Raw genomic sequence first — 57,671 nt, forward strand, 5'->3', positions numbered from 1 at the left:
TGCCACACTCTCCATGAGCGCCGGTTCTGCCGCTCAGGTCCTGCTGGCCTGGGAAGAGCCCGACCGTCTCCACCGCGGCCTGTACGGAGCGTCCTTCAACGCTACGATGCTCTCCGAGGTGCGCCGCCGCGGCTGGGCGCAGTCCGTGGGCGAACGCGAACCCGGTGTCGCCTCCGTCTCCGCACCCGTGCGAGGCCCTTCCGGACGCGTCCTCGCGGCCCTGTCGATCTCCGGCCCCATCGAGCGCATGGGTCGCCAGCCCGGACGCCAGCACGGCCCCTCCGTGATGGCGGCCGCCAACAGGCTCACCGAATTCCTTTCCACCGTCGAAGACGCCGCGGACTTGTAAGCCGCGACCACTGACGATAAACAAACGGGTGGGCCGGGACGATTCGATCGTCCCGGCCCACCCGCTGTTTCAGGGCTCCCCGCTACGCGACCCAGCGACCAGAACGGTCGAAGGTGTAGGCCGTGCCATCGATGACGACGCGCCCGGTCGCCATGGCGCCCGACGCCTGGCAGAAGTACCAGCTATCGCCATCCTTCACCCATCCGATCGCCATCTGGCCGGACTCGGTCAGGTAGTACCAGTGACCGCCCACGGCAGCCCAACCGGTGGCCATCGTGCCGTTACCGTTCAGGTAGTACCAGGCGCCGCCCAGGTTCACCCAGCCGGTGGCCATCGAGCCGCTTCCGTTCAGGTAGTACCAGATGTTGCCGTCCTTGAGCCAGCCGGTGGCCATGGCCCCGGTATCGGGATCCAGGTAGTACCAGGAGCCGCCCACGGCAGCCCAGCCGGTCGCCATCGCGCCGGACGGGGCGTAGTAGCGCCATGCGCCATCCTCGACCTGCCAGCCGGTCTTCATCCAGCCGCTGGCATCGAAGGAGTAGGTCACGCCACCGCGCACAACTCGCTCACCCGCGGGGTAGGTTCCGTCCGCATAGCGCAGCCACCAGCGGCCGTCCCCCGAGGCGACCCACTGGGCAGTCTCCGGGTCCGGCGTCGGGTTAGCGTTGGGGTCAACGCGGTCACCCGTCGCCTGCGTGAAGACGGCAACCGTGCGAGCCGGGACCGTCACAGAACCCGTCTTCGCGTCGAAGGACGAGTCCTTGACGACCGCGTCAGAGCCATTCGCCTGAGCGTCATGCAGCTTGAAGACGCGCCCGGCCAGGCCATCAACAGCCGTCGTCATGGTCTTATCCGTCGCGTTGAACACGACGAGCGCACCGTCGAGCGCCGCGTCAACGTCGCTGCCCGCCCCGGCCTCGTCGTTGATGAGCATGACGATCGTGCCGTCCACGGCCCCCTCACCCGAGTTCGGGAAGGACACCTTGGAACGAATCAGATCGGCGCTGCCCAGCGTAAACAGGCGCGAGGACGAGCGCACGCGCAGGAAGTCCATCGCGATCTCCGAGGAGGTGTCGATCTGCTCGGGGCTCGGCTTCAGATCGGGGTTCTCCAGCAGCGGACGCATGTGATCCCAGGCCGCGCCGTTCTTTGACTTCACGGGCAGGCCGTGGCCAAAACCGTTGTCGTGCATGGTCCAGTCGATCGCGTTGTAGTAATCACCGGAGTTGAAGGAGTCGCGGTCCAGGGACTTCGAGCGCAGCATCTCCGTGCCCGACGCCCAGAAGGAGGGCGACTGCGACAGGGCCACGGAGGCCTGGCTGATCAGCGACATGCGCACGCGGTTCTCCATGGGAGCATCCGCCGGCATCTTGTAGGTGACCAGGTCGAAGAGCGTCTCGTTGTCGTGAGCATCCACATAGTTGACGTTTTCGGCAGGCTGGGAGGCAAACCCTGCTCCCTGGCCGTTGTAGTCCAGCTGGGCACCCGAGACCGTCTTTCCGTCGTAGGTGGTCAGCGTGTAGTCCTTGAGATTGCCCGCAAGTCCGAGCTTCACGAGATCCACGCGGTGCAGGTAGTCGGCGCGACGCTCCGCCTCCGAGCGGGTATCGAGGCCGTTGAAGTCCGAGAACGCGCCCGAACCAAAGCCCTGGAAGACGCGGTGATCCTCATCGAAGGGACCGCCGCCATGCACGGCGTCACGCAGACGGTCGTTGAACGCGCCGATGCCCGTGCCGTCCAGCTGGCCCTGCGTGGCCTGGGTGAACAGCGCGTTATTCGCGACCTCACCGAAGTTCCAGCCCTCGCCGTAGATGTACAGGCGCGAACCATCCACGCCGTCCTTCTCGAGCGTCAGGGACTTCAGGGCTTCCTTCGCGCGCTTCATCTCGGCCGCCGGGTGGTGACCCATCAGGTCAAAGCGGAAGCCATCGACGTGGTAGTACTTCGCCCAGTGGATCATCGAGTCGATCATGAGGTGCTCGCTCATCGCGTTTTCGGTCGCGACGTTCGAGCAGCAGGTCGAGGTCTCCACACCGCCGGAGGCGTTGAGGCGCTGGTAGTAGCCGGGCACTACTCGGTCGAGGATGGAGCTGGCCGACTGACCCGCCGCAGGCGTGTGGTTGTAGACCTGGTCGAGGACCACCTGCATGCCGATCGAGTGCAGCCCGCCCACCATGGAGCGGAACTCGCGCACGCGCGCGCCACCGTTTTGATGCGAGGACGTCGCGTAGGAGCCCTCGGGAGCCATCCAGTGCAGCGGGTCGTAACCCCAGTTGTAGGCATCCTGGTCCGCCACTGCACTCACGGCTGCCTGCTGTTCCTCGGAGGCCGGGCCGGCATCCTCGGGGATTGCAGGCGTCTTCTGGTCGGCGCGCTTCTCGGGGATCGTCGCGATGTCGAAGGTGGGCAGCAGGTGCACCGTGTTCATGCCGGCGCGGGCCAGCTCGTCCAGGTGACGCATACCGTTGGACTCGAACTGAGTGAACGCCATGTAGGTGCCGCGCATGTACTCGGGCACCGAGGTGTCGGCAGCGGAGAAGTCGCGCACGTGCAGCTCGTAGATCGAGCGCTGCGCATCGTCCGCAATGACGGGTGCCTTCGAGTTTTTCCACACGGCGGGTGCGATCGAGGGGTTGTTCATGTTGACCGCGACCGAGCGGGTCGAGTCGACGGTCAGGCTCACCGAGTAGGGGTCGGTGACGAGGTTCTTCTCCACCTTGCCTGTTTCGGGCACGTAGACGGTGACCTCCCACAGGTACTGGGCGCCCTCGTGGATCTCGCCCGCAGCGTTGTCCACGCTCCAACGCCCATCGTCGCCACGCACCGCTTCGGTGCGCAGGCCATCGCCTGGGATATCAGCGTCGGATCCGCTCGGCGTCGAGGTGTTCCACGACACCAGCGCGACGCTCTTCGCCGTAGGAGCCCACAGGGCGAACGTCGGGTTGCCCGCCTCGTTCCAATTCACGCCGTACGAGGCCTGGGTGGCCGCCTCCGCGTACAGGGAGTCGAGCACGGGAGCGATCTGCACGCCAGTGAAGGCGTTGATACTCTCCCCCGACTTCTGGGCGACCGCGATCTGACCGGTGAGGGCCTCGCGTGCCATGGCCTCGTCGATGGGGGCCTTCAGCGCGATGTAGCCGTTGAGATTGGGATGCGCCGTCGTCACCTCAGCGGGCAGATCGCCAGCCACACTCAGGGCGGTCGTCGTGGCCCCAGTGACCGCGCCGTCCGACAGACCTGCGCCGCCCTCGGGGGCGGTCACCAGCTCGTAGGACAGAGCCGCGGAGCCGTCCAGCACCTGCGCGCGCGTGACGCCCTCGGGGAGCAGGGAGGTCGGCCACGCGAGGGTATTCGCGCTCACCCAGTACGCACGCTGCTCGCCGTTGCCTGCGACCGGGGCGTCAGCGCTGGCGATAGCAACCTTGTGCGTCGAGGAATCGTAGGTGAAGGTCACGAGCTTGTTCGCTTTCGTTGCAAACTGATAGTTGGCGCCGCCGACGGCGCCGTCCTGCCCGTAATTCTCGTTGTCGGATCCGCCGATGGCAACCTTGAACTCGTAGTCACCCTCAGGCAACGCGGTGGTGGAATACGTGTACGTGCCATCGCCTACCGGCTCCAACAGAGGCGCCAAGCACTGAGCCTGCCAGTTTTCCGAACAGCCGAGCGACTTCTGGAAGGTACCGGGCAGCGTCACCGTCTGATCGGTCGCCGTGTTCCACACGCGGTGCGTCGCCCGGTCGTAATAGAAGGTCACAGACGTCGTTTCATTGAGCGTGTAGGAGATGTTCGCTCCCCCCGCAGCTCCGCCGGCTCCGAAGGCTGTATCCCAGGAGCCGCCCTCAGCGACCTTGTACTGGTAGTCTCCGGCCGGCAGCGTGAACGTCGCGCTATAGACGCCGGTCGCGTCACGCGTGAGCGCCGCCTTGGCACAGTCTGGCGCCCAATCGGCGTCGCATCCCATCGCCTTGTTATGGCTGCCGGGGATTGTCACCAGCACATCCGCGCTCGCTTGCGCACCTCCCGCATCGGCGGTAGATGCCACACTGCCCTGGTTTGACGTATCCGTGTCAGGGGCAGCCCACGTGGCTGGCACAACACCCCCCATCACAGCGATTGCAGCGCCAACGCCCAGCGTTCGGCGCAGCGTCGTCCTGTTGAGTCGGTATGTCACGACAGACTCCCTCGTCTAAAAGCGGTCCCCTCCCATGGGGGCTGCTTCTAGGTTAGACACACTGCAACGGCTCCGAAACTTTTCTGCAAAGGACAAGGTAAAACGCGGACCGTGTGGTTAACAAAAAACCTCGCCACCGTGATAGTGACGAGGTTGTTGGTACCCCCAGCCGGATTTGAACCGGCGTTAACGCCGTGAGAGGGCGTCGTCCTAGGCCGCTAGACGATGGGGGCTTTGATTCACTGATGAACCGTACCCCCAGCCGGATTTGAACCGGCGTTAACGCCGTGAGAGGGCGTCGTCCTAGGCCGCTAGACGATGGGGGCCTTCACTGAAACTTTCGCTTCAGATCGCTGGGGTACCAGGACTCGAACCTAGAATGGCTGAACCAGAATCAGCTGTGTTGCCAATTACACCATACCCCATTGGGTATCACCCGCTTCGTTTTCACGTCGCTGGCGACAGGAGATAACTGTAGCGGACCGAGGCCCTCATGCCAAATCGAAGGCCAGTGGTCCCGATCACCCATGTATCACTCCCCCTCGGCCGAGCCTCCTCCGCGCGCGACGAAGCCCCGGCCTCGTCCCAGAAAAAGGGAACGAGGCCGGGGCCGAGCGCAGCGATCAGGCCAGAGAAGCGCGCAGGGAGCGCAGGCGAGCCAGCGAGGACTCGCGGCCCAGGATCTCCATGGACTCGAACAGCGGCGGGGAGACCTGGCGGCCGGTCACAGCGACGCGCAGAGGCCCAAACGCCAGGCGGGGCTTCACGCCCATCTCGTCGACGATGCGGGCGCGCAGCGCCTCCTCCAGGGAGGTGGTCGTGAACTCGCCGAGGCCCTCGACGGTCTCGATGGCGGCGTCCAGGACGTCCACGGCGTTGTCCTTCAGCTTGGAAACGGCCTTCTCGTCCATCTCCAGCGCATCGTCGGCGACGAAGAGGAAGCCGAGCATGCCCGAGGCCTCACCCAGGACCTGGATGCGCGTCTGGATCAGCGGGGCGGCCTCAGTGAGGATCTCCCGCTCACGATCGTTCAGCGCCTCGAAGGAGTCAGCCGACACCAGCTCGTCGCGATGCAGGAAGGGCACCAGGCGACCGCGGAAGTCCTCGCGATCCAGCAGACGAATATGCTCGGCGTTAATGGCGATGGCCTTCTTCTGATCGAAGCGCGCCGGGTTCGGGTTCACGTCCGAGATGTCAAAGGCCTGGGCCATCTCCTCCATGGAGAAAATGTCGCGGTCCGGAGCAATCGACCAGCCCAGGAGGGCCAGGTAGTTGTTGAACCCCTCGGGGATCATGCCGGCAGCCTTGTGCAGCAGCAGGTTCGACTCGGGGTCGCGCTTGGAGAGCTTCTTGTTCCCCTCACCCATAACGTAGGGCAGGTGACCGAAGCGCGGCATGAACTTCGCAACGCCGATCGCCTCGAGCGCGCGGTACAGGACGATCTGGCGGGGCGTCGAGGAGAGCAGGTCCTCACCGCGCAGCACGTGGGTGATCTCCATGAGCGCGTCATCGATGGGATTGACCAGCGTGTAGAGCGGGTGACCGTTGGCGCGCACGATGACGTAGTCCGGCACGGAACCGGCCTTGAAGGTGATCTCGCCGCGGATCAGGTCCGTGAACGTGATGTCCTCGTCGGGCATGCGCAGGCGCAGGACGGGCTGGCGGCCCTCGGCGCGGTAGGCGGCGATCTGCTCCTCCGTCAGATTGCGGTCGAAGCCGTCGTAGCCGAGCTTCGGGTCCTCACCCTTGGCGCGGTGGCGCTCCTCGATCTCCTCGGGGGTCGAGTACGACTCGTAGGCGTAACCGGCCTCGAGCAGGCGGGCGGCCACGTCACGGTAGATATCCATGCGCTCGCTCTGGCGGTAGGGGCCGTGCGGGCCGCCCTTACCGATACCCTCATCCCAGTCGAGCCCCAGCCACTGCAGGGACTCGATGATCTGGTCGAAGGACTCCTGGGAGTCGCGGGCGGCATCCGTGTCTTCGATGCGGAAGACGAAGGTTCCTCCCGTGTGGCGGGCGTAGGCCCAGTTGAACAGGCACGTACGGACCATGCCGACGTGAGGGGTTCCAGTGGGCGAGGGGCAAAAGCGGACGCGAACGTCGGCGCCGGTGGCAGTTGTTTCACTCATGATTCCTCCATCCTACTCCAGCGGTGGCTGTTGCATTTGCTTGATGGGTGGGCGCGCTGCGACGCGTGGTGGGACCGCGGATACCCTGGTTGCATCACCGGGATAGGCGCGCGCCGCATCCACCGACTCTTTCAGGAGGACACCGTGTCCGTTCGACTCTTTTCCGACTCCCACCTCTACCGCACCGGTTCCCTGAAATGGACCGGCATCACGACCGCGAGCGGGGAACCGACGATCGGCGCGTGGGTGGCGGAAATGGACTTCGGGACGGCACCGGAGGTCGCCGATGCAATGAAGGGCGCGATTGACGACGGTCTGCTCGGGTACCAGCCGACCTGGCTGGAGCCGCGCCTGGCTGGGGCGACCGCCGAGTTCCAGAAGCGTCGCTTCGGCTGGGAGGTGGACGCCTCGCACGTGCGTCTCACGGCCTCGGTCCTGCCCGCGCTCGAGGCGACGATCGATCACCTGGTGCGCCCGGGCGCCCCGATCATCGTGCCAACGCCCGCCTACATGCCGTTCCTGACGATTCCGGGCAAGTTCGACCGCCCCGTCATCGAGGTTCCCTCGCTGCGCGGCACGCGCGCCGGGGGCCACGGGTGGGCGCTCGACCTGGAGGGGATCCGCGCCGGGCTCGAGGCCGGGGCCGGCCTGGTCATCCTGTGCAACCCGTGGAACCCGGTTGGCCGCGTCCTGCGCGAGGACGAGCTGCGCGCCCTGCACGACGTGGTTGCCGACTACGACGCCCTCGTGTTCTCCGACGAGATCCACTCTTCCCTGGTGTTGGATGAGTCGATTCCCTTCGTGTCCTACGCTTCTCTCGGCGCCTCGTTTGCCTCCCACACGGTGACCGCGACCGCCGCGTCGAAGGGCTGGAACATCGCGGGCCTGCCTTCCGCGCAGGTCATCCTGCCCGACGAGGCGCTGCGGCAGCGCTGGGACGTGTTCGCCGCCGACGTGCGCCACGACGCCAACGTTATCGGCACGCTCGGAGCGATCGCCGCCTACGAGCACGGCGACGCCTGGCAGCGCGAGGTCAAGGACCTGATCCGCTCGAACGTGGACCTGGTCGAGCGCGCCCTGGCCGACACCCCGATCGACTTCGTGCGCCCCGAGGGCACGTACCTGACCTGGTGGGGCTTCGAAGGCGTCGACCTGGGACCCCTCTCCCCCGCCGCGACGCTGCGCGAGCGCGCCCGCATCGCCGCCAACGAGGGGCGCACCCTGGGCACCGACTACGCCTCGTGGGCGCGCATCAACCTGGCGTGCGCCCCCGACGTGGCCTCGCGGATCGTGGAGCGTGTCCTCGGCCTGCTCTGATCGGTTGTCACGGGCATTTGCCCCCACCGTCGGCCAACATTCCCAAGTCCTCGGCCCGTTCTCTACCGTTGTTAGAGGCATGAGATACGCAGCATTCCTGGGTTTGTTCCCGAGCGTTATCCTGATCATGGCCGACTGGTAGTTCTGCGGGTGTGAGGCTTGGTGTTCATTGCTGTCGTGCGGGGCTTATCGGTGTTGGACTTCCTCACGACCGAAGGATTCAACCCGATCGGGAGGATTCAACCCGATCTGGAGGATTCAACCCGATCTGGAGGATTCAACCCGATCAGAAGGGGTTGAATCTTACCGATCGGGTGTAACACCTCATCGGCAACAAGTGGCATTTCGGATGTCAGGTACGCGCTTCTTCGTGCCGTGCGTGTCATTCCGTCCATCGCCTGCAGAAGTGCACTCAGTGCGGAGGCGTCACGCCGCCCATTCGGGCCACGCGCAGGTTATCGGGCCCACGTGCGTAAGAGAGAGAACACACACCCGCCGGCGGAGCGCGATGGAAACCTTTGAGCACAACAACTTCGCATGCAATTCGATCGCGCAGCCGTTCAACAGCCTCTACAAACGTTGCAATTCCAAGGTTGCTATCTGGTCATGCGACAGCACCCCGGGGGAATTGCATGCGAAATTGAGGCCGCCCCGGCTAGCTTCCACAGCTCTGTTGGAGACTTGGCCTTGTGCGCGCCGCCGACGACGATCCCACCAGCAACGACAATCACCGGACCTTCACAAGCGTTCGCTCATCCCTCTTCCTACATCAACGAGGCCGTGGCCGGGAACGGTGGACACCCACCTCCCGGCCACGGCCTCGTCTGTGCCGGCACGTTCAGGCGCTCAGGGCCGCCTCGATGCCTGCGAGGACGGTCTGGCGAGCGGCGGAGGCCGCCTCGACGACGGCGGTCGGATCCGTGGGGGCGTCGGCGAACGACAGGTCGGAGACGACCGACATTCCGGCGACGCGCACGCCCAGGGCATGCAGCGTGATGGCCTCCATGACGGTTGACATGCCCACGCAATCCACGCCGAGGCCGGCGAGAATGCGGCTCTCTGCCATGGTCTGATACTCGGGGCCTCGCAGGATCGCGTACGTTCCCTCGCGTTGGCACACCCCGCGCAGCGCATCCGTCATCTGCGCATCCCACACGGCCGACACGTCCAAGAACAGCGGCCCGTCGAAGGGCGAGGCACCGCTGACGTTCACATGGTCGGTGATCGCCATGACGTCACCGAGATCCCAGTCTTTCAGGCACCCGTTCGCGTTCGTGAGAACCGCGCGGCTAATACCGGCGGCCACAGCTGCACGGGCCAGGGCAGTGACGGGACGAGGCCCCAGCCCCTCGTAGAGGTGCGTGCGGCCCGTGGCCACGAGGACCACTCCCCCGCGCGTCTCGTAGGCGCGAAGCTCGCCGCCGTGACCGTCCGCGACCGGCGCGACGACGCCGGGGATGTCACCCAGGGCAACGGTGGCGACGGGCGCGCCCCAGGCCTCGTCGAGGGCCTCGGCCAGGCCCGAACCAAGCACGACGAGCGCATCCGGGCGTCCCGCAAGGGAGGTGAGGACGCGACCGCCGACCACAGCCTCGTCGTCCAAGAGAGCCTGAGTGAAGCGCGGGTCGACGCTCACTGCTCGCCCTCGTCCGCGCCCTCGGCGTAGGTGCGCGAGGGCAGCTTCTCCTGCGCGCGCACGCGGCCCGCGCTGGTCGCCCAGTAGCCGACGAAGCCGACGACCATCGCCAGGAGGATACCGATGTTGGCGCCCGCCCAGTCACCCTCGCGGCCACCCAGGGGGCCGAGGAGGTAGCCCTGCCAGGACAGCCAGGAAGCGCTCGCGTTGACGACGAGGCCCCATCCCACGAGCGAGCCGACGATCAGAGAGGCGACGGCACCCCAGTTCACCGAGCCGTAGCGACCCGAGGGAGTGAAGAGCGAGGGCTCGTCGTAGTCCTTGCGACGCAGCGCGATATCCGCCAGCATGACGCCGCCCCACGCGGCGATGACGACGCCCAGGGTCGTGAGGAACGCCGTGAAGGGCGTGAGGAAAGAGTCCGCAAAGAACACGACGACAATCGTTCCGACCGTCATGATCGTGCCATCGATAGCCGTGGCAACGGGGCGCGAGACGGGCACGCCCGTGGCCAGCAGCGACAGGCCCGAGGAATAGATGTCCATGACGATGCCGCCAATCAGGCCCAGGATCGCAACCAGAGCAAAGGGCACGAGGAACCAGGTGGGCAACAGCGTCGTGAGCGCGCCAATCGGATCATTACCGATCGCCTCAGAGAGGGACTCATCGGCCGAGCCAACCAGGAGGATGCCGAAGAAGACGAGGACGACCGTGGGAAGCGCCGCGCCCAGCGTCGTCCAGCCGACCACGCCCCGCGTCGAGGCAGCGCGCGGCAGGTAGCGCGAGTAATCCGCAGCCGCATTGATCCAGCCGAAGCCGAAGCCCACGAGGAGCATGCAGCCCGCGCCGAGCACCGCGGTCAGGGGGGCCGACGGACGCGAGGAGAGGACCGCGAAGTCAATCGTGGGAGCGACCAAAACCAGGTAAATGATCGTCAGGGCTGCGGTGGCCCAGGTGATCCACGTCTGAACCTTCATGATCGCCTCGAAGCCGAGGATGCCCGAGCCGGCCGCCAGGACGACGACGAGGATCAGCGCGATGATCTGGGCGACGACGTGATTCTTGAAGCCGAGCGCTCCCATGACCGTGGCCGTGGCCTGGACGGCCATGATCGCCAGGAAGGTCTCCCAGCCCACCGTCAGGATCCACGAGATCGCCGCGGAAATCCGGTTGCCGTTGAAGCCGAAGGCCGCGCGCGACAGGACCAGCGTCGGGGCAGAGCCGCGCTTGCCGGCGATGGCGATAAGGCCACACACGACGAACGAGAGCGCGACGCCCACGACGGACACGACGATCGCCTGGGCGAGGGAGAGTCCGAAGCCGAGGACCCATGAGCCCCACGAGATGCCCAGGACCGAGATATTCGCCGCGAACCACGGCATGAACAGGTCAGAGGGTTTTCCCTTGCGTTCGGATTCGGGGATGACGTCCAGGCCGGCCATTTCGACGGCCAGAGCGCCCGATGACTGGGGTTCGCTCACGGTGTGCTCCTATGCGACGGAGATATTGTCAGAACGACGTAATCCTATCACACAGGTCACACGATTAGGCTCGGACGACAGGATTCGTCAGGCGCCCGATCCCCTCGATCTCAATCTCCACGCGGTCGCCAGCCTGAACGAGGCCTGCACCCGCAGGCGCGCCAGTGGCGATCACGTCGCCGGGTAGCAGCGTCATCTGGTGGGACACGTAGGAGACCAGCTCGAAGGGGTTCCAGATCATGTGCGCCGTCGTGCTGTCCTGAGCGATCTCGCCGTTCAGGTAGGAGCGGATCGACAGATTGGTAACATCCAGGGCGGGGTCGACCGTGATCCACGGGCCCAGCGGGCACGCCGAGTCGAAGGACTTACCGCGAGACCAGGGGCCGCCCGTCATCGCATCGCGGGCGGTCGCATCGTTGGCGATCGTGTAACCGAGAATCACCTGCGGCGCGTCCGAGGCGCTCACGTCCTTAGCCAGAGACTTGATGACAATCGCGAGCTCACCCTCGAAGGCGACCTTGTTCGACCAGGCGGGGATCGCGATCGGATCATCAGGGCCCACGACCGAGGTGTTGGCCTTCAGGAAGATCGGCGGCTCGGGGCGTTCATCGGCCGGAATCGGGGTGTCCGAGTAGTTATCGCCGATACCGACGACCTTCGAGCGCGGGATCACCGGGGAGAGCAGGCGGACCTCGTCCAGCTCGTAGATCTGGCCGGAGGGTTCCACGGGCGAGAACAGCGGGTCGCCCTTGAGCCCCACGATCCTCGTCGAGCCCTCCTCGAGGGCACCGTAGACCGGGTTCGTACCATCGGAAAAACGTGCGATTCTCATGCCGGTAGCCTAACGCAGCCGCGCGAGCGTTGCGCCGAGCAGCGCCGACATACACGACGCCGGGTGCGCGAGGCACGACATGTGCCCGGCGCACCCGGCGAGGTGGTCGGCAGCTATTACTTCTTCTTGTGCTTGGGACGCTTCCAGACGCTGCCGGGAACGTCGCCGGGCAGCAGCGGGTTCTTCTCGCCCACGAAGACGGGTTCCTCGATGCCGCCTCGACGCTGCGTCTCGTAGTCGCGCAGCGCGCCGAGCACCCAGCGGGCCAGGAAGACCAGGGCGACCAGGTTCGTGATCGTCATGACCGCCATCGCGATGTCGACGGCGTTCCACACGACGTCCAGGGTCAGCAGCGCGCCGATCGTCGCAGAGAGCACGCACACGACGCGCACGGTCCAGCTCGCCCAGCGGGCATCCCCGAAGACGAAGGACATGTTCGTGTCGGAGTAGACGTAGGCCGCGATGATTGAGGAGTAGGCCAGGACGAAGATGAGGATCGCCATGGGGACGATCGTCCACGCGCCCAGCTCGTGGGCGACGGCCAGGGTCGTCAGGTTCGAGGGGTTCACGTCCGCGCTGCCCCACACCTTGTCGCCTGCGATGAGGATGACGAAGGCGGTCGCGGTGCACACGACGATGGTGTCGATGAAGACGCCCAGGGACTGGATGAGGCCCTGGCGCACCGGGTGGGACACGGTCGCGGTCGCGGCGGCGTTGGGAGCGGTACCCTGGCCGGCCTCGTTGGAGAAGAGGCCGCGCTTGGTGCCGTTGACCATCGCGGCGATGATGCCGCCGCCCAGGCCGCCGACGGTGGCGTCCACGGAGAAGGCCGAGGTGAAGATCTGGCCCAGCACGGTGCCGAACTGCGTGATGTTCATGAGGCAGACGATGGCGACCATAATGACGTAGACGGTCGCCATGATGGGGGCCATCCACTCGGTGACGCGGGCGACGGTGCGGATGCCGCCGAAGATGACCATCGCGGAGAAGACGAAGATGAGGCCGGCGACCGTGAGCTGGGCGGCGGAGAAGCCGCCCGCGCCGGGCAGGGGCTGCTTGGCGGCCTCCCCGAAGGCGCTCGTGAGCGTGCCCGCGATCGCGTTGGACTGCACGGACGTGATGACGACGCCGCAGGTCACGACGGTAATGACGGCGAAGATGTTGGCCAGGACGCGGTTCTTCATGCCGCGCTTGATGTAGTAGGCCGGGCCGCCGCGGAAGGAACCATCGGAGTGCTTCACCTTGAAGATCTGGGCCAGCGTCGCCTCGAAGAACGCGGTCGCCATGCCGACCAGGGCCACGACCCACATCCAGAAGATCGCGCCTGGACCGCCGAACATGAGCGCCGCGGCCACGCCGAAGACGTTGCCGATACCCACGCGCGCGGCCAGCGAGATCGCGAAGGCCTGGAACGAGGAGATGCCGCCGTCGGCTCCCTTGCGCGATCCGAGAACCGTGCGCACCATCTCCGGGAAGAGACGCAGCTGCACGGCGCGGGAGACGACCGTCAGGACGAGGCCCACGCCGATCAGGATAAAGATCGTCAAGTGCATCGTGATCCAGTCAGCGATGTGCTGCTCGATCTGGGCAATGTGTTCCACAGGAGCCTCCCGGGGTGTCTATCGACGAGGCCATGGTTGCGTCGCGGGGCCTCGCGCGCTTCGCGGGACGCACCCGCGCGTTGTAATGGGACCCGTTCATCTTGCCACAGGGCTTCGTACCCGGCAGGCGACGTCTCGCCACGTGCACGGCCACGCGTCTCCGCCTGACTGGCCCAGGCCTCGTCGATGAGCTGCGGGAAGGGCCCGGCGGTGCGGGGACGCAGACGTGGGCGCACTCTGGGACAATGGGAGTATGAGCGCGACTTTGAACGAGATCCTGGACGACCTGGAGGACGAGGGCCGCCTGGGCGACGACGATGCCCTGTACGAGGCCTTCGTGTCGTGGGCGCAGGGAACCGGGCGTCCGCTCTACCCCCACCAGGAGGAGGCCCTGGTCGAAATCCTGGCGGGTAACCACGTGATTGCGGCGACCCCCACGGGGTCGGGTAAGTCGATGATTGCGCTGGCCGCGCACTTCACGTCGATGGCGCACGGGGGCCGCTCGTATTACACGGCGCCGCTCAAGGCCCTGGTGTCGGAGAAGTTTTTTGACCTCGTGTCCCTGTTTGGCGCAGATAACGTCGGCATGGTGACCGGCGACGTATCCCTCAACGCCGACGCGCCCATCATCTGTTGTACGGCCGAGATTCTGGCGAATCAGTCGCTGCGCGAGGGTCCCACGCTGGACGCGGACATGATCGTCATGGACGAGTTCCACTTCTATGGGGATCGTCAGCGCGGGTGGGCGTGGCAGGTGCCGCTCCTGGAGCTGAGGGCCCCGCAGGTGGTGGCGATGAGCGCGACACTGGGCGACACGACGCGTTTCGAGCGCGCATGGAAGGAACGCACCGGGCGCGACGTGTCCCTTATCGACGACGCGGAGCGTCCCGTGCCCCTCGAGTTCGAGTACGTCGTGGACCGCCTGCCCGACACGGTCGAGCGGCTGCTGGGCGAGGGCCGTTGGCCCGTCTACATCGTGCACTTCTCCCAGCGCGACGCCGTGGCGACCGCGCAGTCGTTTGATCGTTCCTCGCTGATTTCTCCCGAGCAGAAGAAGGCGATCGCCGCGCAGCTGGCGGGCGTGTCGTTTACGAAGGGCTTCGGGCAGACCCTCAAATCGCTGCTCGCGCAGGGCATCGGCGTGCACCACGCGGGCATGCTGCCACGCTACCGTCGCCTCGTCGAGCGTCTCACCCAGGCGGGCCTGCTGCCGATCGTGTGCGGCACGGACACCTTGGGCGTGGGCATCAACGTGCCGATCCGCACGGTGCTGATGACGTCGCTCGTGAAGTACGACGGTCGTCGCATGCGCCACGTGAGCGCGCGCGAGTTCCACCAGATCGCGGGCCGCGCGGGCCGCGCCGGCTTCGACACGGTCGGTTTCGTGCGCGTCCTGGCCCCCGAGCACGAGGTCGACGGCGCCCGCGAGCGCGCACGCCTGAGCGCCGCACAGGAGGCCGCACGCGACGCCCGCGAGGCCAAGCGCGCCGCCAAGAAGTCCGCGAAGAAACGCAAGGGCCCCGGCGAGGGCGAGATCTCGTGGACGCGCTCGACGTTCGAGCGCCTGGTGGACGCGGCCCCCGAGCAGCTCACCAGCCGTTTCGAGATGACGCACGCGATGGTCCTCAACGTACTGGCCGGTGCGCCTACGGCCGGGCGTGACCCGGGCGAGCACCTCGTGTGGCTGGCGCGCAACAACGACGATCCGCCCACGGATCGCAACCCGCACCTGCGCCGCCTAGGTGAGATCTACACGTCGATGAAGCAGGCGGGCGTCGTCGAACACGTGTCTTCAGCCGAGGCCTCGGCGTCGGGTGAGCCTCGCCTGCGCGCGGCCACCGACCTGCCGGATGACTTCGCGCTCAACCAGCCGCTCTCCCCCTTCGCGCTGGCGGCTCTCGAACTGTTGGATCCGCAGTCCCCGACCTTCGCCCTGGACGTCGTGTCGGTCATCGAGTCGGTCCTGGAGGATCCGCGCCCGCTCCTGTTCGCGCAGGAGAAGGCGGCACGGGCCGAGGCCGTGGCCGCGATGAAGGCGCAGGGCATGGAGTACGACGAGCGCATGGCCGCGCTGGAAGAGGTGACGTGGCCGCGCCCGCTGGCCGATCTGCTGGGCGACGCGTTCGCGGTGTACCTGCACGCGAACCCGTGGATTGAGGATCAGGAGATTTCCCCGAAGTCGGTGGTGCGCGAGATGATCGAGAACGCGCTGACGTTCACGGGGATCGTGGGCCGATACGACGTGGGTCGCTCCGAGGGCATCGTGCTGCGCTACCTGACGGACGCATACCGTGCGCTGCGCCAGATCGTGCCGGACGAGCTGATGACGGACGAGCTGCGTTCGATCATTGCGTGGCTGTCGGCGCTGATCCGCGCGGTCGACTCCTCGCTGCTGGACGAGTGGGAGGCCATGTCCACGGGTCAGGCCCTCCCCGCGTCCGAGGGCGACGGCACGGAGGGCGCGGAGCTGGCGTTTGGCGCGCGGGAGGACGGGACCGTTCCCTTCAGCGCGAACCGTCACGCGTTCCGCACGGCGATCCGCGGTGCCCTGTTCGAGCGCGTGGAGGCGATGAGCCGCGACAACGTCGAGGCCTTGGCGCGTCTGGACGAGGCCTCGCGCACCCCGGTGGTCGCCCCGTGGGGCGAGGACGAGTGGGACGCGGTGCTCGAGCGCTACTGGGCGGAGCACGAGTGGATCGGCATCGACCAGCGTGCGCGCGCCCTGTCACTGTGTTCCCTGAACGAGGCCCCGACCCGCGAGGACGTGCTGGAGCTGGCCCCCGCTGTGGTTTCCTCTGATTTCGAGCACGCCCAGGCCGTGCGCATCGAGGCGATCGCGGACGCAGTCGATCAGGCTGCGGCCGGCACGTTCTGGCTGGCTACGCAGACCCTGTTCGACTCGGAGGAGGACATGGACTGGCGTATCGTCGCCCTCGTGGACGTGCCCGCCTCGGACGAGGCTGGCAGGGTTGCCCTGGCGACGATCACCGTCGGGGCGCGGTAAAGTTTCTCTCCCTTAGAGGGGCACCGCCGGGACGTCAGGGGCCGCGACGGCCTCGTTGATGTGACAATTCGGATGAGTCGGGTGGGAGCGACACCGAAAGTCGTGGTCCCCGCCGCCCGAGTTATCCTCGCAGAGCGGGCCTCTCGCCGATTTCCTGCTGGAGCCGCACAAGGTATCCGTCGGGATCCTGGATAAGGAACTGCCGAACGCCGATCTCTACATCGCCCGCCCGGTACCACTTCTCTTCGGGTTCGACGAAGATCGGCCATCCTGCCTCTGTGATGCGCTGCAACGTGCCGTCCAGATTGTCGACCTGAACCTCAAAGTTGATACCCCGACCAAGGGGGAACTCAAGGGGACCTGTCGCCCAGGTCCTACCCTGGTCGATCTGGTCGAGCATCAGGTGCGCGTTACCCAGGACGAGGTAGCCGAATCCTTCCTCAGGCCGCTCGTAGCGGAGGGAAAAACCGACGAGATCGCACCAAAAACGGCGTGATTCCTGATAATCGGTGACGGTAAGTTCAGGGACAAGCCCGGGCTCGTTGCTCATGGCCTCACTCTAGCGGCCTCGGACGAGACCGTGTCCGGGAGATGCACACACCGTTAGCGCCGGGAGGCTTTGCGGATCAGCCAATCCGCGCCCGCGAAGAGCGCCATGAAAAGCAGGGCGCCGATCAGGATCGCCACGATGTTGATCGCAACCTGCGTATAGCCGATGCGCCACACGTTGACGAAGCCGTAGGGGTACTGGTGCGTGAAGGAGCCTCGCACGAGCGTGTACGCCACCCACGCGACCGGGATCAGCAGGGCGCGCCCCAGCGTCGCCCACGTGATACCGCCGCGCGGCCCCACGAGCGCGGCCGTACCCACGAAGGCGGCCGGGACGACGATATGCTGCAGCGGGTTAGTGACGAGCGCGAAGCCGGAGAGGACCTCGTAGGGGCCAATCAGCGTCGCGTAGACGATCGCGGTCACCGTGATCATCATGAGCGCGCACAGGTGAGTGGCCCTCCCCCACGCCCCGACGCGGCCTCTGCGCGCGAGGAGGGTCGAGATGATCGCAACCATAATGTTGGACAGCTCGGTGAAGTAGGACAGGCAATTGATGAGGCGCTCGGGCGCGCCCGCCCAGCCGTGGGCGGCGCCCGCGAAGAGGCCCTCCTCGACGTAGGTCGGCGCAGCGTAGCCATCAAAGGCCGTAATGATGAGGGTGGCGGCAACGCCCGCCCAGGCGAGGGCGGCGACCACCCAGTAGGCGGCGCGCCCGCGGCGGCTTAGTTCAGTCATAGTCATCGTCTTCGATGATGGCACAGCGGAAAAACGCAGTCACGGTAAGGGCGCAAGTATCCCACGACCCGGTCATGCGGCCCCAACGGTCCTCTTCGCATTCCTCCCCCACCCGGTGGGCCTGCACACACTCCCCCTCATTCCCGCATGCAATTCATTATTCGGATCAGCCTTGAGAGCTCAGAAACCGCATGATTTCAACACCTCTCCTTCAAACACTGAAGGACCGGCAGGGGAATTGCATGCGAAATTTGGGGGGCGCGGGAGTATCGGTGGCTGGGATGAAGACGGAAACAGGACGAGGCCGGGTCAGACCTGGGCGAGGTCCGTGACCTCCGCGTTCGTCAGTTCGACGAGGTCGAGGGGGCTCAGTTCGACGCTGAGGCCTCGGCGCCCGCCCGAGACGATCATGGTCTCGTGGTCCAGGCACGCCGAGTCGATGAACAGCCGGTGCGAGGTCGTCTGTCCGAGCGGGCTGATGCCGCCCACGACGTAGCCGGTGCGGCGCTGGGCGACGGAAGGGTCGGCCATTGCGGCGCTCTTGGCGCCGGCGGCCTTTGCAATCAGCTTCATGGACAGGTGAGCCAGCGCGGGCACGCAGCCGACGACGAACTCGCCGGTGGGCTCCAGGCGCACCATGAGCGTTTTGAAAGCCTGGGTGGGGTCAATGCCCAGTTTTTCAACGGTTTCTTCGCCGAACGCCCGGGCGGCCGGGTCGTGCTCGTACTCATGAACGGTAAAAGCAACGCCGGCCGCCGTGAGCGCCTCGATGGCGCGGGTGGGGCCACCGCCGTGGTCTTTGCTGTGTTTACGAGCCATGACCCCAGTGTAGGACGCGTCAGAGGATGGATGCGGTCGGGTCGTCGATGACGGCCTTGCCGAAGGGGAAGCAGGTGATCGGGATCATCTTGAGATTGGCGATGGCCAGCGGGATACCGACGATCGTAATGGCCTGCGCGGCGGCGGTGGTGACGTGGCCGATGGCGAGCCACAGGCCCGCGACGAGGAACCACACGATGTTCATGAGAGCCGAGCCCGTGCCCGCGCCCGGCTGGTCGACGACGCGCTTACCGAATGGCCACAGCACGTATCCGGCGATGCGGAAACAGGCCACGCCCGCGGGGATCGTGACGACGAAGATGCAGGCGACGACACCCGCGAGGAGGTATCCCAGGAAGAGCGGAAGTCCTCCGAAGAAGAACCAGATGATGTTGAGCAGGGTACGCATGGCGTGTCCTTTCGTTGATCTGTGAACATACTAGTCTGACACGCCGCGCCGCTCAGATGTCCCTGAGTCACCCCTGATTAGCCCCTGATAGCGCCTGCCCGTCTACCATGAGGGTATGAGCATTCCCGAGGCCATTGCCGCTGCCCGCGACCGCATCGACCGCGCGACGTCCGCATGCGGGCGCACCGATTCGGTGCACCTGGAGCTGGCGGTCAAGACGCGCACGCCCGAGGAATGCCGGGCTGCCGCCGCTGCCTTGCGCGACGCGGGCCTGCCCATCCTGCTCGGCCATAACCGCGTGCAGGAGGCGCGCGCGACGGTGGACGCGATTCGCGAGGTGCCCGGCGCGCGCATCCACCTGATCGGGCCCCTGCAGTCCAACAAGATCAACCACGCGCTGGCCTGCGTGGACGCGATTGAGTCCCTGGACTCCCCCGCCCTGGCCTCGAAGATCGACGCGCGGGCGACCGGCACGCTCCCGGTGTTCGTTGAGGTGAACGTCTCGGGCGAGACCACGAAGCACGGCTGCGCTCCCACCGACGTCTCCGAGCTGATCGACGCGGTCGAGGCCTCGGCCCACCTGCAGCTCACTGGCTTCATGACGGTGGGCCTGAACTCCCCCATCGAGGCCGACGTGCGCGCCGCGTACGCGCAGCTGCGCGACATCAGGGACGAGGCCGCCGCGCGCCTGGGCGTCGAAGAGTCGGACCTGGCGCTCTCGATGGGCATGAGCCGCGACCTGGAGTGGGCCATCGCCGAGGGGGCGACGATCGTGCGCCTGGGCACGGCCATCTTCGGGGAACGCCGCGCCTGAGCGGACCGCTCGTTCGCGCAAGCACAGCACCGACTAGGATTATCTCCATGATGACTGTTCTCGCTGGAATGTCCGCCGCGATCCTGGCGCTCGCCCCGATCACCAACCCGATCGGTGGCCTCGCAGCATTCGCGGGACTCACCGCCGGTGATTCTCCGGCCGCTGTGCGCTCGCAGGCGTGGAAGACAGGCATCTACGTGTTCGCCATCCTGACGGTGTTCGCGGTCAGTGGCTCGCTCATCATGCGTTTCTTCGGCTTTGACCTGCCCGCCCTGCAGATCGCGGGCGGCCTGGTCGTCGCACACTCGGGTTTCTCGATGCTGGAAAACAAGAAGCGCTCCACCCAGGAGGAGGCCCAGCACGCGACGACCAAGACGGACGTGTCCTTCTCCCCCATGGCCTTGCCACTCATCGCGGGGCCCGGCTCGATCGGCGTGGTCATCGCGCTGGCCGCCCGTAACACGGCCATCGGTTTTCACGTCGGCATCGTTCTGGGAATCGCGGTGACAGCCGCCGTCATCGCGCTGCTCCTGCGTTACGGCACGCCCTGGATCGACAAGCTGGGTGCCACCGGCGTCGGCGCGATCGTGCGCATCATGGGCTTCCTGATCCTCGTCATCGGCGTCGAGCTCATCATCCACGGGGTGCGCGCACTCCAGCTCTTCTAAGCGGAAGCCCGCCCCGGCCTCGTCGATGAGACGAAACTGAAGCGGGCAGCCACGAATACGGGGCGCTCAGGGGATGCGGTGCACCCACTCCTCGCGCGCGAACTTCGTCTCGCAGCGCTCGCGCGCAACTGCAAGGTCCTCGTCGGTGATGGTGCCGACCGTGGCGTTGTACTTCTCCTTGAAGTGGTCGAAGAACGCCTGGAGGATCTCCTCGCGGGGAAGGCCGGTCTGAGAGCGCATGGGGTCCACGCGCTTGACGGCGCTGCGGGTGCCCTTGTCACGGATCTTCTCCATGCCGATGCGCAGGACCTCGTTCATCTTGATGGCGTCGATGTCGTAGGCCATGGTCACGTGGTGGACCATGTAGCCGTTGGCCCAACGCTTCTGCGCGGCGCCGCCGATCTTGCCGAACTCGGAGGCGATGTCGTTGAGCGGCACGTACTTGGCCTTGATGCCCAGCTTTTCGAGGACCTCCATGACCCACTGATCGAGGTACGGGTATGCCTGCTCGAAGCTCATTCCCTCCACGAGGGCGGTGGGGATGACGAGCGAGTAGGTGATGCAGTTGCCGGGCTCCATGAACATGGCGCCGCCGCCGGTGACGCGCCGCGACACGGTGATGCCGTAGCGCTCCACGCCGTCCTGCTGGATTTCGTTCTGGTAGGACTGGAAGGAGCCGATGACGACCTGCGGGCCGTTCCACTCCCACAGGCGCATGAAGGGCTTGCGGCGCCCCGCGGCCACGTCTTCGACCAGGGTTTCGTCCATGGCGACGTTGATCATCGGGTCGACGACGGGACCGTGGATGACGTCGAAGTCGATGTCGTCCCACGACAGGGCGGCGCCCAGCGCGCGGCGTACGGCGATGCCGACGGCCTCGGGGGTCACCCCCATGAGGGTGTCGCCTTCGTGGAGGGCACCCTCCACGCGCGCAGCCAGATCCTTCGCGCTCGACGAGGCCGGGGCCCCTTCGAGGGACGCGGTGATCCGGGTGAGCGCGTCGTCGGGGTCGAGGAAGAAGTCGCCGGACACGCTCACGCGCGCGAGGCGATCCTCCTCCACGTCGGTGTCGACGACGACGAGCTTTCCTCCGGGGACTTTGTACTCTCCATGCATGCCCACGATTGTAGGCGCTCCGCTCACGCCCAGTCGGGCAGGACGCGCACGCCGCCCTTGTCGGCGGACGCAGCGAGCATGCCGTAGACGCGCAGGGCGTCGGAGACCTGGCGGGGGCGAGGCTTGGAGGGCTTCCACGGCGCGGCGCCCTTTTCGGCGCGGCGGCGCTCGAGTTCCTCGTCGCTCACGTTCGCGCGCAGGACGCGGTTGTTGACGTCGATTTCGATCTCGTCGCCGGTGCGCACAAGGCCGATCGCACCCCCGGCCGCGGCCTCGGGCGAGATGTGACCGATAGAAATACCGGACGTGCCGCCGGAGAAGCGGCCGTCGGTGATGAGGGCGCACTTCTTGCCCAGGCCCAGGCCCTTGAGGTAGGAGGTCGGGTAGAGCATTTCCTGCATGCCGGGGCCGCCCTTGGGGCCCTCGTACAAGATGACGACGACGTCGCCTTCCTTGACTTGCTTGCTGAGGATGGCCTCGACGGCTTCCTCCTGAGATTCGACGACGAAGGCCTTGCCGACGAAGTGGAAGAGGGACTCGTCGATGCCGGCGGACTTGATGATCGCGCCGTTGGCGGCGATGTTGCCGTAGAGGACGGCCAGGCCGCCGTCCTTCGTGTAGGCGTGCTCGACGGAGCGGATGCAGCCGGCCTCAGCGTCGGTGTCGAGGGACTCGAAGAGGTTGGCGGTCGAGAAAGCCTGGGTGGTGCGCACGCCGCCGGGGGCGGCGAGGAAGCGGTGCTTGGCCTCGTCGGTGGCGCTCCCGCTGCGCACGTCCCACGCGCCCAGCCAGTTCTCCAGGTTGTCAGAGTGGACGGAGTGGACGTCGCGGTGGAGCAGGCCCGCGCGGTCGAGCTCGCCGAGCAGGGCGGGGATGCCGCCGGCGCGGTGGACGTGCTCGATGTGGTAGGTCGTGGAGTTGGGGGCCACCTTGCACAGGCAGGGCACGCGGCGCGAGATCGCGTCGATGTCGTCGAGCGTGAAGTCGACGCCGGCCTCGTTGGCGATGGCGAGGATGTGCAGGACGGTGTTGGTGGAGCCGCCCATGGCCACGTCCAGGCTCATGGCGTTTTCGAAGGCTTCCTTGGTGGCGATGGAGCGCGGCAGGACCGAGTCGTCCTCGTTGTCGTAGTAGGCGCGGCACATGTCGACGATGCGCGTGCCGGCCTCGGTGAAGAGCTTCTTGCGTTCGATCTGGGTGGCCAGGGTGGTGCCGTTGCCGGGCAGGGCCAGGCCGATGGCCTCGTTGAGGCAGTTCATGGAGTTCGCGGTGAACATGCCGGCGCAGGAGCCGCAGGTGGGGCACGCGTTGGCTTCGATGCTGGCGAGCTGGTTGTCGCTGACGGAGTCGTCGACGGCCATGACCATGGCGTCGATGAGGTCGAGGCGGTGTTCGACGACGCCGTCGACGGCGGCGCCGGATTCCATGGGGCCGCCGGAGACGAAGATGGTGGGGATGTTCAGGCGCATGGCGGCCAGGAGCATGCCGGGGGTGATCTTGTCGCAGTTGGAGATGCACACGAGGGCGTCGGCGCGGTGCGCGTTGACCATGGTTTCGACGCAGTCGGCGATGAGGTCGCGGCTGGGCAGGGAGTAGAGCATGCCGTCGTGTCCCATGGCGATGCCGTCGTCGACGGCGATCGTGTTGAATTCCTTGGCGACGCCGCCGGCCGCTTCGATGGCTCCGGCGACGAGGTCGCCCATGTTCTTCAGGTGCACGTGGCCGGGGACGAACTGGGTGTAGGAGTTGGCGATGGCGATGATCGGCTTGCCGAAGTCGCCGTCCGTCATGCCCGTGGCGCGCCACAGGGCGCGCGCTCCGGCCATGTTGCGGCCTTGAGTGGATGTTGCCGAGCGCAGCGGGCGACTCATGATGTGCCTTTCTTTTGCCTTGTAATGACTCAACAGTAGGAGCGTGGGCGCTGCGTTTCCGTGCGGGTTTCGTCTCATGGACGAGGCCGGGGCTGGGTGGGGGCGGTTTTCGCGCGGGATTTCGGGGACTGTGGTGAGTGGGTCGCCGTGTCAGTGGGTGGACGCTTGTGGGCGTGATTGCAAGGAAAACGCAAGGAGCACGTGCGTGAATTAGCGTCTTGTCAGATGAGTAGTTGATCGCATTGGTCACGCTTCGGACATTCGGCCTCGTTCTCGACGCGCGAAACGTAGGCTGGGTGCACAGATTAGAGAAAGGACTGCGATGACCATTCGCACCACTCATGTTGGTTCCCTGCCCCGCACCCCCGAGCTGATCGAGGCGAATCGTGCGCGCCGTGAGGGTTCGCTCGGCGAGGCTGACTTCACGTCGCTGCTGCAGGATCAGGTTGACGGCGTTGTGAAGCGTCAGGCTGAGATTGGCCTGGATATCGTCAATGACGGCGAGTACGGTCACGCGATGATCGACACGGTTGATTACGGCGCGTGGTGGACGTATTCCTTCTCGCGTTTCGGTGGGCTGTCCTTTGAGGACGTGCAGCGTTTTGATGTGCGTCCTCCGGCTGGCCGTGACGGTCGCCTGTCTTTCTCGTCGTTCGCTGAGCGCCGCGACTGGCAGCGTTTCGCGGACGCATACGCGGATCCGGATTCGGGTATTCACATTGCGAACCGCAACCCGATCGCGTTCCCGACGATCACGGGTGAGCTGACCTATATCGGTGCCGAGGCCGTGGAGCGCGATATTACGGGCACGAAGCACGCGCTGGAGGCGGCAGGCAAGCCCGTGTCGGATGGTTTCGTGGCGGCGATTTCGCCGGGTTCGGCGGCTCGCGTGGCCAACGCGTTCTACGAGGACGACGAGGCCGTGGTGTGGGCGTGCGCGGATGTGCTGCGCGAGGAGTACAAGCGCATTACGGACGCGGGCCTGACGGTGCAGATTGATGCGCCGGATATCGCGGAGGGCTGGGATCAGATGAACCCGGAGCCCTCTGTTGAGGATTACCGTGCGTTCTCGCGCGTGCGTATTGACGCGCTGAACCACGCGCTGGAGGGCATTGACCCGTCTCTGGTGCGTTTCCACGTGTGCTGGGGTTCGTGGCACGGCCCGCACACGACGGATATCCCGTTCAAGGACATCGTGGATCTGGCTCTGCTGGTGAACGCGAATGGCCTGACGTTCGAGGCGGCGAATGCTCGCCACGCGCACGAGTGGACGATCTGGCGCGACATCGAACTGCCTGAGGGCAAGTACCTGATCCCGGGCGTCGTGTCGCACTCGACGAACGTTGTGGAGCACCCGGAGCTGGTGGCTCAGCGTATCCGCCAGTTCGCGGACATTGTGGGCGACGAGCGTGTAGTGGCGTCGACGGACTGTGGTCTGGGCGGCCGCATCTACCCGTCGATTGCGTGGGCGAAGCTGGAGGCTCTTGCCGAGGGCGCTCGTCTCGCATCGAAGTGATCGCCTGACTGCTGGCCTGGGGCGCGCGGGGTGGATGAGTATCCACCCCGCGCGCTTTTCCCAGGGTTTTCTCAGCCAAAGCTCCTTCTTCTTTGAGCTTGGCGTCACACAATGGATTGTGTGTTGCAGCCCCCGCTTCCGGGTCGGCTTGCCGCGGTGGGGATCGCACGCCGCGTCGGGTTCCGGGATTGGGGGCTGCGGCGCGTTTGGGGTCATCGGATCATCGCCATCTCAATTCATTTCTCCGTCATGCGGAAAACGGAGCCCTTTCTTCGTTATTCTGGAAGTAAGCACCCATTGTCGAGGCTGTTCGAGGGAGAACATCATGGGAGCAAACAACAGGGAGGGCATGCACTCCATCCGTTCGCGCGTTGGTTTGCTCGCTGCCGCTCTTGTCATCGTCGCCACGGCTTGTGGCTGCCAACAGACCACGCCCGCGGCGGAGGGGCCGTGGGCGGCCGACATTGAGCAGGCGCGCAGTGAGTGGGCGTCCAACGAGTTCGTCCAATCTGTCCTCGCCGACTCTGCCATCAGCGAGGCAGAACTACAGGACATGCGTCAGCGAGTGCTGAGCTGCCTAACAGACAAGGGCGTCACCGGCGCATCGTTCGGCCCAGGTGGCACGCTGAGCGTCCCCGATCAGCCGGTTGGCTCCTCCATATCCGCCGAACAGCAACAGGAGTTTGTCTCCAGCTGTTCCACCGATGCCGGTCAGCCGATCATCGAGGCGCTCGAGTTCGACATGCGAGTCAACCCGGATCACCGGGATTTCAACGAGCTGTACACGCAGTGTTTGATCCGTAATAAGGCGGTTGAGCCGTCCTTCACGGCCCAAGAGCTCGCGCGCGCTCGCGAGAGCGGAACGCCTCTCGACAGCGCACTGCCTTTCATCGACCCATCCCAGGGTCCCGACATTTGGCAACGATGCGTCGAAGACCCCAGCAAATGACCACAACCACCCTCAGGAGTTGAGATGGCATCTTCTCGCCGCTGGCTCGCCCTCACCGCGTTTGTCGCTCTCATCGCCGGTGCGGGCGGGGTCAGCGCGGGTATCCTCATTGCCTCGCCGCCCACCCCGGCCTCGTTGGCATCGTCATCTGCTCCGTCGACGGTCCCCGTCACCACACGCGAGTTCACCGACACGCGCTCCCTCACCCTCACAATTCCCCCGGCCTCGCCTCACGAACTTACCTCCCCCATCGCCGGGCGCATCACGGCCCTCCAGGCAGCACCGGGAACTCCCATCACGTCAGGTTCCATTCCCTGCGAAATTGATGGCCTTCCCCTTCTTGCCTTAGCCCTGTCCACTCCTCTCTATCAGGACGTGGTGGACGGAGCGACCGGACCAGACATTGCGGCCCTGAACGCTGAGCTTGCGCGGCTCGGCTATGCGGCTCCCGCAGATTCTCAGCGGGTCACGGCCGCCACGCGAGCGGCCCTGGCCTCGGCGATGGGCGTGAGCGACGGAGCTGGAGGTGTCCCCTCCCGTATCGAAGCCTCTCGCGTCCTGTGGATTCCAGCGCCGACCGTCACCCCTTCGTCGGTCCCCGTTCACCTGGGTGACAGCGTCGATACACAGACCGTTCTCCTCACCCTTGAGGACTCCCGCGACGCCTTGCGCCTCTCCGTCCCGCCGGACGCGTATCCCGAGGACCACGTCATCACCCTGGGGGATACGGACTACCCGGTCCCCTCTGACGGCATCATCACCGACCCCACCCTGACGGCGACGATCCTCTCCTCGCGCGAATACACAGCCTTCATCCGTTCCACACCGAGCGGCGATGGACCCGTTCAGCTGCCCGTCTCCTGGAAGCTCGCCTCCCCCATCACCGTCACGGTCATCCCGCCGGCCTCAGTAGTCGGAGACGCAACGAACGCGTGCGTCTTCGAGGACGGCGCGCCAATCCCCGTCTCTATCGTTTCTTCACAGCTTGGCCGAACCTACGTCCTGCCAACGACCCCGCTCTCCGCCGTCGACACCGCCGTCGAGGGACGCTCATGTCCGTCGAGCTAGACAACGTCGGGCACAAGTTCGCCGCAAGCCCGTGGCTCTTTCGCCATCTGAGCGCCCGCTGCGAGGACGGTGCCCTCACCGCCATCATCGGCCCGTCCGGTTCTGGCAAATCAACCCTGCTGTCGCTGATCGCGGGATGGGAAACTCCAGCCGAGGGTACGATCAGCGTCCCCCATCCGTCTGGTGAGCAGAACCCCCGCATTGCGTGGGTCTTCCAGAACCCGTTCGGCGTTCGCGCGCGCAGCGCGATTGACCACGTGGCGCTGCCCCTGCTGGCCCGCGGCATGAGCCGGGCGCAGGCCGATGCGGAGGCACACCGGCTCCTCGACGCTTTCAATCTGGCGCATCTGGCGACCCGCCCATTTCGGGATCTGTCGGGCGGCGAGGCTCAGCGTGTGCTCCTCGCGCGCGGGCTCGCATGCTCCCCCACCCTGCTCCTCGTGGATGAACCGACCGCGCAGCTTGATCAGTCCACGGCTCGCGACATCGCCTCCACGCTCGGCTCGCTGCGCGAGGACGGGGTGAGCGTCGTGATCGCGACGCACGATCCGTCGATTCGCGCGCAGTGCGATGCCATCATCGACCTCGCCCACTTCCAGGAGGAGGAACAGCGATGAGCACACTCTCGTGGCGCGCACTCCTGTCCGAGGCCTGGAGGGACTGCCTGAGCGGGACGGCCCGCATTGGGATTCTGACCGTCCTCGCCACCGCCCTGGTCGGAGGCATCATCTGCGCCGATGCGTTCTCCCTTCGTTCCGTCAGCGTTGAGGCTGCCTCTTTCCGTGTCCATCTGGGATCAGTGCGAGTCCTCCAATCGCAAGGCGGCATCGACGGGGCCACTTGCGATGCGCTGTCGCGAATCCCCGGGGTGCGTGCAGGAGCCGTTCGCTCGGTCGAATCCGGCTTGTCCCCGCTCGCCCTTCCTGCCTCGTCGCTACCTCTGTATGAGGCCACGCCCGGAACCGTCTCTCTCCTGGGGACGACAACGGCCGATCCGACGGGAATTCTGCTCCCTGAGCAGGTAGCCGAGGACCTCGGCACCACTCAAGGAACCCTTCTCCCCCTCGCACACGGGCAGGCCGAGGTCGCGGGCACGTACCCGTGGGACGAGAACGACGGGCGTCGTCCCGGCTACGCCTACGCTGCTCTCGCCCCCGTGCCAGCAATGGGGACCTTCGATGAGTGCTGGTACGAATCCTGGCCGCACAGCGACGACGTCGATGCCCTGGTGCGCTCAACCCTCGTTGGAAGCGACGACCAGAATGCCCAGGTCCTGGCCATGAACCCAACGCGCGGGACGACCTTCGACGCGGCGGGGCGACTGCGATATAGGCCGACCTGGTGGGCGTGGATCGCCGCGAGCGCAATCGGTGCCGCGCTAGGGGCCGCTGCCACATGGTGGCGTCGCCTCGAGATCGCCTCGGCTCTGCACGCTGGGCTCCGCACGTCGGATACGACGGTCCTCCAACTGTTCGAGGCCGTGGCGTGGGTGGGCGGCGCATGCATCCTCACCTCCGGCATATGTCTGACGATCCTGAGCGGAGCAGCGCCCGACGATCGCTCCGATCTCATCCGTTTGGTCGCAACCGAGGGTGTCTGTGCCGCGTCGTGGACGCTCATAGGTGTCGTGATTGCCTCCATGACGATCCGCGAGCGCCAGCTGTTCACGTTCTTTAAGGGCCGATAGGTGTCTGCGCGTGATCGCGACTACAATTGATGTATGAACATCCTCGTGATTCAAAACGACCCGATCGTTCCGGTGGGTCAGTTGTCCGCCTTCCTCGGCGGTCACGAGGTGGTGCGCGCCTGGGAGGACCCGCAGCGTCTCCAGGACCTGGCGGTCGCTCCCCTGCCGGGTGCCCTCATCCTGCTGGGTGGCCGCGCGAACGCCTACGACGACGAGGCCTGGCCGTGGCTGGAAGCAGAACGCGAACTCGTGCGCCGCTGCGTCGCCGCACGCATCCGAGTGCTCGGCATTTGCCTGGGCGCCCAGCTGATCGCCGCGACCTTCGGCGGGCGCGTCAGCGTCACTGACCCGGCGGGCCCCGAATACGGCGTCATCTCCCTGGCCTGGGGCACGAACGACCAGGCGGGCGGCGGCGGAGCCGTCCCCCTGCGCATGGCCCTGGCCTCGACCCACACGGTGTTCGCCGACCACGGCGACGCCATCGTGGAGCTCCCCCACGGCGCGCGCGAGTGGGCGCGCTCGGACAAATACACGCAGATTTTCTCCTACGGCACGGCCTTGGGCGTCCAGTTCCACCCCGAGGTCACGCGCGAGACCGCGACCGTGTGGGCTGTGAACAACGAGGACGTTGATACCGAAGACATCGTGGCCGGATACGACGCCCACGAGGGCGAGCTGGCCTCCACCTGCAAGACGCTCGCCGACTGGGTCAGCGGCGTCTTCTAAGGCGCACACAGAATCGCAGTGCGGGCACCCCCACGCGGTACCCACACTGCGATTGACAATCGGGCCTCGTCGCAGCGAGCGGAGATGAGGCCCGGCTTCTATTTTAAAGGAAAAAGCCGCAGCTACAAGGCTTTTCCAGGAACCAAGACCACCACGTGGGACGACTTGACAACGTTCCCATCCACAGCCTCGTCGCGGCGCGCGACGCACCCGGTCAGGGGGCCGCGACCTGCACGAACGAGCCCGTGCCGTACGCCCACACGCGACGCTCGGCGGCCGAGACGAACACGGCCTGGCCACGGCTCAGCTCCACGCTGTCCCCGCCCTGCTCCTCGCTCACGTGCAGGGTGACCGACCCGGAGGTCGCGATGACGATGCGCGGGCCCTCACCTGGCACGGCGACCTCGTCCACACGGGAGGCGTGCTTGCCGGGCGCCAGCGTCGTTACTGACAGCTCGAACTCCTGGGCGGGTGCCAGGAAACGGTCCGTCGTCGCCGAGGGGTGCTCGGGGGCCACGCGCACGGGCGGCAGCGCCGAAAACTCGGTGATTTCCACGAGCTGGGCGGAGTCCACGTACTTGCCGGTCAGGCCCGCGCGCACGACGTTGTCGGAGGAGGCCATGACCTCGATGCCCAGGCCCGACTGGTAGGCGTGGATCTGGCGCGGCGGGATGTAGACGGCCTCGCCCGGGCGCAGGGACACCGGGTTCATGAGGAAGGCGACGATGATGCCCGGGTCGCCCGGGTGCTTCTCGCCCAGGACGCTCACGAGTTCGTCGGTGCGCGGCGAGGGGGACGTGCCGGACGCGAGGCGGGAGCGGCACGCGGCCACAAACTCTTCGACGAGCTCGGGGGTCGCCGGGGAGTCCTCGTCGAAGATCCAGGTCGCCAGGGAGCGCAGGCCCCCGCGCACGGTGGACAGCTTGAGGCGGTGACGCAGGCGGTCGGCGAGCTCGCCCTCCAGGCCGACGAGGAGCTGGCGGGCCTTACGCGGCACGCGAAAGCCCACGAGCGCGCTGAACTCGGTGAGCGCGTAGATCATCTCGGGCTTGTGGTTCATGTCCCGGTAGACGCGGCGCGTGTCCGTGCGCTCAATCCCCAGGACCTCCTCGCGGAGGTAGCCCTCGCGCGCGATCTCCTTCGTCGGGTGCACCTGCAGGCTCAGGGTCTGGGCGGGGGCGATGATCTTCGCCAGGTACGGCAGTGTCGGTCCGAACGCGTAGAGCAGGCCTCCGCCGAGGGCTCGCTTGGGGTCCTCGCCGATGTGCTCGGCAAGGGTCTGCCCGCCCGTGAGCAGTGTCGGTCCGTCCGGGTGGGCGCCAAACCACACCTCGGACACCGGGTCGTCCCCGGCGGCGGCCCCCAGGAACTCGGGGATCGCGTTCGTGGAGCCCCACGCGTCAGCTTTCGTCCAGCCGATCAGTCTTTCCATAGGTCGAATCCTATCGGTATCGGGCGCTCAAACACGCGAGGGACGAGGCCGTGGCCCCATCCCCCGCGCGCGCGCGTCACTTAGGCGTTGGGTTGAGCAGCAGTTTCGCGCGCCTCGAGGGCAGCAAGCGCCCCGCCGCGCGCACGGAGCTCGGCGTAGGTGCCGGTCTCCACGACGCGGCCCGCGTCCATGACAATGATCTGGTCGGCATCACGCACGGCGCTGATGCGGTGGGCGATCTCGACGATCGTACGGCCCTTCGCGACGCGGGCGATGCCCTCACGCACGCGCGCCTCGGTGGCCGGGTCGACCTGACTCGTCGCCTCGTCGAACACGTAGATCGGGGCGTCTCGCAGGAGCGCGCGGGCCAGGGCCAGTCGCTGACGCTGGCCGCCCGAGAGGCGCTCGCCCATGTCGCCAACAGCGGTATCCAGGCCGTCCTTTTCCGTGGCCAGCCAGTCGGTGAGGTCCACGGCCTCCAGCGCGCGCTCCAGGTCAGCCTCGCTCGCGTCGGGCGCGGCGAGCAGCAGGTTGGCGCGCAGCGTGTCGTTGAACAGGTAGGGGCGCTGGGGGGCGGAGGCGACCGTCGCGCGCAGGTCGTGCAAAGACACCTCGGCCACGTTCGTTCCGCCGATGGTGACGGTGCCCGAGGCCGGGTCCCACGTGCGGGTCAGCAGCGAGGCCAGCGTCGACTTGCCCGAGCCGGAGGCGCCCACGATGGCGGTGCGCTTCCCGGCGGGGATGTGGATACTGACGCCGTCCAGGACGGTGGGGGCGGGCGCAGGCGCGTCCTCGTCCGTCGGGTAGGAGAAGGTCACGTCGGTAATCTCGATGTCGCCGGGGGTCAGGGGCTTGGGGTCGGCCGGGTCGGCGACGACGGGCGCGCGGTCGGTGATCGAGAAGACGCGGGCGGCCGAGGCGAAGGCCTGATCCAGGTCCGCGGCGAACTCCTCGACCGCGAGAACCGGGCCGAAGGAACCCATCGCGATACCGAGGGCGAGGCCCGCCTGGGGCAGCGTGAGCGTTTCGGCGAGCACGTTCGAGCCCGCGACCATGGCGACCGTGACGATACCGAGGGCGACCGCAGCTTGGTTCAGGCCTCGGCGCAGCGCGATCCAGCGGCCCTGGGTACCAAGACCCGAAGAGATGCGCTCCTCGATCGCGCTCATCTCGGCCTCGCGGCGATCCTGCGCCCCAAAGGCGAGGACCTCGCGCACGCCCTGCACCGAGTCGGTCACGTGGGCGGCAATCGCGCCGCGGGCCTCGCGCAGCTCGCGGGCCGCGCGGGCGGTGGAGCCGGAACCCAGGAAGGGAATGACCGCGCCGACGATCAAGAGGAAGGGCGCCAGCACGGCGGCCAGCGTCCAGGACACCGCGGTGCCCATCCACACAATAGACAGGATCGGAACAATGATCGCGGTCGTGACGGGGGCGAGCGTGTGGGCGAAGAAGACCTCGACGCGGTCGATGTCCTTCGTCACGCGGTTCATGATGTCGCCCGAATCCAGGCGATCCGTACCCGCGGGAGCCTGGGGCTCGAGCTGGTCGTAGAAGTAGTTGCGCAGCATCGCCAGGGAGTGGAAGGCCACGAAGTGACCGGCGAACTGCTCGAGGTAGCGGGCCAGGCCCTTGAGCAGGCTCAGGCCGATGGCGCAGGCGATGATCAGGGCGATGCCCCACGCGCTCTCCCCCGACGCGAGGCCGGCGACGGCCCAGCCGCCCAGGGCGAACAGGGCGATGCCAATCATCAGGAAGACGATGCGGGCGGCGATGGAGGCCGCGAGGGGCGGCAGGACGCGCCGCGTGATCGACAGGAGTCGAAAAGACAGTTGCCTGCGGGTCATCGGATCGTTCCTTCCTGCAGGGTCGCGACGCGGTCGGCGCCCTTGATGGTGGCGTCTCGGTGAGAGATCGTCAGGGTCGTGCGCCCGGCACACACGGTCTCCAGGGAGGCGAGGATCTCGCGCTCGGAGGCCAGGTCGACGTGGGCGGTGGGCTCGTCCAGGATCATGATCGACGCGTTCTTCAGGAAGGCGCGGGCGATCGCGATGCGCTGGGCCTCGCCGCCGGACACGGCCAGGCCTCGGGCACCCACGCGGGCGTCGAGGCCGCCCGGCAGGGTGTCGACGAACTCGCCCAGGTGAGCGGCGCGCAGAGCCTCGATGAGCTGGTCGTCCGTGGCGGCCGGGGCAGCCAGGAGCAGGTTGTCGCGCAACGTGCCGGAGAACAGGTAGGTGCTCTGCTCGACGACCGCACTCTGGGCGCGCACCCACGACAGGGGCGCGGTGGCCAGGTCGACGCCGTTGAGGCTCACGCGGCCGCGCGTGGGGCGCAGGAAGCCCTGCAGCAGCGCCGAGATCGTGGACTTGCCGGCGCCCGAGGGGCCAGCGAGCGCGACGTGCTCGCCCTGGGTGAGGGTCAGGTTCGCACCGCGCAGCACCGGGGTGTCCGCGGTGTAGGAGAAGGACACGTCAGACAGGGCGATCTCGCCGGGGGCGGACGGGAGCGCGGGTACCTTCACTCCCTTCGCGTCGGTGACGGGAGGAGTCTGAGAAATGAACTTCTTGATCTCCTTGTTGGCGGCGATGCCGCCCATGCCGATGTAGAAGAACTGGCCGATGCGGTCCAGCGGGTCGAGCATGATCGAGGAGAGAAGCACGAGGGACATGCCCTCGCCGACGCTGATCGCCCCCTGCCGGTAGCGGATGAGGGCGAGGGCGATCGCGCCGGTGATCATGCCGAGGGAGAAGACGGAGTCGATGACGAGGAGGATCAGCTGGTTACCGGCCAGGTAGCTCATGACCTTCGAGCGGACTTCCTCGGCGGCCTCGGCCAGGCGCTGACCCATGTCCTTACCGGCGTTCATGAGGGCCAGGTCGCCCAGGCCCTGGATGGCGTCGAGCTCCTTCGCGGCGAGCTGGCGCGAGGAGTGCCGGTAGCGCGAGGACACCGGCTTGAAGGCCTTGCGGAAGCCCATGACGCAGATCGGGACCAGCGGGATCGCGATGGCGAGGAATCCGCCCGAGGCCGGGTCGATCGTGAGGGCGATGACGATGACAACGAGGATCGGGGTCGTCAGCGACGCAATCATGGGGGCCAGGAAGGTGCCCTTGTAGGCGGCGACGCGCTCGACGCCGTCGGTGGCGGAGTTGACGACGCGGCCCGCACGCTCGTTGGTGCGCTGCGAGGGCCCCAGGGCAAAGACCTGACGGATCATCGAATGGCGCAGGGCGGGTTCCATCTGGTTCATCTGGGCGGCGCCCAGGGCGCTCACCGCCCAGGCGAAGAAGCCCGATCCGAGGGCGCCGAGCACGGCGATCCACCACGTCGACCAGGAATGTCTGCCGACAACGCTGTCGATACCCCAGCCGATCGCCAGGTAGGCGGCAGCCAAACAGAGAGCCGCTGCCCACGAGCAGACGACCATGATCGCGCGTTTCATCGTTCTCCTATCGACATGACACACACGAGTACACAACCAAGGATAGCCTTAGTTCTGTTCTGACACCACTGTCACCAAGCTATAAAAGCGCCCACCAACAAAAGAAACCACGGCCTCGCGTCAATCGACGAGGCCGCGGCTCCCTCACGCGTCAACGCTCAGGCCAGGCGGTACGTCCAGCCGTAGGGATCCTCGGCGCGACCCCACTGGATATCGGTGAGACGCTTGTGGATCTCGCGGGTCTTGTCTCCCACCGCGATCTCGACGTCGAAGTCGTCACCAGCCAGGCGAGTGATCGGGGTGACCACGGCAGCCGTGCCGCAGGCGAAAACCTCGGCGACGGCTCCCGAGCGGATACCGTCCACGACCTCGGACAGGGCGATCTTCTCCTCGTGCACCTCCACGCCTTCGTCGCGCAGCATGCGCAGGATCGCGCTGCGCGTGCCGCCCTCGAGGATGACGCCGGTGAGCGAGGGTGTACGGATCGTGCCGTCCGCCATGACGACGAACATGTTCATGCCGCCCAGCTCCTCGAGGTACTTGCCCTCGTAGGTGTCCAGGAAGCAAACCTGGGAGAAGCCCTTAGCCTCGGCCTGGATCTGGGGCAGCAGGGAGGCCGCGTAGTTGCCGCCGGCCTTGGCGCTACCGGTGCCGCCGGGGCCAGCGCGGTGGTACTCGCGCTCCACCCAGATAGCCACGCCCGACAGGCCGCCCTTGAAGTAGGGGCCCGAGGGAGAGCCGATGACGTAGTAGTCGACGACGCCCGCGGGGTGCACACCCACGAACTCCTCGGAGGCGAACATGAAGGGGCGCAGATAGAGCGAGGAGCCGTCGACGTCAGGAACCCACTTCACGTCGGCGCGCACGTAGTCCACCAGGGAGGCCACGAAGTCCTCGCGGCTCAGCTCGGGCAGCGCCAGGCGGCGAGCCGAGTGATTCAGGCGCGCGGCGTTGTAGCCGGGACGGAAGGTCCACACGGAGCCGTCCGCACGCTTGTAGGCCTTGATGCCCTCGAACACGGACTGGCAGTAGTGGAAGACGGAGGCGCCGGGGGTCAGCTCGAGCGGGCCGTAGGGGATGACGCCGCGGTCTTCCCAGCCACCCTCGCGGGTCCAGCGCATGTGAGCCATGTGATCCGTGAACTTCTTGCCGAAGGCCAGGGTCGACATGATCTCGTTGTACTCTTCGGGCGTCGCCGGATGCGGGTTGTGGGTCAGGGGGAAACGACCGGCCAGCTCGTCGGCGGCGGGAAGTACCTGGTCGCCGGCAGCCTCAAGTTCCGTGGGGGTGTGCTGCGTCGATGCCATGAGGTCTCCTGTCGTGGATTTTCACAAAGATGAGGCCAGAATATGCCCGCAGTCCGCATTGTGGCCGATTGATTTCGGCATGTGACCCACTCCCCCACACCCTGTGGACGTTCTCACCCCGAAGAAGACTCACTCGTAGTGTGTCCACATGCGCAGGACGCGGACAGTGCGCTCCTCTTCGAAGACCTCGTAGACAAGCCTGTGCGCAATGTTGATCCTGCGGGAATACATGCCTGCGAGGTCACCCACTAGGCGCTCGTAGCGGGGAGGCGTCGCAAACGGATCCTCTTTCAAGAGCTCAATGAGAGCCTGCGCTTTCGTCCTGAGTCCACTAGCAGAGAGCTTCTTCGCATCCTTCGCGGCCTGCTTGGAGAAGACGACCCGCCACATCGCTACCATTCCACGTCGTTGAGGGCATCGTCGAGGTCTTCGCGAGCAGCTTCCTTCAGACTGTCCGCCATTCCGGGAATCCCCTGCAGATACAAGGTTTCCTGGATGGCGGACCAGTCGGCCTCGCCGATGAGAACTGCGTTTCCTCGACGGCCGGTGATCGTGATGGGTGTCGACTCCTCGTTCACGGCGTCGATGAGCCGATACAGGTCCGAGCGGGCGGCAGTAGCACTCACAGCAGTCATGATCTTTCCTTTCCAACTCCATCATAACGTACGCTTTTACGTACGTATAGGCCCGTACGCACGATTACTGCCGAAAGGATACGATCGACGCATGACGACTCTGCCTGACGCCCTTGCCTTAGCCCTGCCCTCCCGCGAGCGCCGCTCCCCCGGCCTGGAGCTGGATGACGGGCGCTGGATGGCGGCCGCAAAGTCGGGCCTGTACATCTTCGGCACCGAGGCCTCGTCGACGGACGGGGAGCCTACCCCCGAGGTGTTCCCCTGGTACGACGTGGCGCGTGCGCGCTGGGAGGCCGAGGGCTCGCTTTTCGCCCTGGAGTGGGTGGATCCGGCCCGCCCGGCCCTGGCGGGGCGCGGGAAGGGCGACCCGAAGGACTTCATGCGTCATACGAGCGAGTTCGTGAACCGCTCGATCGTCCTGCACTCCCAGGTGGAGGTCGGCAACGGGACGACGGTGACGGCGTGGGTGCGCCGCGGCGAGGACGGGCTTTTCTCCGTGCTGACGGCCGACGGGCCGCTGGATGCCGACGGGCAGCGCGAGGCGGATGCCCTGGAAGCCCGCGTGCGCGACGCAGTCGGTCTCGACTGATCGACGAGGCCGGGGCTCCCCATCGGGGCACACTCCCCTCGCGTGCATCCGCAGTCCCCCTCACCCGCGCTCACTCGCGCGCATCCTCAGACGACAGCGGGACCCATCCGACCAGGATGGGTCCCGCTTCCATATCCAGGCGGACGCCCGGAATCAGTGGATGACGTCGACGCGCTCGAAGGGGTCGAGGGAGAAGCCCTGCTCGAGGATCGCGCGGCTCCACTCGCGTGCGCTGAAGAGCGAGTGGTCGCGGTAGTTGCCGCACGAGTAGGCATCGGTGCCGGGCACGTCCTCCCAGGTGACGTCCTCGGCGATCGCGTGCAGGGAGGAGGCCAGTGCCTCGGTCACCTCGCGCACCGACGGGGTGCCCCACATGATGAGGTGGAAGCCGGTGCGGCAGCCGAACGGCGAGCAGTCGATGACGCCGTCGATGCGGTCGCGCAGCAGGGAGGCCAGCAGGTGCTCGATCGTGTGCAGGCCCGAGGTCGGGATCTCCCCAGCGTTGGGCTGGAGGAGGCGCACGTCGAAGTTCGAAATCTGGTCGCCCTTCGGCCCAGCCTCCACGTTGATGAGGCGCACGTAGGGTGCCTTGACGGCGGTGTGGTCCAGGGTGAAGCTCTCAACTTCGGCCATCGGTTAGTCCCTTTCGGTGTAGTTTTGCCGGCGTTGCTCCAGGCGCATGAGCTCCCGGAATGTCTCGGAGTAGTTGGGGTCTTCCTCGTTCATGCGCGAGAGGGCCGCGCGGGCCTCGCCGAGCTTGCGGGTCAGGTCCATGCGCACCATTGCGGCCACCACGCCGCGGCAGTACGAGCGCACGTCGGCCTCGCCCGCGACGGGCAGGGGCGCGACGGCCAGCTGGGTGACGGCGGGGCCGATGGTCTCTCCGGCGGTCTCGAGGATCACCTGGACGAAGTGGCGCGAGGCCGCCAGCGTCGCGTTCTCGCCCGGGCCGAAGTGGGCCTCGGCCTGGCGCATCATCTGCGTGAAGGCGTCGAGGCCGCCGACCGCACGAATCGCGTCGTGGACGGCGCGGTGCGTGGGCACAGTGAAGGACTGGCCGTCAAGCTCCTCGAAGCCGGAGCCCACGGCGAAGAGCGGGTGCTGGAGGACGGCCTCGAGCGCCTGGCGTTCGACGCGGCTGACGGGGTCCTCGGGGCCTCGGCGCTCGGGCATGGGGGCGGGACGGCCGGCGCCCGCCATCTCGATTTCTCCAGGGCGGGCCTCGTGTGAGATGACCTCAACGCGTCCGGCCGCGCGGATCGCCTGTTCGACCGTGCGCATGTCCATGCCGAGCCACCCGGCCAGCTGACGCGTGTACTCGCCGCGCAGCGCGCGGTCCTTAATGTGCGCGACGATGCCGGCCGAGGCACGCAAACCCTGCACGCGGCCCTCGGCACTGCGCAGGTCCATCTGGGACAGGACCGAGCGGATCGCGAACTCAAAGAGCGGGATGCGTGAATTCACCAGGTCGACGATCGCCTGATCGCCCTGGGACAGCCGCAGCTCGCAGGGGTCCTGCCCGCCCGGGGCGACCGCCACGAAAGTCTGCGCGGCGAAGTTCTGGTCCTCACCGTAAGCGCGGAGCGCGGCCTTCTGTCCGGCGCCGTCGCCATCGAACGTGAAGATGACCTCCGAGCCGTGCGCGCGCCCCGACGACAGGAGAACACCGGCGGCCGGATCCGCATGGTCGCCCAGCAGGCGGCGAATGATCTTGACGTGCTCGGAGCCAAAGGCAGTGCCGCACGTGGCCACGGCGTTCGTGACGCCCGCGACGTGCGCGGCCATGACGTCCGTGTACCCCTCGACGATCACGACCTTGTGCTCCGTCGCGATCGTCTTCTTCGCCAGGTCCAGGCCGTACAGGAGCTGCGACTTCTTATAGATCGGGGTCTCGGGGGTGTTGAGGTACTTGGGCGATTCCTTGTCGCTGTCGTCCAGGCGACGGGCACCAAAGCCCACCGTCGCGCCCGTGATATCGCGGATCGGCCACACGAGGCGCCCGCGGAAACGGTCGTACACGCCGCGGCTGCCCTGCGAGCCCAGGCCCGAAATCTGGATTTCCTGGTCCGTGAAGCCCTTGGAACGCAGGTGGCGCGTCAGGGAATCCCACGAGGCCGGGGCGTAGCCGACCCCGAAATGCGCGCACATCGCCTGGGTAAAGCCACGCTCGGCCAGGAACGTGCGGCCCTTATGCGCCTCGGGGGAGGCGAGCTGGCGCTGGTAGAACTCTTCGGCGACGCGGTGTGCGTCCAGGAGGCGCTGGCGCTTGCCCGGCTCCTCGGTGCGCACACGCGCCCCGCCCTCTTCGTAATGGAGGGTGATCCCGGCCTTCGCAGCCAGCATTTCCACGGCCTCGGTGAACGGCAGGTGGTCCATCTTTTGCACGAAGGAGATGACGTCGCCGCTCTCACCGCACCCAAAGCAGTGGAACATGCCCAGGTGGGGGCGCACGTTAAAGGAAGGCGTGCGCTCGTCGTGGAATGGGCACAGGCCCTTCAGGGAGCCGATGCCCGCGGGTCGCAGCGCTACGTGCTCGCCGATGATCTCGTCGATCTTCACTGCGTTACGTACCGCTTCGATGTCGTCCTTGCGAATCAGACCCGCCATGTCCCTCAGTCTACCGATGCCCGCCCACGTCTGCGTCCGATCACGCTCACAGCTGCGAGGACAGCATTCCGCACCAGCGGGCGTGCCACGCGGAGGCCGACACGTCGGTGAGCGAGGCAACCTGGTCGATGACCGCGCGCAGGCGCACGCCGTCGTCGGAGGCGGCCCGCCACTGCGCGGCGAACACGGGTTCCAGGGCCTCGGCCCCGGCCTCGTACAGGGCGTCGACGAGGTCGGCGAGGAGCGTGCGCTGCTGGTAGTACACCGGCTCACTCTCGCGCGGGCTCATGACGTAGTGGACGGCCATGCCCTTGAGGATCTGGATCTCGGCGCGCACCTGGCGCGGCACGACGAGGTCCGCGCGGTAGCGGCCCAGCGGCTCGTCCCCGAAGGTTTCGCGCGTGGCGGCCACGGTCGCCGAGCAGAAGCGGCCGATCAGCTCGCTCGTCGCGTCCTTCAGGTGCGCGAGGGAGGCGTAGGAGCCATCGAAGGAGCGCAGCCACACGGGCATGGACACGATCCGCTCGAGGGCCTCCTCCAGGTCCGAGCGCGCGACCGACGCCCCGTACCAGTCCAGGGTCGAGGCCACGACCGCCGAGCAGTGCGCGTCGTCGAAGAGATCGGCGGGATCCAGCTTGCGGGTCGCGACCGCGTCCTCGACGTCGTGGACCGAGTAGGCGATGTCGTCCGACAGGTCCATGATCTGGGCCTCCAGGCACCGCCTGCCAGCCGGCGCGCCCTGACGCATCCACGCGAACACGGGCGCGTCGTCGGGGTACACGGAGTACTTGCGGGTCGATTTGGCCAGGTCTGGGCCACCGGCCTTGACCCACGGATACTTGCAGATCGCGTCCAGGGTCGCCCGCGTCAGGTTCAGGCCTGCGGGAACGCCGCCCGTGCCGATGACCTTGGGCTCTAGGCGCGTGACGACGCGCAGGGTCTGGGCGTTGCCCTCAAAACCACCGATCGAGGCGGCCGCCGCGTCCAGCGCGCGCTCGCCGTTATGCCCGAAGGGCGGATGTCCGAGGTCGTGGGATAGGCAGGCCGCGTCCACGACATCCGGGTCCGCCCCCAGTTCCTTACCGAGCTCACGGCCCACCTGAGCAACCTCGAGGGAGTGCGTGAGGCGCGTGCGCACGAAGTCATCCGAAATCGGGCCCAGCACCTGCGTCTTTTCGCCGAGGCGACGCAACGCGGACGAGTGGAGGATGCGCGCGCGGTCGCGTTCGAACTCGGTACGTTCGGAAGACTTGTGCTCCTCGGGCACCCAACGCTCGGAATCGGCGGACGCGTACGAGCGACGCGCGTCGCCACCATCAACACCGGGGATTGCCAAGGAAAACTCATTCACGGGGCCATTTTACTAGGGAAACGCCTGCGCAGAACGGGCCCAGGCCTCGTGACCGTCAAAGCGGCACAAATTACCCACAAAATACTGTGAGATAGACCGTCGCCTCTGTCACTACCTGTTCAAACATGCTAATTGTCAAGTGTCGCATTCAGCGTCGAATCCCCATCCATGGAAGGAGTCCCCCGTGTCCAACACGGCACAGGAAATCCTCGATGCGGTCGGTGGTCCCGGCAACATCAGCCACTTCACCCACTGCGCGACGCGTCTGCGCTTCGAGCTCAACGACGCGTCGATCGTCGACAAGGACCGTGTCGAGGCCATTGACGGCGTCCTCGGTGCCGTCCCCCAGTCGGGCGACCGCTACCAGATCGTCATCGGCGGAGCGGTCCAGTCCGTCTTTAACGAGATCAACAACCTGCCGTCGATGAAGTCGGGCGCCGCCGCCTCGAACGACGACGTCAAGGCCGCCGCCCGCGCGAAGGCGCGCGGCAAGAACGCCATCGTCGACGCGTTCTTCGAGTACCTGTCGGACTCGTTCCGCCCGCTGCTGCCCGTTCTGCTTGGCGCATCTCTGATCCTGGCGCTCCTCGCGGTGCTCGACGCCCTGCACATCGTCGACACGCGCGCCGAGACGATCCCCGCGTGGCTGGGCTACGTGAACTCCATGTGGCGCGCGGTCTTCTACTTCCTGCCCGCGATGGTCGCCTACAACGCCTCCAAGAAGCTGGACATCGACCCGTGGGTCGGCACGGCCGTCATCCTGTCGCTGCTCACCCCTAACTTCATCGGCCTGAGCAACACCTCTTCGTTCAGCGAGACGACGTGCACGACGACATCCCTCGGATCCGAGCAGTGCGTCACCCAGATCGGTTCCCTGCCCCTGCAGCTGTCTGACTACGGTGGCCAGGTCTTCGTGCCGCTGCTGATGGTGCCGATTCTCGCGCTGGTCTACAAGGGCCTGAAGAAGATTGTCCCCGCGAACGTCCAGATGGTGTTCGTCCCCTTCATTTCCTTCATGATCATCATGCCGCTGACCGCCTTCCTGATTGGCCCCCTGTCGATCTGGATCGGTAACGGCCTGGGTGGCGGCCTCGCCTGGCTCAACGGCCACGCCCCCATCGTGTTCTCAATCATCATCCCGATCATCTACCCCTTCCTGGTGCCGCTCGGCCTGCACTGGCCGCTCAACGCCCTGCAGCTGGCCAACATCGCCGCGACGGGTTCGGACTTCATCCAGGGCCCCATGGGCGCGTGGAACTTCGCGTGCTTCGGCGCCACCGCGGGCGTTCTCTTCCTGTCGATTCGCGACCGCGACACCGACATGCGCCAGACTGCTTCCGGCGCCCTGGCTGCGGGCCTCTTCGGCGGCATCTCGGAGCCGTCCCTCTACGGCATCCACCTGCGTTTCAAGCGCATCTACCCGCTGATGCTCACCGGCTGTGTCGTCGGCGGCCTGGTTATCGGCATCGGTGGCGGAGCCACCACGAATACCTTCGTGTTCACCTCGCTGCTGACCATCCCCGTCTTCAGCCCCATGGCCGTCTACGCCCTGGGTGTCGCCGCCGCGTTTGTCACCGCGTTCCTGATGGTCGTGCTGTTCGACTACCGCACGAAGGAGCAGAAGGCGGAGGCTCGCGCGAAGAAGTCGCTCCTCGAGGACGACGCTCCCGCGGCTGCTGCCACCCCCGCTGCCACCCCCGCTGCTGCTCCTGCCGCTGCTCCGGCGGCCGAGGCTGCTCCCGCTTTCAGCGACGAGGCGAAGGCTGATCTGACGCTCACCTCCCCCATGGCGGGCACGATCGTTGCGCTGTCTGACGTGGCCGACGAGGCCTTCGCCGCCGGCGCGCTCGGCCCCGGCGTTGCCCTATCGCCCGCCGCTGGCGCCGTCGTCGTTGCCCCGTGCGACGGCAAGGTGACGGTCGCGTTCCCGACCGGCCACGCATACGGTATTAAGTCTGCGTCCGGTGTCCAGGTGCTCATCCACATCGGTATGGACACTGTGAAACTGGAGGGCCGAGGCTTCACGCCGCACGTTGCGAAGGGCGACATCGTTCGCCGTGGCGATGTGCTGGCGCAGGTCGATTGGGACGTCATCCGCGAGGCCGGCTACGACACGGTCACCCCGATGGTCGTCACGAACAAGAAGAAGTTCGGCGAGATCACCCCGGCCGCTCCCGGCCCGGTGGGTATCAACGACACGGTCGTGACGGTGTCCCCCAAGGAAGCCGCACAGTGATCCTGTGATGCAAGAGTGGTGGGCGAGCCGATTGGCTCGCCCACCACTTTTTATTGCATCGGTGGCAACCAGTGTTCTTTCGTCGACACCGCGCATGTTCTTGCACAAGCTCAAGCGAGGTGGCTAGACTGTTGACCACTCGGTTACCTTGCCGCAGGAGTGCGAGGTTCCACCTATTAAAGGAAGACGGAGCGATGCCAGACGTTGCATTCGACTCAGAGTTTCTGCTTTCTTTTCGGCGCGACGACGGATGGGATCCGAATCAATGGTGACACCACGAACACGAGGTGCCAGGCGGAGCCTACGGCGTGTGGCACTAGCATCGGGCTGCACGCTCGTCCTCACAGGTGGCGTAGTAGCGGCTCCCCCCGCGCACGCGGAGGACCGAGAGATCACAGCAGCAGACCAGCCCTACTACTCTTACTATCACCTGGACTCGGCGCGGGCCAAGGGCTACACGGGCGCAGGCGTCACCATCGCGATCATCGACGGCCCTGTCGACACCTCTGTCCCGGAGCTGGTAGGCGCAAATATTACGGACAAAAGCCCCTGCTCAGTCTCATCTAGCCCTGCTCACAGAAGCCACGGCACCGAAGTTGCCTCACTATTGGTCTCACGTGCTTACGGCATGGTGCCCGATGCTGCGTTGCTCGCTTACCAAAGCATCGATACCAACAGCGCGGCGGGGGATGATTGCCCGATGAAAGCTGGTGTTCTGCCAACCGAAGTGTCATCGTTGATCAATAAAGCAATCAATGACGGAGCAACAATTATCAATTACTCCGCAACCTCACCTTCACCTTCAAACCACCTTAAGTGGGCAATCGCTCGTGCGATGAGTCAAGGCGTCATCATCACTGCTGGTGCAGGAAACACTGCCTCAGACAACACTGAGAATTCTTTGTCGCAGTGGTCGGGCGTCGTCGGTGTTTCCGCCATTGGTACCGATGGAAAGTTCGCCTCCTATTCCTCCTGGGGGCAGGGAGTCACCACGACCGCTGTCGGGGGCCCCGTCATTGCGCGGGATGCAGACGGCAAAATCTCTTCTACTCAGGGCACCTCTTTTTCGGCTCCTATTGTCGCGGGCATTCTCGCGCAGGCGCATGCCAAGTGGCCCAACGCGACATCGAATCAGCTTCTCCAGCTTCTCGTCAACACTGCGAGCACACCTGAGGGCGGTAGAGACATCTACGTCGGGTACGGACCAATTAACCCCGGAAAAATGCTGAACACCGATCCGGGCCAGTACCCCGACGAGAATCCCCTGGCAGACAAGGGGGGCGGATCGAGCCCGACACCCGCGGAGGTTCAGCAGTACGCCGATGGACTCGTTGATCCGAGCGAGATCGCGTATGACAACTCCTACGTCTATCGGGGCCTCGACGAGTCTCAGGTAACGATCAAGAACAATCAGTACCCAACTCACCTGGGCACCAGCCCTCGCTTTCACGGAAAGTAGGCGACGCGACACAAGCGCTAGATCCCAGCGCCCTCGACGATATCCAGGACGGCACGCACCTGCTCGACGGTGAACTGGCCGGGGGCACTCCCCTCCCAGCCGGGCAGGGTGGCGAAGGTGGCTGCGGAACCAAGCGCAGAGCCGACCAGGCGCGTGGGCGCGCCGTGCTGCCCCATAGCGATGCCGATGATGGGACGATCGTAGGCCTCGCGCGCCCACGCCTGCGCGGCCAGGACGCGGGCCGCATCCGTCGCACTGTGGGCCATGCACGCGAACTTGAGGACGTCCGCGCCGGCAACATTCATGGCAGCGAGGACCTCGGCGAGCCGTTCATCGCTGGGCGTGGCCTCAAAATCGTGGAAGGAAGCGACGACGATCGCCCCCACCTCGTGCGCATCCTCGATGAGGGTAGAAGATCCGTCGCGCGAAATCTCCACGTCGACGCCGCCCACACACGAAGCGAGCCTGCGCACGAGGGCACAGTACTCCTCGTCATCCAGATAGGCTTGACCGCCCTCGACCGACGTTCGGATGGTCGCCAGGACCGGCAGCGGCGAGGAGTCCGCGACGTAGCGGGCCATGCTCACGAGATCTTCCCCGACGTCGGAGGCGGACACGAAGTGCGCCCCGACGAGTGAGGAGAGGAAGGTGTCGGCCCGCCACTCGACGATGTCCGCGCGGCACGTGGCCATTGCCTGAACTTGCCCGATGAGGGAGCGTGAGTCCCCGCTGACGGGGACGATGACCTGGGTGCGTCCCCCGAGAGTCGCCTTCTTGGCGGCTCGCCCGATGGTGACGAGTCCGGGCGCAGGGTCGGGGTCGGGCGCAGATTGGTGAGGCATGATTCCTTCGCTTAGTATCCGATTTCTGCCAGGTGCAGGCGATCTCGTTCGCTCTGCGTGAGGTAGGGGTGGTCCAGCCAGCCGTCGGGCAGGTGGGGGGTCTTTTCGCCGCCTGCTCGGCCGCGAGGTCCGCGCGCGGCGGGCGGGAATGCCTGGTCGAGGTCGAGGTCCGCGAGGCGCTCGTGGAGCTCCTGGAGGGTCGAGACCATGGACAGGGCGTGGCGCTGGGGGCCTCCGACGGCGAATCCGCGCAGGTACCAGCCGATGTGCTTGCGCATCTCGCGCAGCGCGCGCCCCTCGTCGCCCTGGTCGACGACGCACCAGGCGGCGTGGCGCTCGATGACGGAGACGACCTCGGCGAGGCTGGGGCCGGGCGGGATCGTCCCGCCGTGGTAGGCGGCGACGATGTCGCGGAAGATCCAGGGGCGTCCCTGGGCGCCGCGCCCGACGCTGATGCCGTCGCAGCCGGTGCGTTCCAGCATGGCCAGGGCGTCGGCGGCCTCGAAGACGTCGCCGTTGCCGAAGACGGGGATGTCGAGCAGATCCTTCAGGCGTGCAATTTCGTCCCAGTGGGCGCGTCCCGCGTAGTGCTGGTTCTGCGTGCGCGCATGCAGGGTGAGGGCGGCAGCGCCGAGCTTTTGCGCGGCCAGTGCGGCGTCCGTCGCAGTCTCGTGCTCGGAGTCGATGCCGATGCGGATCTTGACGGTCACGGGGATCTCGCGCCCCGCGCGCTCCCCGGCCTCGTTTGAGGCGCGCACGACGGTGCCCACAAGGTCGGAGAACAGGTCGCGCTTCCAGGGCAGGGCCGCTCCCCCGCCCTTCTTCGTCACCTTGGGGACGGGGCACCCGAAGTTCAGGTCGATGTGGTCGGTGAGGTCGCGCTCGATGAGCATCGTCGCGGCCTTCGCCATGACGGCGGGGTCAACGCCGTAGAGCTGCAGGGAGCGCACGCGTTCGGTGGGGTCTGGGCGCACCATTTCCAGGGTGCGTTCGTTCTCCTCGACGAGCGCCCGGCTGGTCACCATCTCAGTGACGTACAGGCCGGCGGGCGCGTCCACGCGCGGGATAGCCACGTGGCGCGGTTCGTTGGACGCCTGACCTGTGTTCTTCGGGGACGAGGCCGTGGCCCCCTCCCCCGACTCGGCCGCCCAGGAGGGGATGCCGGTGGGTCGCAGGTGGTCGGGCAGGCCCGACTCGCCCATGATGCGGCACAGGCGTCGGAAGGGCACATCCGTCACCCCGGCCATGGGGGCCAGGACGACGGGTGTCCACAGGCGCAGCGGCCCCACGCAAAGAGGGGCCGCTGCGGACGTTGAGGCTATGGACAAATCAGCAGCCCAGGCGTTCGATCAGGTACGACTTGACCTTGTCGAGCGGGATGCGCACCTGCTCCATCGTGTCACGCTCGCGGATGGTGACGGCGTGATCCTCGATCGAGTCGAAGTCGTAGGTGATGCAGAAGGGCGTGCCGACCTCGTCCTGGCGACGATAGCGGCGGCCAACGGCGCCGGCGTCGTCGTAGTCGACGTTCCAGATGCCACGCAGCTCGTCGGCCAGCTCCTGGGCGGGGCCGGTCAGTTCGGGCTTGCGGGACAGGGGCAGGACGGCGGCCTTGACGGGGGCCAGGCGCGGGTCCAGCTTGAGCACGACGCGCTTGTCGACGCCGCCCTTGGCGTTGGGGGCCTCGTCCTCGTGGTAGGCCTCGATGAGGAAGGCCATGAGGGAACGGGTCAGGCCCGCGGAGGGCTCGATGACGTAGGGGGTCCAGCGTTCCTTGGTGTTCGGGTCGAAGTAGTCGAGCTTCGCGCCGGAGGCCTCGGAGTGGACGGTCAGGTCGTAGTCGGTGCGGTTGGCGATGCCTTCGAGCTCGCCCCACTCGCTGCCCTGGAAGCCGAAGCGGTATTCCAGGTCGACGGTGCGCTTGGAGTAGTGCGAGAGCTTCTCCTTGGGGTGCTCGTACTCGCGCAGGTTCTCCGGGTCGATGCCGAGGTCCACGTACCAGGCCTTGCGGTAGTCGATCCAGTACTGGTGCCATTCCTCATCCGTGCCGGGCTTGCAGAAGAACTCAAGTTCCATCTGCTCGAACTCGCGAGTACGGAAGATGAAGTTACCAGGCGTGATCTCGTTACGGAAGGACTTACCGATCTGGCCGATGCCGAACGGCGGCTTCTTGCGCGCGGCGTTCATGACGTTCGCGTAGTTGATGAAGATGCCCTGGGCGGTCTCGGGGCGCAGGTAGTGCAGGCCGGCCTCGTCGTCGACGGGGCCCAGGTAGGTCTTGAGCAGGCCGGAGAAGGCGCGGGGCTCGGTCCACTGGCCGCGCACGCCACAGTTCGGGCAGGCGAGGTCGGCGGTGGTCAGGGAGGACTCTTCGACGCCCTTCTTTTCGGCGAGCTCTTCGATGAGCTGATCCTCGCGGGCACGCTTGTGGCAGTTAAGGCACTCGATGAGCGGGTCGGTGAAGGCCTTGACGTGGCCGGAGGCGACCCACACTTCGCGCGGGAGGATGACGGAGGAGTCCAGGCCGACGACGTCGGCGCGGCGGCGGACCATGGCGTTCCACCAGGCGCGCTTGATGTTTTCCTTCAGTTCCACGCCGAGCGGGCCGTAGTCCCACGCGGAGCGGGTGCCACCGTAGATGTCACCGCAGGGGAAGACGAAGCCGCGGCGCTTGGCCAGGCTGATCACGTTGTCGAGGCGGGAGGGTCCCTTAGCCACTTGTCACTCCTTGAGTATTTGGGGCACGACTGGCTGTCGTGTCGCCATCGATACTAGTCGATAACTACTGCGTGGGGCGGTTTCGCGCCGCTTGGGGGCCCATGGATCCCACCACAGGTGCGCGCGGAGTTCTGACCGAGCCCCGCAGCGCCCTCCCCCGCAATTCTCCACGGGATTGCGCCCGGAGCCCTATCTGAGCCCCGCTGCGTGCGTCGCTCGGCACGCTCGCGGATAGGTTATGAGCATACGGATAGGTTATGAAGATACGGATAGCTTATTAACCTATCCGCATGTGAATAACCTATCCACATCGTCGTAACCTATCCGCATACGGAGGGGGCAGGCCCTTCGGCGCGAAGCCTCTCGGGGCGATCAGCGAACCTATCCGCATACGGAGGGGGCAGGCTCCGCTGCGACAAGAGCGAGCGCACAGACCTCGAACCTATCCGCATGCGCGCATGCCAGCACCAACAGAGCCGACAGCGCCGACAGCCACCAGCCACGCTCACCAAGCACAGCACCCCAAAAGTCGCAGGCAATTCCCCTTTACCTATTTCATGCGATGAAATAATATCGTTGAAATTCCGCCATTTTCAATACATGATTGAACATTCCATCATCAAATTGCATGCGAAATTGCAGGGCGCGCACGAAACTACGGTGCCGCACTCAGCAACCAGCAGTGCCTGAGGATCCCCCCACAGCAACTCGCAGCGCCTGGACACTCACATGGAGCTACCACAACACGCCCGAACGCACAAAACAGCCCCGGCCTCGTCCCGGGATAGAGCGGGAACGAGGCCGGGGCCGGGTGACGGGTCACGCACCCAGGGCGCATCTGTCGTTCAGTTGAGGCGGCGCAGGCGGCCCGTGAGGGTCAGGCGCCATCCGGCAGCGGCGACTGCGAGAGTGATCAGGCCGAGCAGCCAGAAGGCGGGATGCATCGGGGGAAGGTAGCCGGACTTATGAACAAGCGTGAGGACCAGCCAGGTGACTGGACCAGCGATGCCAGCCAGGCCCAGCACAGTCGCCACGATAATGCCGAGGGTGACCGTCCACGGGCCCCGACCATGGCGCGAGGCCGCACCGATGAGGCGTCCGGCCCCGTCACAGGCGATCCAGGCGACCACCACAATGAGCCACGAGTCCAGTCCGAGGGGATACTCAAGGCTCCCCAGGAAGAAGATGTGCGACTGAGCCAGGGCGAGCACCCACCAGATCACGCTGGCGATAGCGATAACGACACCGCTGTGCACGTAGGTCGACAGTGCCAGGGTGCGACGCGACGCGCCGCTCAGAGACGCTGCCCTCAGGTCCGTTGTCGTGGTGATGATCTGTGCGATGAGGATGTAGATGGCCGTCGAGAAGGCGGCGTTCATGGCGGACTGATCGACGTGCCCCGAGAAGTCATCGGAGGTCGCGTACATGATGGCGCTCACTGTCGAGTTAATGAGAAATGGACCGACGACAACCGCGGCGTAGACTCCGAAAGCGAATCGCCAGTCGACCATCCCGAGGCGCCAGATCGAGGGCTGAGAGGAAACAGTGGGTGCGGTGCTCATTGGTCGTTCTCCTGGATGAGGTAGGCGAAGGCGTCCTGGAAGGAACAGGGCGATGCGCTGAGGCTATGGGCGGCAAGATCAGCCTCGGTGATGGAGGCGCCGCGCAGGTCCACGACGATCTCTCGCGTCGAGCCGAGCTCACGGGTGGCGATGACGGCGAGGGCCGGGCGCTCTCCGAGGAAGCGCTCAACGTCGGAGGCGTGGCCCGTGACGGAGGTGACGCGGGCGGTGAAGTCGTCGACGCTCTCGTGGGCGAGGAGCTCGCTCTTCTTCAAGACGATGACGTCTTCGGCGACCTTCTCGAGTTCGGAGACCATGTGCGAGGAGATGAGGAAGCGGCGCTGCGGGCGCTTTCCCTCCATGACCTCCGCCGCCAGCGTAAGGATCTCCTCGTAGAGGGCGTAGCGCGTGGGCACGTCCAGGGGAGCCTGGATCTCGTCGAGGAGAGTGAGGGGCGCGCCCGATGCCAGGGCGATCGCACCGGCAAAGACAGCTGCTTGGCCGGTCGAGAGCTTGCCGAGGGTCTTGCGGCGTCGGACCGGCAGGCTGAAGCTCTCGACATAGTGGGCGAAGAGAGCCTCGTCCCAGGTCGGGCGCAGACGGGCATATTCGACCAGGATAGTTGCGGGGACATCGTCGAGGTCTCGGCTGGACGAGACCATGATCGAGCCAGCGAGCAGGTCGTCGGCGCTGGCCTGGACGCCGTCGATGGAGATGCTCCCCGAGGTGGGGACCATCAGGCCACCGAGGATCTGCATGAGCGTCGTCTTGCCCGATCCGTTGGGGCCAACGAGGGCGGTGACGGTGGCGTCCCCAAGGGTGAGCGAGATGTCGCGCAGCGCCGCCTCGTTCTCTCCCGGATAGGTGTGACTGATGGAGTTCAGGGTGATCATGAGTTGTCCTTGGCGGTCGTGTCGGCGCCGTAGGCGCGGACGTGGTCGATGATGGCGTCGAGGTCGAGGCCCAGGGCCAGGCCCGCTTCGACGGCGGGGTTCAGAGTCTCCTCCACGTAGGATGCGAGCCCGTCGGCCACGAGGACATCGCGGGCACCTTCGGCGACGAACATACCGATGCCGCGCCGCTTTTCGACGAGGCCCTCGTCGACGAGGATCGCGAAGGCCTTGCCGACAGTGGCCGGGTTGATGCGGTAGGTCGCGGAGTACTCCGTGGTGGAGGTGAGCTGGTCCCCGGCGCGCAGGGCGCCGCGCAGGATCTGCGCGCGGATATCGTCGGCGATCTGCACGTAGATGGGGATACCCGAGACGAATATGGGTGCCATGCGCAAGTCCTCCGGCTTCATTGGTTCATTACATGACTAATGAACCATATAACCAACCAGCCTGTCAAGCGATCTCGCCACACAAGTCTCAGGTCACACTCCACTCCCATCCACACCCCCCGGCACCCACGCCCACACCCGCACCCCTCCACAACAAACCCACTCCCCCAAAAAAGTCGCAGGCAATTTCCCTTGGTCAGTTTTTAACGCAGCCCACAAACGTTGCAATTCCAACGACCCCATTTAAATGTTTGAAAGGTTTACATGGGAATTGCATGCGACATTGTTGGGGAACTACGCCCGCGATGTCGATATCTAGATCCACATCCGCACGTCACCTGACCAACAAAGAGCCCCGACCTCGTCCCAAACACACGCAGAGCCCCGACCTCGTCCCAAACACACGCATAACCCCGGCCTCGTCCCAAACACACGCAGAGCCCCGGCCTCGTCCCAAACACACGCAGAGCCCCGACCTCGTCCCAAACACACGCAGAGCCCCGACCTCGTCCCGAACGCACAAAAGAGCCCCGGCCTCGTCCCGAACGCACAAAAGAGCCCCGGCCTCGTCCCACGGGGATAGGGGACGAGGCCGGGGTGAGCGTGGCCGAAAAGCGCGGGCACTTACTCCTTGACGGCGCCAGCAGTCAGGCCGGACACGATGTACTTCTGCAGGTACTGGAACAGCAAGATCACAGGGACAGCCGCGATCACAGAACCCGCGGCGAAGATGCCCCACGGGGCAGTACGCGAGTCAGCAGCCCACATGTACATGCCGACCGCCAGCGTGAACTGGCTCTGATCCTGCAGGACCACGCGGGCAATGACGAAGTCACCGAGCGAGGAGATGAAGCTCAGCAGGCCGACAACCGCGAGGACCGGACGTACGAGAGGCATGATGATCGTCCAGAAGGTCTGCGCGTGGGTCGCGCCGTCAATCATGGCCGCCTCATCGAGCGAACGCGGGATCGAGTTGAAGAAACCGTAGAGCAGGAACGTGTTCGAACCGAGCGCGCCACCCAGGTAGACGCAGATCAGGCCGAGCTTGGAGTTCAGGCCGAGCACCGGGAAGATGTCCTGGATGCCCAGGAGCAGCAGGAACAGGGCCACGAAGGCCAGCATCTGCGGGAACATCTGCACCAGCAGCAGGCCGGTCAGGGTCGCGCGGCGGCCCTTGAAGCGGAAGCGGCTGAACGCGTAAGCGGCCGCAGCGCCCATGAGGACCGTCCCGATCGCGGTCGCAGTCGACACGATCAGGGAGTTGAGGATCCACGACCAGTACATGGCGTACTTGCCGCTCCCCAGCGCCTGGAAGTTCTCCAGCGAGATCTTCGAGAACAGCGAGTTCGAACCGGTCAGCGTCGCGCCGGGGTTCAGGGACACCGACAGCACGTAGAGCAGCGGGACGACACAGTAGATGATCGTCAGGATGGCGACGATGTGACGCCAGCCGACCTCGGCCCACCAGCGGGCACCCTTGAGGGTGCTTCCATCATGCTTCTTAGAAACGGTTGCAGCGCTCATCACAGCTCCTCAAGGGTCTTCGTCTGACGGAAGCCAAGCCACGCGATCACGCCCACGACGATGAAGATGACGATGGACATGGCCGAAGCGAGGCCGTAGTTCGGGGTTCCGGAATCGATGGCGATCTTGTAGACCATCGAAATCAGGATGTCGGACTCACCGACGGGCACCGACAGACCCGGGTAGTTCGGCCCGCCCCCCGTCAGCATGTAGATGAGCGAGAAGTTGTTGAAGTTGAACGCGAAGGAGGCGATCAGCAGCGGCACGGTGGACTGCAGGACCAGCGGCAGCTTGATGGACCACACGGTGCGCAGGCCGGAGGCACCGTCGATCTTCGCGGCCTCTTCAATGTCGCCCGGCAGGGACTGCAGGGCGCCGAGGCAGACGAGGAACATGTAGGGGAAGCCCAGCCACAGGTTCACGCCGAGGATCGAAAGCTTGGCGAGCAGGCCGTTATCGAGCCACGGGACATGGGTGCCACCGAGGAAGACCTGGTTGATGAAGCCGAAGTCCGTATTGAGCATGCCCTTCCACACCAGGGTGGCCAGGAAGGCCGGGAAGGCGTAGGGCAGGATCATGAGGGACTGGTAGATCTTGCGGCCCTTGATGCGCTTGTCGGAGAAGACGAGGGCCAGGATGAGGCCAAGCGCGAAGGTGGAGAGCACCGAGGCCGCAGCGAACACGAAGGACCAGATGAGCGCCTTGAGGAAGGGGCCGCCCAGGTCATTGCTGGTCACCATGTTCTTGTAGTTGCTGAAGCCGACGAAGACGCGCCAGCCGGGGGTGAGCTCGTTGCCGGCGGAATCGACGAAGACACCGGTCTTGTTATCAGCCGTGTACACGGTTCCAGTGGCGGTGTCGGTCAGGGTGTCAGCCTGGGCGTCGTAGGCGTAGGTCGACTTGGCCAGGTAGGCGGTCGTACCATCATCGGTCTTGTAGTATCCGTCGTTCGGGTCGGAGGAGACGGGAACGGTCAGTCCGGCGACCTCGGTCTGGCGCTTGAGAATATCGGCAACCTTCAGGACCTTGTAGCCCTGAACGTCGGAGATCACGCCGGCGGAGACATTGCCCTGAACGTCGCGCAACGGGGTGTCAGGGTTGCCTTCCTTCAGAGCGCCCGTGCTCGGGTCAGCGATGACGAGGCCGAGGCCGGAGCCATCCTCGACGACCGCGGCGGTCACGTTGACCGCTCCGGGCGCACGCTGCTCGGAGGCCTTCAGGATCGCAGAGATCGCGTCATCCTTGGTCGAGTTGTGGCCCTGACCGTAGTTCGTGAAGGACACGTATCCCGTGTATCCCATCACGAACACCTGGTAGATGAGCAGGAACACCATGCCGGGAACCAGGTACTTCGCGGGGATCATCCGCTTGGAGAAGTAGATCCAGTTCACGACAACGAGCAGCGCGGCCAGAACACCGAGAACAATCCAGGACTTCACCATGTAGGCAGTGAAGATGCCATAGAGTCCCAGGGCGTCAATCAGCATCATCAAGATGAGCTTGACGAAGAAACCACGCTTGGTCACATCATTTGCATGAGAGGTCTTGGGCCCCTCTTTTTTCTTTTCCGCAGCCTTCACTGGCTCAGACATCGTGTCCTCCACACGTGCGCGTTCGCGCGTCATTGCGACTTGGTTCTGCCCCGACTGGCGACAGAAGATGGCACCGGTGGTGCCGCGCGCCGCATTGCGGCGCTGCTATCAGAGGGCCTCACACCCGCCCGCCGCGTGGGAGGCGGTCGGGTGTGAGGCGGTGCTCACCGGAGGCGAGCGCGGTGCGCGTGGGCGACTAGCGCCCGGCGCTCACGATCACTTGGAGGCGATCGCGTTGTTGATGTTGGTGATCATCGTAGCCCAACCGTCGGCGGGGGCCTCGGCGCCGCTCACGATGTTGGCCTCGGTCTGACCCCAGAAGTTCCACACGGAACCCATCGCGGGGATCGCGGGGGCGAGAGCGCCGGACTCTGCGACCTTCGAGAAGTCCTTGATGTCCTGGTCATCCGAAGCCTCAGCAACGGAGGACATCGCCGAGGCGCGGCCACCGAGCTTCTGCATCTGGGTCTGGGCCTCGGGGGTAGCCAGGTAGTTGAAGAACTGCTTGGCAGCAACCGGGTTGGCGGACTTAGCGCTCTGGTAGAACATCTGGACGCCGACGAAGGGCTGGGCGGCCTGCGAGCCGGCCGAGGGGATGGACAGGACGGAGACGTCCATGCCGGCCTCACGGAAGGCCGCGACGTTCCAGGGGCCGGTCACCGTGTAGGCGGCCTTGCCATCGAGGAAGGCCTGCTTGGCGATATCAGCGGTGATGGACGGGGAGAGCACACCCGCGTTGCCCTGGGCCTTCAGCCAGTTCGCGAAGTCGGTGCCGCCGGAGCCGCCCATGGCCAGCTCGGAGGTGTACTCGCCGTCAGCGTTCGTGTTGAAAACAGGGGCACCGAAGGAGGTCTGGAAGCCGTAGAAGTGGTAGGGATCACCCTTGTCGCCCATCTGAATAATGAAGGGGTACTCAACGCCGGTGGTCTTACCGGAGGCGATCATGTCGTCGTACGTCTTGGGCTCGTCCTTGGTGAGCGCGTTGTTACGCACCAGGGCGACGGACTCGATGGCGTAGGGAACGCCGTAGGTCTGGCCGTTGTAGGTCACGCCCTTGACCGCGACGTCAGCGAACTGGGACTTGGCTTCACCCAGGTCGACGGGGGCGACGACGCCGTTAGAGACGAGCGCGCCCAGCTTGTCGTGGGCCATGACGATCAGGTCGGGGCCGTTGCCAGTGGGGACCTGGGTGGTGAACTCGGTGTCCATGTCCGACTCAGACTTCTGGACGACATCCACCTTCACGCCGGTCTTGGCGGTGAAGTCCTCGGCGATGGTCTCGACCTGCGTGAAGCGGGTGTCATCCGCCCAGATCGTCAGGGTCGCCACGGCGTCGGTCTTGGCACCGTCCGAGGAGGAAGAGGAAGAGGAAGAGGTCGTGCCGTTGTTGCAGGCGGCCAGGGCGGTAACCGCCGCGAAGACGCCGAGTGCTGCGATGCCACGTCGCATTATTACTCCTGTGTTGGTCAGGTGGTCGCCTCCATCAGCGACCCGCTACAAGGTTCACTGTAATACCCTCGATTTTGTTTCTGCAACAATTTTCGCAATTGTGTGCAAGCTGTTACATTTGTAGGGAAACAACCGCGCGCGAAGACCCAAAGGAGCGTTGATTCGATGACGAAAAATCGCACGAGCATGGCCGACATCGCCATGCACGCGGGCGTCTCAACTGCAACTGTTTCACGGGTTTTCAACGGCGTCGGACAGGTCTCCGACGACACTCGCCGCAGGGTCCTGACCGCGATTGACGAGCTGGGATACGACCGCCCAGCCGCCGAGCGCACACCAAGTACGCCCACGATCGGCGTCATCGTGCCCGAGCTCACGAATCCAATCTTCGCATCCTTCGCACACCACCTCCAGGAGGAGATTTCGCGCGCGGGCGGCATCGCCCTCATCCGTTCGCAGACACCGGGAGCGACGTCCGAGTTCGATCACCTCTCCTCGCTCATCGAACACCGTGTGAACGGACTCATTTTCGTCTCAGGCCGACACGCAGATCTACTCTCAGACCTCGCGCCGTACCACGACGCTGCCGCACGCGAGATCCCCTTCGTGACGATCAATGGCGCCCGCCCGGAGGTCCCGGCACCCGACTTTTCCACAGGAGACGCGCTCGGCATCCGCGCGGCAGTCACGCATCTGTACGAGCTGGGGCACACGCGCATCGCGCTCCTGACGGGACGCACGCACATTGTCCCGGCGCTGCGCAAGGCCGAGGCCTTTACCCAGGTCATGGGCGAGCTCATCGGCGACCTCTCCCCCATCATCGAAGAAACCTTCTACACGTACGAGGCCGCGGCCGCCCACACGCACGCACTCCTCGAGCGCGGCACCACTGCGATCATCACCGGTTCTGACCTGCAGGCTCTGGGCGCGATCCGCACGATTACCTCGCTCGGCCTGTCAGTTCCGGGCGACATCTCGGTGATCGGCTTTGACGATACTTTCCTGATGGGTCTCCTGGACCCGGCGCTGACGACGATCCATCAGCCCGTCCCATCGATCGTCTCATCGGCGGTGCGTAGCCTGTTCGAGGCCCTTCGCGCACCCGAATACGTGCCCACGCACGCCGACTACGTCTTCTCGCCCGATTTGATCGTGCGCGGCTCGACGGCACACGCCCACTAGGGCCCACACCGGGTCCGACCTCCGAGAATGACTTGACAAGGATTCTCAATTACAAAGAGAATGATTCTCATGTCGAAGAGAATCCTTGCTGCCGCATGCGCGGCCGCCACAGCGCTCGCCCTGTCCGCCTGCTCCTCCACGGCCTCGTCCTCTGGTAGCTCATCCAAGGACGAGACCCTGACCGTCATGGCCTCCTTCTACCCCCTGAAATACCTGGCCGAGAAGATCGGCGGCGAGCACGTCACCGTCACCTCCCTGACTCCCGACGGTGCCGAGCCCCACGACCTCGAGCTCTCCCCCAAGATGGTCGACTCCCTGTCCTCCGCGGATGCGGTTGTGTACCTCGCGGGCTTCCAGGGCGCAGTCGACGAGGCGATCGAGCAGCAGGCCCCCAAGACCGTCATTGACGTCTCCCCCGCTGCAGAGCTCATTGAAGCCGGTGCTGACGCCAACCACCCCGCCGAAGAAGAGGAAGAGGGCACCGACGAGGCCCAGTCCGGCGAGGCGGAAGGCCACGATCACGAGGCCGAGGGCCATGAACACCACCACGACATGACCGCGGACCCGCACTTCTGGCTGGACCCCGTGCGTATGGCGAAGGCCGCGACCCTGGTCGGCGACAAGCTCGCCGAGGCCGACTCCGCCCACGCCGACACCTACAAGGCCAACGCGAAGGCCCTCTCCGAGGAACTGACCACGCTGGGCGATACCCTCGTCTCCAAGACCTCGACCTGCAAGGTCAAAACGTTCGTGACCGCACATACCGCTTTCGGATACCTCGCGGATCGCACGGGCCTGACCCAGGTCGGCATCTCCGGCCTCGACCCTGAGTCCTCCCCCTCCCCCGCCCGCCTAGCCGAGATTGCCCAGATCGCGAAGGATCAGGGCGTGACCACGATCTTCACCGAGGCCCTCATCGACCCCAAGGTCGCCCAGACCCTGGCCGACGACCTCGGCATCACGACGGCTGTCCTGGATCCGATCGAGTCCCAGACTGACGCGTCTAAGGACTACG

The 57,671-nt window shown here is 65.9% G+C and carries 46 protein-coding genes and 3 tRNA genes (2 of these 49 only partly in view); 16 read left to right on the plus strand and 33 right to left on the minus strand.

Going from position 1 to position 57,671, the window contains the following annotated elements:
* Positions 1-349 carry the 3' portion of an IclR family transcriptional regulator gene (locus tag O3684_RS01055; RefSeq protein ID WP_003793025.1) on the plus strand. 389 nt of this gene lie to the left of the window's left edge, so 349 of the gene's 738 nt are visible here — the last part of the coding sequence; its start codon lies off the left edge, out of view; it ends in the stop codon at positions 347-349.
* 82 nt (positions 350-431) lie between these two features.
* Here the strand turns inward: O3684_RS01055 and pulA are convergent, their stop codons facing one another.
* From pulA to gltX, 5 genes are all read right to left on the minus strand, one after another.
* A complete protein-coding gene (gene pulA, locus O3684_RS01060; protein ID WP_500064432.1) occupies positions 432-4,520 on the minus strand; it encodes a pullulanase-type alpha-1,6-glucosidase in 4,089 nt (1,362 codons plus the stop codon).
* A gap of 157 nt (positions 4,521-4,677) precedes the next feature.
* A tRNA-Glu gene (locus tag O3684_RS01065) sits at positions 4,678-4,753 on the minus strand.
* A gap of 20 nt (positions 4,754-4,773) precedes the next feature.
* Positions 4,774-4,846 (minus strand) — tRNA-Glu (locus O3684_RS01070).
* 27 nt (positions 4,847-4,873) lie between these two features.
* Positions 4,874-4,945, minus strand: a tRNA-Gln gene (locus tag O3684_RS01075).
* Between the two features lie 198 nt (positions 4,946-5,143).
* Positions 5,144-6,649 carry a glutamate--tRNA ligase gene (gene gltX / locus O3684_RS01080; protein ID WP_500064434.1) on the minus strand — a complete coding sequence of 502 codons (1,506 nt, stop codon included), beginning with the start codon at positions 6,647-6,649 and terminating at the stop codon, positions 5,144-5,146.
* A gap of 144 nt (positions 6,650-6,793) precedes the next feature.
* Here gltX and O3684_RS01085 point away from each other — a divergent pair, with 144 nt between their 5' ends.
* Positions 6,794-7,966 carry a MalY/PatB family protein gene (locus O3684_RS01085; protein ID WP_500064436.1) on the plus strand — a complete coding sequence of 391 codons (1,173 nt, stop codon included), beginning with the start codon at positions 6,794-6,796 and terminating at the stop codon, positions 7,964-7,966.
* A gap of 838 nt (positions 7,967-8,804) precedes the next feature.
* Here O3684_RS01085 and O3684_RS01090 read toward each other — a convergent pair.
* From O3684_RS01090 to O3684_RS01105, 4 genes are all read right to left on the minus strand, one after another.
* On the minus strand, positions 8,805-9,602 hold the full coding sequence (locus O3684_RS01090) for a purine-nucleoside phosphorylase (protein ID WP_500064437.1): 798 nt from the start codon (positions 9,600-9,602) through the stop codon (positions 8,805-8,807).
* Positions 9,599-11,044: a purine-cytosine permease family protein gene (locus tag O3684_RS01095; protein WP_500064568.1), complete on the minus strand. Its 1,446-nt coding sequence runs from the start codon at positions 11,042-11,044 to the stop codon at positions 9,599-9,601. The genes O3684_RS01090 and O3684_RS01095 overlap by 4 nt, the downstream gene beginning before the upstream one ends.
* A 103-nt stretch (positions 11,045-11,147) precedes the next feature.
* On the minus strand, positions 11,148-11,915 hold the full coding sequence (locus O3684_RS01100; RefSeq protein ID WP_500064438.1) for a fumarylacetoacetate hydrolase family protein: 768 nt from the start codon (positions 11,913-11,915) through the stop codon (positions 11,148-11,150).
* A 116-nt stretch (positions 11,916-12,031) separates the two neighbouring features.
* Entirely contained in the window at positions 12,032-13,516 is a 1,485-nt protein-coding gene (locus tag O3684_RS01105) for an alanine/glycine:cation symporter family protein (protein WP_500064440.1), read from the minus strand.
* Positions 13,517-13,769: 253 nt separating this feature from the next.
* Between O3684_RS01105 and O3684_RS01110 the strand changes: the two genes are divergently transcribed.
* Entirely contained in the window at positions 13,770-16,520 is a 2,751-nt protein-coding gene (locus O3684_RS01110; RefSeq protein WP_500064441.1) for a DEAD/DEAH box helicase, read from the plus strand.
* 121 nt (positions 16,521-16,641) lie between these two features.
* Here the strand turns inward: O3684_RS01110 and O3684_RS01115 are convergent, their stop codons facing one another.
* From O3684_RS01115 to O3684_RS01130, 4 genes are all read right to left on the minus strand, one after another.
* The gene (locus O3684_RS01115) at positions 16,642-17,070 is read right to left on the minus strand and encodes a bleomycin resistance protein (RefSeq protein ID WP_500064442.1); all 429 of its coding nucleotides are present in this window, start codon (positions 17,068-17,070) and stop codon (positions 16,642-16,644) included.
* Positions 17,071-17,123: 53 nt separating this feature from the next.
* Positions 17,124-17,807: a Pr6Pr family membrane protein gene (locus tag O3684_RS01120; RefSeq protein WP_500064443.1), complete on the minus strand. Its 684-nt coding sequence runs from the start codon at positions 17,805-17,807 to the stop codon at positions 17,124-17,126.
* Positions 17,808-18,116: 309 nt separating this feature from the next.
* Complete coding sequence (gene ybaK / locus O3684_RS01125; RefSeq protein ID WP_500064445.1) at positions 18,117-18,626, minus strand: Cys-tRNA(Pro) deacylase; 510 nt, start codon at positions 18,624-18,626, stop codon at positions 18,117-18,119.
* Between the two features lie 19 nt (positions 18,627-18,645).
* On the minus strand, positions 18,646-19,035 hold the full coding sequence (locus O3684_RS01130; RefSeq protein ID WP_500064447.1) for a YccF domain-containing protein: 390 nt from the start codon (positions 19,033-19,035) through the stop codon (positions 18,646-18,648).
* A gap of 115 nt (positions 19,036-19,150) precedes the next feature.
* On the opposite strand from O3684_RS01130, the gene O3684_RS01135 reads away from it, so the two are divergent.
* The gene (locus O3684_RS01135; RefSeq protein ID WP_500064448.1) at positions 19,151-19,849 is read left to right on the plus strand and encodes a YggS family pyridoxal phosphate-dependent enzyme; all 699 of its coding nucleotides are present in this window, start codon (positions 19,151-19,153) and stop codon (positions 19,847-19,849) included.
* Between the two features lie 47 nt (positions 19,850-19,896).
* Positions 19,897-20,517: a MarC family protein gene (locus tag O3684_RS01140; protein WP_500064449.1), complete on the plus strand. Its 621-nt coding sequence runs from the start codon at positions 19,897-19,899 to the stop codon at positions 20,515-20,517.
* A gap of 66 nt (positions 20,518-20,583) precedes the next feature.
* Here O3684_RS01140 and lplAB read toward each other — a convergent pair whose 3' ends face one another.
* Both lplAB and ilvD read right to left on the minus strand, forming a co-directional pair.
* Positions 20,584-21,633, minus strand: coding sequence for a lipoate-protein ligase LplAB (gene lplAB / locus O3684_RS01145; protein WP_500064451.1), 1,050 nt, complete (start codon positions 21,631-21,633; stop codon positions 20,584-20,586).
* A 23-nt stretch (positions 21,634-21,656) separates the two neighbouring features.
* A complete protein-coding gene (gene ilvD / locus O3684_RS01150) occupies positions 21,657-23,504 on the minus strand; it encodes a dihydroxy-acid dehydratase (RefSeq protein ID WP_500064453.1) in 1,848 nt (615 codons plus the stop codon).
* A 322-nt stretch (positions 23,505-23,826) separates the two neighbouring features.
* Between ilvD and O3684_RS01155 the strand changes: the two genes are divergently transcribed.
* The 6 genes from O3684_RS01155 to O3684_RS01180 all read left to right on the plus strand — a co-directional run bounded on the left by O3684_RS01155 (position 23,827) and on the right by O3684_RS01180 (position 29,450).
* Positions 23,827-25,020 carry a cobalamin-independent methionine synthase II family protein gene (locus O3684_RS01155; protein WP_500063573.1) on the plus strand — a complete coding sequence of 398 codons (1,194 nt, stop codon included), beginning with the start codon at positions 23,827-23,829 and terminating at the stop codon, positions 25,018-25,020.
* Positions 25,021-25,345: 325 nt separating this feature from the next.
* On the plus strand, positions 25,346-25,969 hold the full coding sequence (locus O3684_RS01160) for a hypothetical protein (protein WP_500064455.1): 624 nt from the start codon (positions 25,346-25,348) through the stop codon (positions 25,967-25,969).
* Positions 25,970-25,993: 24 nt separating this feature from the next.
* Positions 25,994-27,037: a hypothetical protein gene (locus O3684_RS01165; RefSeq protein WP_500063575.1), complete on the plus strand. Its 1,044-nt coding sequence runs from the start codon at positions 25,994-25,996 to the stop codon at positions 27,035-27,037.
* Positions 27,022-27,654 carry an ABC transporter ATP-binding protein gene (locus O3684_RS01170; RefSeq protein WP_500064456.1) on the plus strand — a complete coding sequence of 211 codons (633 nt, stop codon included), beginning with the start codon at positions 27,022-27,024 and terminating at the stop codon, positions 27,652-27,654. Before O3684_RS01165 ends, O3684_RS01170 begins: the two co-directional genes overlap by 16 nt.
* Entirely contained in the window at positions 27,651-28,724 is a 1,074-nt protein-coding gene (locus O3684_RS01175; RefSeq protein WP_500063577.1) for a hypothetical protein, read from the plus strand. The genes O3684_RS01170 and O3684_RS01175 overlap by 4 nt, the downstream gene beginning before the upstream one ends.
* 33 nt (positions 28,725-28,757) lie before the next feature.
* Complete coding sequence (locus O3684_RS01180) at positions 28,758-29,450, plus strand: type 1 glutamine amidotransferase (protein WP_500064458.1); 693 nt, start codon at positions 28,758-28,760, stop codon at positions 29,448-29,450.
* A gap of 214 nt (positions 29,451-29,664) precedes the next feature.
* Here the strand turns inward: O3684_RS01180 and manA are convergent, their stop codons facing one another.
* The 6 genes from manA to O3684_RS01210 form a co-directional block, all read right to left on the minus strand.
* Positions 29,665-30,882, minus strand: coding sequence for a mannose-6-phosphate isomerase, class I (gene manA, locus O3684_RS01185; RefSeq protein WP_500063580.1), 1,218 nt, complete (start codon positions 30,880-30,882; stop codon positions 29,665-29,667).
* Between the two features lie 80 nt (positions 30,883-30,962).
* Complete coding sequence (cydC, locus tag O3684_RS01190) at positions 30,963-32,726, minus strand: thiol reductant ABC exporter subunit CydC (RefSeq protein WP_500064459.1); 1,764 nt, start codon at positions 32,724-32,726, stop codon at positions 30,963-30,965.
* Entirely contained in the window at positions 32,723-34,324 is a 1,602-nt protein-coding gene (locus O3684_RS01195; RefSeq protein ID WP_500064461.1) for an ABC transporter ATP-binding protein/permease, read from the minus strand. The genes cydC and O3684_RS01195 overlap by 4 nt, the downstream gene beginning before the upstream one ends.
* Positions 34,325-34,482: 158 nt before the next feature.
* A complete protein-coding gene (locus O3684_RS01200; RefSeq protein ID WP_500064463.1) occupies positions 34,483-35,631 on the minus strand; it encodes a branched-chain amino acid aminotransferase in 1,149 nt (382 codons plus the stop codon).
* Positions 35,632-35,760: 129 nt separating this feature from the next.
* Entirely contained in the window at positions 35,761-36,021 is a 261-nt protein-coding gene (locus O3684_RS01205; RefSeq protein ID WP_500064570.1) for a Txe/YoeB family addiction module toxin, read from the minus strand.
* 2 nt (positions 36,022-36,023) lie between these two features.
* Positions 36,024-36,266: a type II toxin-antitoxin system Phd/YefM family antitoxin gene (locus O3684_RS01210; RefSeq protein ID WP_500064464.1), complete on the minus strand. Its 243-nt coding sequence runs from the start codon at positions 36,264-36,266 to the stop codon at positions 36,024-36,026.
* A 91-nt stretch (positions 36,267-36,357) separates the two neighbouring features.
* Here O3684_RS01210 and O3684_RS01215 point away from each other — a divergent pair, with 91 nt between their 5' ends.
* Entirely contained in the window at positions 36,358-36,855 is a 498-nt protein-coding gene (locus O3684_RS01215) for a hypothetical protein (protein ID WP_500064465.1), read from the plus strand.
* Positions 36,856-37,008: 153 nt separating this feature from the next.
* Here O3684_RS01215 and O3684_RS01220 read toward each other — a convergent pair whose 3' ends face one another.
* The 3 genes from O3684_RS01220 to O3684_RS01230 are packed head-to-tail and all read right to left on the minus strand — an operon-like array spanning position 37,009 to position 40,813.
* Complete coding sequence (locus O3684_RS01220) at positions 37,009-37,488, minus strand: S-ribosylhomocysteine lyase (protein ID WP_500064466.1); 480 nt, start codon at positions 37,486-37,488, stop codon at positions 37,009-37,011.
* 3 nt (positions 37,489-37,491) lie between these two features.
* Entirely contained in the window at positions 37,492-39,462 is a 1,971-nt protein-coding gene (gene dnaG / locus O3684_RS01225) for a DNA primase (protein ID WP_500064468.1), read from the minus strand.
* 46 nt (positions 39,463-39,508) lie between these two features.
* A complete protein-coding gene (locus O3684_RS01230) occupies positions 39,509-40,813 on the minus strand; it encodes a deoxyguanosinetriphosphate triphosphohydrolase (protein WP_500064470.1) in 1,305 nt (434 codons plus the stop codon).
* A 184-nt stretch (positions 40,814-40,997) separates the two neighbouring features.
* Here O3684_RS01230 and O3684_RS01235 point away from each other — a divergent pair, with 184 nt between their 5' ends.
* The gene (locus tag O3684_RS01235) at positions 40,998-43,049 is read left to right on the plus strand and encodes a glucose PTS transporter subunit IIA (RefSeq protein WP_500064472.1); all 2,052 of its coding nucleotides are present in this window, start codon (positions 40,998-41,000) and stop codon (positions 43,047-43,049) included.
* A 250-nt stretch (positions 43,050-43,299) separates the two neighbouring features.
* A complete protein-coding gene (locus O3684_RS01240; RefSeq protein WP_500064473.1) occupies positions 43,300-44,508 on the plus strand; it encodes a S8 family peptidase in 1,209 nt (402 codons plus the stop codon).
* Between the two features lie 17 nt (positions 44,509-44,525).
* Here O3684_RS01240 and aroD read toward each other — a convergent pair whose 3' ends face one another.
* The 9 genes from aroD to O3684_RS01285 all read right to left on the minus strand — a co-directional run bounded on the left by aroD (position 44,526) and on the right by O3684_RS01285 (position 55,474).
* On the minus strand, positions 44,526-45,350 hold the full coding sequence (aroD, locus tag O3684_RS01245) for a type I 3-dehydroquinate dehydratase (protein WP_500064475.1): 825 nt from the start codon (positions 45,348-45,350) through the stop codon (positions 44,526-44,528).
* 11 nt (positions 45,351-45,361) lie between these two features.
* Positions 45,362-46,639 (minus strand): tRNA dihydrouridine synthase DusB, encoded by a 1,278-nt coding sequence (dusB, locus tag O3684_RS01250; protein WP_500064477.1) that lies wholly within the window; start codon positions 46,637-46,639, stop codon positions 45,362-45,364.
* 40 nt (positions 46,640-46,679) lie between these two features.
* Positions 46,680-48,068: a glycine--tRNA ligase gene (locus O3684_RS01255; RefSeq protein WP_500064478.1), complete on the minus strand. Its 1,389-nt coding sequence runs from the start codon at positions 48,066-48,068 to the stop codon at positions 46,680-46,682.
* 845 nt (positions 48,069-48,913) lie between these two features.
* A complete protein-coding gene (locus tag O3684_RS01260; RefSeq protein WP_500064480.1) occupies positions 48,914-49,630 on the minus strand; it encodes a hypothetical protein in 717 nt (238 codons plus the stop codon).
* Positions 49,627-50,523 carry an ATP-binding cassette domain-containing protein gene (locus tag O3684_RS01265; RefSeq protein ID WP_500064482.1) on the minus strand — a complete coding sequence of 299 codons (897 nt, stop codon included), beginning with the start codon at positions 50,521-50,523 and terminating at the stop codon, positions 49,627-49,629. The genes O3684_RS01260 and O3684_RS01265 overlap by 4 nt, the downstream gene beginning before the upstream one ends.
* The gene (locus O3684_RS01270) at positions 50,520-50,909 is read right to left on the minus strand and encodes a GntR family transcriptional regulator (RefSeq protein ID WP_500064484.1); all 390 of its coding nucleotides are present in this window, start codon (positions 50,907-50,909) and stop codon (positions 50,520-50,522) included. Before O3684_RS01270 ends, O3684_RS01265 begins: the two co-directional genes overlap by 4 nt.
* Positions 50,910-51,533: 624 nt before the next feature.
* Positions 51,534-52,433 (minus strand): sugar ABC transporter permease, encoded by a 900-nt coding sequence (locus O3684_RS01275; protein WP_500064485.1) that lies wholly within the window; start codon positions 52,431-52,433, stop codon positions 51,534-51,536.
* The gene (locus O3684_RS01280; RefSeq protein WP_500064486.1) at positions 52,433-54,025 is read right to left on the minus strand and encodes an ABC transporter permease subunit; all 1,593 of its coding nucleotides are present in this window, start codon (positions 54,023-54,025) and stop codon (positions 52,433-52,435) included. The genes O3684_RS01275 and O3684_RS01280 overlap by 1 nt, the downstream gene beginning before the upstream one ends.
* Positions 54,026-54,241: 216 nt before the next feature.
* Positions 54,242-55,474 carry a sugar ABC transporter substrate-binding protein gene (locus O3684_RS01285; RefSeq protein WP_500064487.1) on the minus strand — a complete coding sequence of 411 codons (1,233 nt, stop codon included), beginning with the start codon at positions 55,472-55,474 and terminating at the stop codon, positions 54,242-54,244.
* A 165-nt stretch (positions 55,475-55,639) separates the two neighbouring features.
* Here O3684_RS01285 and O3684_RS01290 point away from each other — a divergent pair, with 165 nt between their 5' ends.
* Both O3684_RS01290 and O3684_RS01295 read left to right on the plus strand, forming a co-directional pair.
* Positions 55,640-56,656 carry a LacI family DNA-binding transcriptional regulator gene (locus tag O3684_RS01290; protein ID WP_500064489.1) on the plus strand — a complete coding sequence of 339 codons (1,017 nt, stop codon included), beginning with the start codon at positions 55,640-55,642 and terminating at the stop codon, positions 56,654-56,656.
* A gap of 60 nt (positions 56,657-56,716) precedes the next feature.
* Positions 56,717-57,671: the 5' portion of a metal ABC transporter substrate-binding protein gene (locus O3684_RS01295; RefSeq protein WP_500064491.1), read on the plus strand. The gene runs 56 nt beyond the window's last position; 955 of the gene's 1,011 nt are visible here — the first part of the coding sequence; the start codon lies at positions 56,717-56,719; its stop codon lies off the right edge, out of view.

It is taken from the genome of Pauljensenia sp. 20925_1_27 (genome assembly GCF_041432835.1).
Classification (GTDB): Bacteria; Actinomycetota; Actinomycetes; order Actinomycetales; family Actinomycetaceae; genus Pauljensenia.

Coding starts and splice junctions, on each gene's coding strand:
- O3684_RS01215 (WP_500064465.1), top strand. CDS start 36,358: ATGACGACTCTGCCTGACGCCCTTGCCTTAGCCCTGCCCTCCCGCGAG.
- O3684_RS01275 (WP_500064485.1), bottom strand. CDS start 52,433: ATGAGCGCTGCAACCGTTTCTAAGAAGCATGATGGAAGCACCCTCAAG.
- O3684_RS01100 (WP_500064438.1), bottom strand. CDS start 11,915: ATGAGAATCGCACGTTTTTCCGATGGTACGAACCCGGTCTACGGTGCC.
- aroD (WP_500064475.1), bottom strand. CDS start 45,350: ATGCCTCACCAATCTGCGCCCGACCCCGACCCTGCGCCCGGACTCGTC.
- O3684_RS01285 (WP_500064487.1), bottom strand. CDS start 55,474: ATGCGACGTGGCATCGCAGCACTCGGCGTCTTCGCGGCGGTTACCGCC.
- O3684_RS01160 (WP_500064455.1), top strand. CDS start 25,346: ATGGGAGCAAACAACAGGGAGGGCATGCACTCCATCCGTTCGCGCGTT.
- O3684_RS01280 (WP_500064486.1), bottom strand. CDS start 54,025: ATGTCTGAGCCAGTGAAGGCTGCGGAAAAGAAAAAAGAGGGGCCCAAG.
- cydC (WP_500064459.1), bottom strand. CDS start 32,726: ATGACCCGCAGGCAACTGTCTTTTCGACTCCTGTCGATCACGCGGCGC.
- O3684_RS01205 (WP_500064570.1), bottom strand. CDS start 36,021: ATGTGGCGGGTCGTCTTCTCCAAGCAGGCCGCGAAGGATGCGAAGAAG.
- manA (WP_500063580.1), bottom strand. CDS start 30,882: ATGGAAAGACTGATCGGCTGGACGAAAGCTGACGCGTGGGGCTCCACG.
- O3684_RS01200 (WP_500064463.1), bottom strand. CDS start 35,631: ATGGCATCGACGCAGCACACCCCCACGGAACTTGAGGCTGCCGGCGAC.
- O3684_RS01240 (WP_500064473.1), top strand. CDS start 43,300: ATGGGATCCGAATCAATGGTGACACCACGAACACGAGGTGCCAGGCGG.
- O3684_RS01115 (WP_500064442.1), bottom strand. CDS start 17,070: ATGAGCAACGAGCCCGGGCTTGTCCCTGAACTTACCGTCACCGATTAT.
- O3684_RS01290 (WP_500064489.1), top strand. CDS start 55,640: ATGACGAAAAATCGCACGAGCATGGCCGACATCGCCATGCACGCGGGC.
- O3684_RS01155 (WP_500063573.1), top strand. CDS start 23,827: ATGACCATTCGCACCACTCATGTTGGTTCCCTGCCCCGCACCCCCGAG.
- O3684_RS01260 (WP_500064480.1), bottom strand. CDS start 49,630: ATGAGCACCGCACCCACTGTTTCCTCTCAGCCCTCGATCTGGCGCCTC.
- O3684_RS01195 (WP_500064461.1), bottom strand. CDS start 34,324: ATGAAACGCGCGATCATGGTCGTCTGCTCGTGGGCAGCGGCTCTCTGT.
- O3684_RS01220 (WP_500064466.1), bottom strand. CDS start 37,488: ATGGCCGAAGTTGAGAGCTTCACCCTGGACCACACCGCCGTCAAGGCA.
- O3684_RS01140 (WP_500064449.1), top strand. CDS start 19,897: ATGATGACTGTTCTCGCTGGAATGTCCGCCGCGATCCTGGCGCTCGCC.
- O3684_RS01130 (WP_500064447.1), bottom strand. CDS start 19,035: ATGCGTACCCTGCTCAACATCATCTGGTTCTTCTTCGGAGGACTTCCG.
- gltX (WP_500064434.1), bottom strand. CDS start 6,649: ATGAGTGAAACAACTGCCACCGGCGCCGACGTTCGCGTCCGCTTTTGC.
- O3684_RS01265 (WP_500064482.1), bottom strand. CDS start 50,523: ATGATCACCCTGAACTCCATCAGTCACACCTATCCGGGAGAGAACGAG.
- O3684_RS01270 (WP_500064484.1), bottom strand. CDS start 50,909: ATGGCACCCATATTCGTCTCGGGTATCCCCATCTACGTGCAGATCGCC.
- O3684_RS01120 (WP_500064443.1), bottom strand. CDS start 17,807: ATGACTGAACTAAGCCGCCGCGGGCGCGCCGCCTACTGGGTGGTCGCC.
- lplAB (WP_500064451.1), bottom strand. CDS start 21,633: ATGCATGGAGAGTACAAAGTCCCCGGAGGAAAGCTCGTCGTCGTCGAC.
- O3684_RS01110 (WP_500064441.1), top strand. CDS start 13,770: ATGAGCGCGACTTTGAACGAGATCCTGGACGACCTGGAGGACGAGGGC.
- O3684_RS01165 (WP_500063575.1), top strand. CDS start 25,994: ATGGCATCTTCTCGCCGCTGGCTCGCCCTCACCGCGTTTGTCGCTCTC.
- O3684_RS01175 (WP_500063577.1), top strand. CDS start 27,651: ATGAGCACACTCTCGTGGCGCGCACTCCTGTCCGAGGCCTGGAGGGAC.
- ilvD (WP_500064453.1), bottom strand. CDS start 23,504: ATGAGTCGCCCGCTGCGCTCGGCAACATCCACTCAAGGCCGCAACATG.
- O3684_RS01210 (WP_500064464.1), bottom strand. CDS start 36,266: ATGACTGCTGTGAGTGCTACTGCCGCCCGCTCGGACCTGTATCGGCTC.
- O3684_RS01135 (WP_500064448.1), top strand. CDS start 19,151: ATGAGCATTCCCGAGGCCATTGCCGCTGCCCGCGACCGCATCGACCGC.
- O3684_RS01095 (WP_500064568.1), bottom strand. CDS start 11,044: ATGGCCGGCCTGGACGTCATCCCCGAATCCGAACGCAAGGGAAAACCC.
- dnaG (WP_500064468.1), bottom strand. CDS start 39,462: ATGGCGGGTCTGATTCGCAAGGACGACATCGAAGCGGTACGTAACGCA.
- ybaK (WP_500064445.1), bottom strand. CDS start 18,626: ATGGCTCGTAAACACAGCAAAGACCACGGCGGTGGCCCCACCCGCGCC.
- O3684_RS01180 (WP_500064458.1), top strand. CDS start 28,758: ATGAACATCCTCGTGATTCAAAACGACCCGATCGTTCCGGTGGGTCAG.
- O3684_RS01170 (WP_500064456.1), top strand. CDS start 27,022: ATGTCCGTCGAGCTAGACAACGTCGGGCACAAGTTCGCCGCAAGCCCG.